The sequence below is a fragment of the Streptomyces sp. NPDC045470 genome, assembly GCF_040646595.1.
Classification (GTDB): Bacteria; Actinomycetota; Actinomycetes; order Streptomycetales; family Streptomycetaceae; genus Streptomyces.
Window position 1 is genome coordinate 55,994 of the sequence record NZ_JBEZAN010000016.1, and the last position, 54,070, is coordinate 110,063.

General features: G+C 72.2%; 57 protein-coding genes (2 of these 57 cut by a window edge). 29 read left to right on the forward strand and 28 right to left on the reverse strand.

Annotated elements, in window-relative coordinates; all coding sequences use genetic code 11:
- Positions 1-10: the end of an FCD domain-containing protein gene (locus AB0A97_RS32140; protein WP_361156512.1), read on the forward strand. Its footprint begins 698 nt before the window's first position; the window shows 10 of its 708 coding nt (coding positions 699-708); its start codon lies off the left edge, out of view; it ends in the stop codon at positions 8-10.
- A 67-nt stretch (positions 11-77) separates the two neighbouring features.
- Here AB0A97_RS32140 and AB0A97_RS32145 read toward each other — a convergent pair whose 3' ends face one another.
- Entirely contained in the window at positions 78-1,811 is a 1,734-nt protein-coding gene (locus AB0A97_RS32145) for a thiamine pyrophosphate-binding protein (RefSeq protein ID WP_361156515.1), read from the reverse strand.
- Positions 1,812-1,904: 93 nt separating this feature from the next.
- Here AB0A97_RS32145 and AB0A97_RS32150 point away from each other — a divergent pair, with 93 nt between their 5' ends.
- Entirely contained in the window at positions 1,905-2,399 is a 495-nt protein-coding gene (locus AB0A97_RS32150) for a MarR family transcriptional regulator (RefSeq protein WP_361156518.1), read from the forward strand.
- Positions 2,400-2,403: 4 nt separating this feature from the next.
- On the opposite strand, the gene AB0A97_RS32155 is transcribed toward AB0A97_RS32150, so the two are convergent.
- A complete protein-coding gene (locus tag AB0A97_RS32155; protein WP_030024141.1) occupies positions 2,404-2,613 on the reverse strand; it encodes a hypothetical protein in 210 nt (69 codons plus the stop codon).
- A 229-nt stretch (positions 2,614-2,842) separates the two neighbouring features.
- On the opposite strand from AB0A97_RS32155, the gene AB0A97_RS32160 reads away from it, so the two are divergent.
- Positions 2,843-3,721 (forward strand): L,D-transpeptidase family protein, encoded by an 879-nt coding sequence (locus tag AB0A97_RS32160; protein WP_361156522.1) that lies wholly within the window; start codon positions 2,843-2,845, stop codon positions 3,719-3,721.
- A gap of 264 nt (positions 3,722-3,985) precedes the next feature.
- Here AB0A97_RS32160 and AB0A97_RS32165 read toward each other — a convergent pair whose 3' ends face one another.
- The 3 genes from AB0A97_RS32165 to AB0A97_RS32175 form a co-directional block, all read right to left on the reverse strand.
- Positions 3,986-5,095 (reverse strand): hypothetical protein, encoded by a 1,110-nt coding sequence (locus AB0A97_RS32165; protein WP_361156525.1) that lies wholly within the window; start codon positions 5,093-5,095, stop codon positions 3,986-3,988.
- Positions 5,095-5,805, reverse strand: a complete 711-nt coding sequence (locus tag AB0A97_RS32170; protein WP_361156528.1) for an RNA polymerase sigma factor — start codon at positions 5,803-5,805, stop codon at positions 5,095-5,097. The genes AB0A97_RS32165 and AB0A97_RS32170 overlap by 1 nt, the downstream gene beginning before the upstream one ends.
- 440 nt (positions 5,806-6,245) lie before the next feature.
- Positions 6,246-7,874: a glycoside hydrolase family 20 protein gene (locus tag AB0A97_RS32175; protein WP_361156531.1), complete on the reverse strand. Its 1,629-nt coding sequence runs from the start codon at positions 7,872-7,874 to the stop codon at positions 6,246-6,248.
- Positions 7,875-8,157: 283 nt separating this feature from the next.
- Between AB0A97_RS32175 and AB0A97_RS32180 the strand changes: the two genes are divergently transcribed.
- From AB0A97_RS32180 to AB0A97_RS32200, 5 genes are all read left to right on the forward strand, one after another.
- Positions 8,158-8,760: a 2-oxo-4-hydroxy-4-carboxy-5-ureidoimidazoline decarboxylase gene (locus tag AB0A97_RS32180; protein WP_361156534.1), complete on the forward strand. Its 603-nt coding sequence runs from the start codon at positions 8,158-8,160 to the stop codon at positions 8,758-8,760.
- A 231-nt stretch (positions 8,761-8,991) separates the two neighbouring features.
- Positions 8,992-9,372: a succinate dehydrogenase, cytochrome b556 subunit gene (gene sdhC, locus AB0A97_RS32185; RefSeq protein ID WP_003985924.1), complete on the forward strand. Its 381-nt coding sequence runs from the start codon at positions 8,992-8,994 to the stop codon at positions 9,370-9,372.
- Positions 9,373-9,381: 9 nt separating this feature from the next.
- Positions 9,382-9,864: a succinate dehydrogenase hydrophobic membrane anchor subunit gene (locus AB0A97_RS32190; protein WP_030024131.1), complete on the forward strand. Its 483-nt coding sequence runs from the start codon at positions 9,382-9,384 to the stop codon at positions 9,862-9,864.
- A gap of 25 nt (positions 9,865-9,889) precedes the next feature.
- On the forward strand, positions 9,890-11,644 hold the full coding sequence (gene sdhA / locus AB0A97_RS32195; protein ID WP_361156538.1) for a succinate dehydrogenase flavoprotein subunit: 1,755 nt from the start codon (positions 9,890-9,892) through the stop codon (positions 11,642-11,644).
- Positions 11,644-12,417 (forward strand): succinate dehydrogenase iron-sulfur subunit, encoded by a 774-nt coding sequence (locus AB0A97_RS32200; protein WP_361156541.1) that lies wholly within the window; start codon positions 11,644-11,646, stop codon positions 12,415-12,417. Before sdhA ends, AB0A97_RS32200 begins: the two co-directional genes overlap by 1 nt.
- Here AB0A97_RS32200 and AB0A97_RS32205 read toward each other — a convergent pair.
- The gene (locus AB0A97_RS32205; RefSeq protein WP_361156543.1) at positions 12,401-13,297 is read right to left on the reverse strand and encodes a hypothetical protein; all 897 of its coding nucleotides are present in this window, start codon (positions 13,295-13,297) and stop codon (positions 12,401-12,403) included. The two genes, AB0A97_RS32200 and AB0A97_RS32205, sit on opposite strands and share 17 nt — an antisense overlap.
- 209 nt (positions 13,298-13,506) lie before the next feature.
- Positions 13,507-13,947: a MerR family transcriptional regulator gene (locus AB0A97_RS32210; protein ID WP_361156546.1), complete on the reverse strand. Its 441-nt coding sequence runs from the start codon at positions 13,945-13,947 to the stop codon at positions 13,507-13,509.
- 118 nt (positions 13,948-14,065) lie between these two features.
- Between AB0A97_RS32210 and AB0A97_RS32215 the strand changes: the two genes are divergently transcribed.
- From AB0A97_RS32215 to AB0A97_RS32225, 3 genes are all read left to right on the forward strand, one after another.
- On the forward strand, positions 14,066-14,896 hold the full coding sequence (locus AB0A97_RS32215; RefSeq protein WP_361156549.1) for an alpha/beta hydrolase: 831 nt from the start codon (positions 14,066-14,068) through the stop codon (positions 14,894-14,896).
- 306 nt (positions 14,897-15,202) lie between these two features.
- Positions 15,203-16,045, forward strand: a complete 843-nt coding sequence (locus AB0A97_RS32220) for a TetR family transcriptional regulator (RefSeq protein ID WP_361156551.1) — start codon at positions 15,203-15,205, stop codon at positions 16,043-16,045.
- Between the two features lie 61 nt (positions 16,046-16,106).
- Positions 16,107-17,366: an alpha/beta hydrolase gene (locus AB0A97_RS32225; protein WP_361156554.1), complete on the forward strand. Its 1,260-nt coding sequence runs from the start codon at positions 16,107-16,109 to the stop codon at positions 17,364-17,366.
- Positions 17,367-17,468: 102 nt separating this feature from the next.
- Here the strand turns inward: AB0A97_RS32225 and AB0A97_RS32230 are convergent, their stop codons facing one another.
- The 4 genes from AB0A97_RS32230 to AB0A97_RS32245 form a co-directional block, all read right to left on the reverse strand.
- Positions 17,469-17,972 carry an FBP domain-containing protein gene (locus AB0A97_RS32230; RefSeq protein ID WP_361156557.1) on the reverse strand — a complete coding sequence of 168 codons (504 nt, stop codon included), beginning with the start codon at positions 17,970-17,972 and terminating at the stop codon, positions 17,469-17,471.
- 66 nt (positions 17,973-18,038) lie between these two features.
- Entirely contained in the window at positions 18,039-19,208 is a 1,170-nt protein-coding gene (locus AB0A97_RS32235; protein ID WP_361156560.1) for a S8 family serine peptidase, read from the reverse strand.
- A 105-nt stretch (positions 19,209-19,313) separates the two neighbouring features.
- A complete protein-coding gene (locus AB0A97_RS32240) occupies positions 19,314-20,816 on the reverse strand; it encodes a hypothetical protein (protein WP_361156563.1) in 1,503 nt (500 codons plus the stop codon).
- A gap of 90 nt (positions 20,817-20,906) precedes the next feature.
- Entirely contained in the window at positions 20,907-21,218 is a 312-nt protein-coding gene (locus tag AB0A97_RS32245; protein WP_361156566.1) for a hypothetical protein, read from the reverse strand.
- Between the two features lie 275 nt (positions 21,219-21,493).
- Here AB0A97_RS32245 and AB0A97_RS32250 point away from each other — a divergent pair, with 275 nt between their 5' ends.
- The gene (locus tag AB0A97_RS32250) at positions 21,494-22,150 is read left to right on the forward strand and encodes a hypothetical protein (RefSeq protein ID WP_361156569.1); all 657 of its coding nucleotides are present in this window, start codon (positions 21,494-21,496) and stop codon (positions 22,148-22,150) included.
- A gap of 40 nt (positions 22,151-22,190) precedes the next feature.
- On the opposite strand, the gene AB0A97_RS32255 is transcribed toward AB0A97_RS32250, so the two are convergent.
- Positions 22,191-22,469 (reverse strand): hypothetical protein, encoded by a 279-nt coding sequence (locus AB0A97_RS32255; RefSeq protein WP_361156572.1) that lies wholly within the window; start codon positions 22,467-22,469, stop codon positions 22,191-22,193.
- On the opposite strand from AB0A97_RS32255, the gene AB0A97_RS32260 reads away from it, so the two are divergent.
- Positions 22,468-23,871, forward strand: a complete 1,404-nt coding sequence (locus AB0A97_RS32260; protein WP_361156575.1) for a D-alanyl-D-alanine carboxypeptidase — start codon at positions 22,468-22,470, stop codon at positions 23,869-23,871. The two genes, AB0A97_RS32255 and AB0A97_RS32260, sit on opposite strands and share 2 nt — an antisense overlap.
- Positions 23,872-23,913: 42 nt before the next feature.
- On the opposite strand, the gene AB0A97_RS32265 is transcribed toward AB0A97_RS32260, so the two are convergent.
- From AB0A97_RS32265 to AB0A97_RS32280, 4 genes are read right to left on the reverse strand one after another with little or no spacing between them, the layout of a single operon-like run.
- Complete coding sequence (locus AB0A97_RS32265; protein ID WP_361156579.1) at positions 23,914-24,825, reverse strand: YihY/virulence factor BrkB family protein; 912 nt, start codon at positions 24,823-24,825, stop codon at positions 23,914-23,916.
- A 9-nt stretch (positions 24,826-24,834) separates the two neighbouring features.
- Complete coding sequence (locus AB0A97_RS32270) at positions 24,835-25,383, reverse strand: GtrA family protein (RefSeq protein WP_361156582.1); 549 nt, start codon at positions 25,381-25,383, stop codon at positions 24,835-24,837.
- Between the two features lie 21 nt (positions 25,384-25,404).
- Positions 25,405-26,385, reverse strand: a complete 981-nt coding sequence (locus AB0A97_RS32275; protein ID WP_361156585.1) for a decaprenyl-phosphate phosphoribosyltransferase — start codon at positions 26,383-26,385, stop codon at positions 25,405-25,407.
- The gene (locus tag AB0A97_RS32280; protein WP_361156804.1) at positions 26,382-26,981 is read right to left on the reverse strand and encodes a phosphatase PAP2 family protein; all 600 of its coding nucleotides are present in this window, start codon (positions 26,979-26,981) and stop codon (positions 26,382-26,384) included. Before AB0A97_RS32280 ends, AB0A97_RS32275 begins: the two co-directional genes overlap by 4 nt.
- A 240-nt stretch (positions 26,982-27,221) precedes the next feature.
- Between AB0A97_RS32280 and AB0A97_RS32285 the strand changes: the two genes are divergently transcribed.
- Positions 27,222-28,622: an FAD-binding oxidoreductase gene (locus AB0A97_RS32285; protein WP_361156588.1), complete on the forward strand. Its 1,401-nt coding sequence runs from the start codon at positions 27,222-27,224 to the stop codon at positions 28,620-28,622.
- A gap of 47 nt (positions 28,623-28,669) precedes the next feature.
- Positions 28,670-29,425 carry a decaprenylphospho-beta-D-erythro-pentofuranosid-2-ulose 2-reductase gene (locus AB0A97_RS32290; protein WP_361156591.1) on the forward strand — a complete coding sequence of 252 codons (756 nt, stop codon included), beginning with the start codon at positions 28,670-28,672 and terminating at the stop codon, positions 29,423-29,425.
- Positions 29,426-29,501: 76 nt separating this feature from the next.
- On the opposite strand, the gene AB0A97_RS32295 is transcribed toward AB0A97_RS32290, so the two are convergent.
- Positions 29,502-30,083, reverse strand: a complete 582-nt coding sequence (locus AB0A97_RS32295; RefSeq protein ID WP_361156594.1) for a 2'-5' RNA ligase family protein — start codon at positions 30,081-30,083, stop codon at positions 29,502-29,504.
- A gap of 151 nt (positions 30,084-30,234) precedes the next feature.
- A complete protein-coding gene (gene trpS / locus AB0A97_RS32300; protein ID WP_361156807.1) occupies positions 30,235-31,245 on the reverse strand; it encodes a tryptophan--tRNA ligase in 1,011 nt (336 codons plus the stop codon).
- Between the two features lie 662 nt (positions 31,246-31,907).
- Here trpS and AB0A97_RS32305 point away from each other — a divergent pair.
- Positions 31,908-33,317, forward strand: coding sequence for a cytochrome P450 (locus tag AB0A97_RS32305; protein WP_361156597.1), 1,410 nt, complete (start codon positions 31,908-31,910; stop codon positions 33,315-33,317).
- On the opposite strand, the gene glyA is transcribed toward AB0A97_RS32305, so the two are convergent.
- Positions 33,281-34,558: a serine hydroxymethyltransferase gene (gene glyA / locus AB0A97_RS32310; protein ID WP_361156600.1), complete on the reverse strand. Its 1,278-nt coding sequence runs from the start codon at positions 34,556-34,558 to the stop codon at positions 33,281-33,283. The genes AB0A97_RS32305 and glyA overlap by 37 nt on opposite strands.
- 278 nt (positions 34,559-34,836) lie before the next feature.
- Here glyA and rocD point away from each other — a divergent pair, with 278 nt between their 5' ends.
- Positions 34,837-36,051: an ornithine--oxo-acid transaminase gene (gene rocD, locus AB0A97_RS32315; RefSeq protein WP_361156603.1), complete on the forward strand. Its 1,215-nt coding sequence runs from the start codon at positions 34,837-34,839 to the stop codon at positions 36,049-36,051.
- 68 nt (positions 36,052-36,119) lie between these two features.
- On the opposite strand, the gene AB0A97_RS32320 is transcribed toward rocD, so the two are convergent.
- Complete coding sequence (locus AB0A97_RS32320; RefSeq protein WP_361156606.1) at positions 36,120-37,313, reverse strand: glutathionylspermidine synthase family protein; 1,194 nt, start codon at positions 37,311-37,313, stop codon at positions 36,120-36,122.
- 40 nt (positions 37,314-37,353) lie between these two features.
- Positions 37,354-37,770: a hypothetical protein gene (locus AB0A97_RS32325; protein ID WP_361156609.1), complete on the reverse strand. Its 417-nt coding sequence runs from the start codon at positions 37,768-37,770 to the stop codon at positions 37,354-37,356.
- Between the two features lie 126 nt (positions 37,771-37,896).
- Between AB0A97_RS32325 and AB0A97_RS32330 the strand changes: the two genes are divergently transcribed.
- Positions 37,897-38,859: a hypothetical protein gene (locus AB0A97_RS32330; RefSeq protein WP_361156810.1), complete on the forward strand. Its 963-nt coding sequence runs from the start codon at positions 37,897-37,899 to the stop codon at positions 38,857-38,859.
- On the opposite strand, the gene AB0A97_RS32335 is transcribed toward AB0A97_RS32330, so the two are convergent.
- Positions 38,833-40,269, reverse strand: coding sequence for a PLP-dependent aminotransferase family protein (locus AB0A97_RS32335; RefSeq protein ID WP_361156612.1), 1,437 nt, complete (start codon positions 40,267-40,269; stop codon positions 38,833-38,835). The two genes, AB0A97_RS32330 and AB0A97_RS32335, sit on opposite strands and share 27 nt — an antisense overlap.
- A 47-nt stretch (positions 40,270-40,316) precedes the next feature.
- On the opposite strand from AB0A97_RS32335, the gene AB0A97_RS32340 reads away from it, so the two are divergent.
- From AB0A97_RS32340 to AB0A97_RS32350, 3 genes are read left to right on the forward strand one after another with little or no spacing between them, the layout of a single operon-like run.
- Positions 40,317-40,787, forward strand: a complete 471-nt coding sequence (locus AB0A97_RS32340; protein ID WP_361156615.1) for a carboxymuconolactone decarboxylase family protein — start codon at positions 40,317-40,319, stop codon at positions 40,785-40,787.
- Complete coding sequence (locus AB0A97_RS32345) at positions 40,787-41,251, forward strand: carboxymuconolactone decarboxylase family protein (protein WP_361156812.1); 465 nt, start codon at positions 40,787-40,789, stop codon at positions 41,249-41,251. The genes AB0A97_RS32340 and AB0A97_RS32345 overlap by 1 nt, the downstream gene beginning before the upstream one ends.
- Entirely contained in the window at positions 41,248-42,003 is a 756-nt protein-coding gene (locus AB0A97_RS32350) for an isocitrate lyase/phosphoenolpyruvate mutase family protein (protein WP_361156618.1), read from the forward strand. The genes AB0A97_RS32345 and AB0A97_RS32350 overlap by 4 nt, the downstream gene beginning before the upstream one ends.
- 47 nt (positions 42,004-42,050) lie before the next feature.
- On the opposite strand, the gene AB0A97_RS32355 is transcribed toward AB0A97_RS32350, so the two are convergent.
- A complete protein-coding gene (locus tag AB0A97_RS32355; RefSeq protein WP_361156621.1) occupies positions 42,051-42,809 on the reverse strand; it encodes a Clp protease N-terminal domain-containing protein in 759 nt (252 codons plus the stop codon).
- Between the two features lie 89 nt (positions 42,810-42,898).
- Between AB0A97_RS32355 and AB0A97_RS32360 the strand changes: the two genes are divergently transcribed.
- From AB0A97_RS32360 to AB0A97_RS32370, 3 genes are all read left to right on the forward strand, one after another.
- Complete coding sequence (locus AB0A97_RS32360) at positions 42,899-43,582, forward strand: TetR/AcrR family transcriptional regulator (RefSeq protein ID WP_361156624.1); 684 nt, start codon at positions 42,899-42,901, stop codon at positions 43,580-43,582.
- Positions 43,579-44,337: a hypothetical protein gene (locus AB0A97_RS32365; RefSeq protein WP_361156627.1), complete on the forward strand. Its 759-nt coding sequence runs from the start codon at positions 43,579-43,581 to the stop codon at positions 44,335-44,337. The genes AB0A97_RS32360 and AB0A97_RS32365 overlap by 4 nt, the downstream gene beginning before the upstream one ends.
- Positions 44,338-44,721: 384 nt before the next feature.
- Positions 44,722-46,431: a mycolysin gene (locus tag AB0A97_RS32370; protein ID WP_361156630.1), complete on the forward strand. Its 1,710-nt coding sequence runs from the start codon at positions 44,722-44,724 to the stop codon at positions 46,429-46,431.
- Between the two features lie 94 nt (positions 46,432-46,525).
- On the opposite strand, the gene AB0A97_RS32375 is transcribed toward AB0A97_RS32370, so the two are convergent.
- A complete protein-coding gene (locus AB0A97_RS32375; protein ID WP_361156633.1) occupies positions 46,526-46,789 on the reverse strand; it encodes a hypothetical protein in 264 nt (87 codons plus the stop codon).
- Positions 46,790-47,046: 257 nt separating this feature from the next.
- On the opposite strand from AB0A97_RS32375, the gene AB0A97_RS32380 reads away from it, so the two are divergent.
- Positions 47,047-47,874, forward strand: a complete 828-nt coding sequence (locus AB0A97_RS32380) for a helix-turn-helix transcriptional regulator (RefSeq protein ID WP_361156635.1) — start codon at positions 47,047-47,049, stop codon at positions 47,872-47,874.
- Complete coding sequence (locus AB0A97_RS32385) at positions 47,871-48,071, forward strand: DUF397 domain-containing protein (protein WP_361156638.1); 201 nt, start codon at positions 47,871-47,873, stop codon at positions 48,069-48,071. Before AB0A97_RS32380 ends, AB0A97_RS32385 begins: the two co-directional genes overlap by 4 nt.
- A 124-nt stretch (positions 48,072-48,195) precedes the next feature.
- Here the strand turns inward: AB0A97_RS32385 and AB0A97_RS32390 are convergent, their stop codons facing one another.
- The gene (locus AB0A97_RS32390; RefSeq protein WP_361156640.1) at positions 48,196-49,482 is read right to left on the reverse strand and encodes a helix-turn-helix transcriptional regulator; all 1,287 of its coding nucleotides are present in this window, start codon (positions 49,480-49,482) and stop codon (positions 48,196-48,198) included.
- Positions 49,483-49,671: 189 nt separating this feature from the next.
- Here AB0A97_RS32390 and AB0A97_RS32395 point away from each other — a divergent pair, with 189 nt between their 5' ends.
- Both AB0A97_RS32395 and AB0A97_RS32400 read left to right on the forward strand, forming a co-directional pair.
- Positions 49,672-50,118, forward strand: a complete 447-nt coding sequence (locus AB0A97_RS32395; protein ID WP_361156642.1) for a hypothetical protein — start codon at positions 49,672-49,674, stop codon at positions 50,116-50,118.
- Between the two features lie 138 nt (positions 50,119-50,256).
- Entirely contained in the window at positions 50,257-50,946 is a 690-nt protein-coding gene (locus AB0A97_RS32400; RefSeq protein ID WP_361156644.1) for a class I SAM-dependent methyltransferase, read from the forward strand.
- Here the strand turns inward: AB0A97_RS32400 and AB0A97_RS32405 are convergent.
- On the reverse strand, positions 50,927-52,096 hold the full coding sequence (locus AB0A97_RS32405; protein WP_361156647.1) for a hypothetical protein: 1,170 nt from the start codon (positions 52,094-52,096) through the stop codon (positions 50,927-50,929). The two genes, AB0A97_RS32400 and AB0A97_RS32405, sit on opposite strands and share 20 nt — an antisense overlap.
- Before the next feature lie 130 nt (positions 52,097-52,226).
- Here AB0A97_RS32405 and AB0A97_RS32410 point away from each other — a divergent pair, with 130 nt between their 5' ends.
- Positions 52,227-52,793, forward strand: coding sequence for a GNAT family N-acetyltransferase (locus AB0A97_RS32410; protein WP_361156649.1), 567 nt, complete (start codon positions 52,227-52,229; stop codon positions 52,791-52,793).
- 50 nt (positions 52,794-52,843) lie between these two features.
- Here AB0A97_RS32410 and AB0A97_RS32415 read toward each other — a convergent pair whose 3' ends face one another.
- Both AB0A97_RS32415 and AB0A97_RS32420 read right to left on the reverse strand, forming a co-directional pair.
- Positions 52,844-53,542, reverse strand: a complete 699-nt coding sequence (locus AB0A97_RS32415) for a response regulator transcription factor (protein WP_361156652.1) — start codon at positions 53,540-53,542, stop codon at positions 52,844-52,846.
- A gap of 59 nt (positions 53,543-53,601) precedes the next feature.
- Positions 53,602-54,070 carry the 3' portion of a hypothetical protein gene (locus AB0A97_RS32420; protein WP_361156654.1) on the reverse strand. Its footprint extends 14 nt past the window's final position, so 469 of the gene's 483 nt are visible here — the last part of the coding sequence; its start codon lies beyond the right edge, outside the window; its stop codon occupies positions 53,602-53,604.

Consider the following 54,070-nt stretch of genomic DNA (forward strand, 5'->3'; position numbering starts at 1 on the left):
GGCACCGTAGGCGCGGCCCGCCACCGCCCCGAGGGCGGGCCGGCCCACCGGCGCGCCCGGCCGGGACGGCACGGCCCTCAGGCCCCGTAGGCGTTCTGCTCGGCGAACCGCTGCGCCAGGGCCGTGAGCAGCTCCGGCGCGTCCTCGCGCGGCAGGACCGCCTCGATCAGCACCAGTTCGTCCGGTGTACGGGCGGCCAGCGCCAGCGCGTCCGCCAGCTCGGCGGGGGTCCCGACGCGCACCGCGACCGTGCCGGGGCCCGCGCCGAAGGCGGCGGGCAGGGCGGTGTAGTCCCAGGCGGCGATGTCGTTGTACGAGGCGGTGGCGCCGTGGATGGCGCGCTCGACCGTGTAGCCGTCGTTGTTGACGACGATCACCACCGGGGCCGCGCCGTACCGGGTCATGGTGCCCAGCTCCTGCGCGGTGAGCTGGAGGGAACCGTCCCCGATCACCAGCACCGAACGCCGGTCCGGCGCGGCCAGTTCGGTACCGAGGGTGGCCGGGAGGGTGTAGCCGATCGACCCCCACAGCGGCTGCCCGACGAACCGACCGTCCGCGGGCAGCGGCACCTCCTGGGCACCGTAGAACGCGGTCCCCTGCTCCGCGACAAGCACACTCCCCGCAGGCAGGAACGCCCCGACAGCAGCCCAGAGTTGACGCTGCGTCAGCCACGTGCCCGTTCCCTCCTCATCCCCCACCTCCGGGTACGAGAAAGACTCCCCGTACCCCTCGGGTTCGGGCAGCTCCGCGTCCCGCAGCAGCCCGGCCAGTCCACCGACGGCGTCCGCCATGGCCATCCCCTCGAACACCGCGCGACCCGCCGAGGCGCGCCCAGGGCGCAGCTCGATGGTCCGCTCCGGGGCGAAGTGATGGCTGAAGCCGCCGGTGACGCTGTCCGAGACCGGTGCGCCGACCAGGATCAGACAGTCCGCGTCCTCGACGGCCACCCGGGCCCGCTTGTCGCTGATCTCCCCGGTGTAGGCGCCGACGAACCCGGGAGCGGTCTCGTCCAGTACGCCCTTGCCGCTGGAGAACACGGCGGACCGGACCGGCGCGGCGGCGAGCAGGTCACCGAGCGGCCCGCGCAGTCCGAACCGCTCGGCCTCGTGCCCGGCCAGCACGGTGACGCTGCGCGCCCCGTCCAGCATCCGCGCGCAGCCCGCGAGGAAGTCCGGCAGCAGTCCCGGGTCGGCGGGCCCGTCCGGCACGATCAGCGGCCCGTCGGGGGCGGGAACCGGGGCCAGCACGACATCCGTGGGCAGATTCAGGTGCACCGGCTTGCGCTCCCGCCGCATGGCGCGCAGTACGCGGTCGATCTCGGCCGGGGCATTCTCGGCGGTCAAGTCGGCGCGGGCCACCGTCACCTCGGCGAACATCCGGCCGAAGTGCCGGTAATCACCGTCCATCAGGGTGTGGTGCACGGGACGGCCGGCCGCGGCGACCTCGGTGGCGGGCATCCCGGTGACGGCGACGACCGGTACACATTCGGCGTATGCGCCGGCCACGCCGTTGACGGCCGACAGTTCGCCGACGCCGAAGGTCGTGACGAGGGCGGCGGCGCCGCGCAGCCGGGCGTAGCCGTCGGCGGCGTAGGCGGCGTCGAGCTCGTTGCAGGTGCCGACCCAGGCGAGGCCGGGGAAGGCGGTCACCTGGTCGAGGAAGCCGAGGTTGTAGTCACCGGGGACGCCGAAGAGGTGTTCGACGTCCAGCTCGCGCAGTCGGCGGAGCAGATAGTCGGCGACGGTGATCCGGGCGGTCGCGGCCTGGGGGGTGACGGCCTGCGGGCCGATGTCCGAGGGGGTGTCCGACATGGCGGTAACCGGCTTTCTTCACGCTTGAACGGTTTAGGTCAAGGTTGTTGACCCAAGTAGCGAGCGTACGGAAGTCCGGGATAAAATGTCAACATGCTTGACCCTTGTCGCCCGGACGCCTACGACCGCGATTTCACCCTGTTCTACTTCGCCTACCGCGCCTTCACCGGAGCGGCCGACGCGGCCCTGACCGAGCAGGGCATGGGCCGCGCCCACCACCGCATCCTGACGTTCCTCGCGTACTCCCCCGGCATGAGCGTCGGCGAACTGTGCCAGGCACTCCAGCTCACCAAGCAGGCCATCAACGGACCGCTGCGCAAACTCGGCGACGAACAACTGGTACGGGTGACGCCGGGCGAACGGGACCGCCGCCGCAAGGAACTCCACCTCACCAGCCGCGGCGCGGACCTCGAACGCAAGCTCCACGAACGTCAGCGCGCCCTGTTCACCGCCGCACTGGAGGAAGCCGGACCGGAGGCGGCGCAAGGGTGGCGCCGCGTACTGGCCCCCCTGGCAGGCCACGCGTGGGAATCCTTCACCACATCGGTGGAAGCCCGCCGGACGGAGGGCAAGCCCCTCCAGTCCTGACCCCTCAGAACAACGGCTGCTGCCCGGGAAACGGCGGCTCCTCCGGATCGAACAGCCGCTCCGCCGGGGCCATCATCGGCGCGATACGACGGGAGCCGGGGCACGACACGAGCTCCAGCACGGTACGGCGGCCCGGCGGGTCGTGCCGGGCGAAGCGGCCGCCGACGACGGCGATCTCTCGGGTGCATACGGGGCACGGGCGACGCGGTGACATTTCCTCATTGTCCCCCGGAGCCCCGTGTACCCCTGCGCGCGGCCCTGCCGAAGCGGCACCGGCCCCACCGAAGCGCCCAGGGGGCGCACACCGAGGCACACCTCCGCGCCCCCGCACCCCTTCACCCCTGCGCGCGTCCAGGTTCGGTTCTCCACAGGCCTGGGAATCTAGGAGAGGCCGGTGTCACCACGGGGGTGACGCCGAGACACCGACGCGGAAGGGACACGGCGTGCGCAAGGGACGTGCGGTGGCCGCGGGGCTGCTGGTGCTGGCCGTGACGACCGGCTGCAAGACCATCACGATCAGCCCGAACGGCGGACTCTCACCGACGACGGCCCCCTCGCCGTCCATGCCGGGACGGGCGGACGTGATGCCCGCGCGGACGGCGGACCAGGAGCCCCCCGCACACATCCGCGCCACCAAGGCCCCCCGCCGCACCGCGAAACCGGTGCTCGCCAAGGGCTCCCGCGGCCCCCGGGTGCGCGAACTACAGGCCCGTCTGGCCCAGTTGTCACTCTTCCGACGTAAACCCACGGGCTTCTACGGCCGGCAGACCGCGGCCTCCGTCTCGGCGTTCCAACGCAAGCGGGGCCTGCCGCGCACCGGCACTCTGGACCGCGCCACCTGGCACGCCCTGCACTCCTGCACACGCCCGCCGACCCGCACCGAGACGCACCCGCACACCAAGAAGACCGCGAAGAAGCCCACCCGGAAGCCGGCCGGGAAACGAGCCCCCCGCCGCGACCCCCGCTGCATGACGGGCCGCGTCCTGTGCATCAGCAAGCGGAGCAACACGCTCGCCTGGATGGTGAACGGCAAGGTCCGCTCGACGATGGACGTCCGTTTCGGCGCCCAGTACACGCCGACCCGGGAAGGCACGTTCCGCATCTCGTTCAAGAGCCGCGGCCACGTGTCGTCGATCTACCACACCCCCATGCCGTACGCGATGTTCTTCAGCGGCGGCCAGGCGGTCCACTACTCAGCCGACTTCGCCGCCCACGGTTACCAGGGCGCCTCCCACGGCTGCGTAAACGTCCGCAACAAAGCAAAAATCGCAGACTTGTTCCACCAGGTAGCCCCAGGCGACAAGGTAGTCATCTACAAATAGCCCCACACATACCCGCACCCATTCCCCGGCCCCCGCCCCCCCCGCAGTAACCCCAACCATCAATTGAGCAACCCCCACAAACAGCAACCAGGCCCGCGAGAGCGGCGCCGGCTTAGGCGCAAAAAGAGGCGCGGGCAGGGCCGGGGGAACGAGCCCCGCCCGCGCCGGATGCGGCGAGCCGTTGGTACGGGGGGAACCCCGGCACGCGCGCAAGCCGATGACCAGTCGGCTTCACTACGTACTGCGCCGGGGGGCCGGAAAGTGTCACACCCGGGCGACGGGTGGTGCTCCGGGGATGCGTAGCTCGTCGGGTGCGGCGGGGGTGGTGGTGACGGTGCCGGCGGGGTCGGGGGCGGTGGTCATGCCGGGGATGCCGGCGGACGGGGCGTAGCGGTGGTGGTCGTCGTCCTCGTCGTCGCCCTTGCCGCCGTGGCCCTTTCCGTGCCCGTTGTGGCCGCCTTGGCCATGGCTGCCGCGGCCGTCGCCGTCATCGTCGCCGTCGAAACGGCCGCCGCCCTGGGTGTGGGCGAGGTACTGGCGGCAGAACGCGTGCACCTTGTCCGGGCCGCCTGCCGCGCGTTCCAGGCGGCGGAGGGTGTCCTGGCCGAGGACGGAGCGCCGGCCGGATTCGTAGGTACGGCAGAACATGACGCCGAGCCGGTTCTTCTCCTCGCTGTCCGGTCCGCCCCGGGGGTCGTCGGGCCGGTTGCCGCCGTCGCCGTTCCCGGTGCCGCGGGTCGGGTCCTGGCCGGGGGTGCTCTGCCCGGGGGCGGGGGTCCGGGTGCCGCCGGTGCGGCTGTCCTTGCCGTCGCCGGTGTTCAGGGGTTCGGGCCGGTCCGTGCCAGGGCCGGTGGGGTCCGGCATCCGGGTGGTGCCGTCGGTGGCGGTGCCGGTGTCGTCGGTGGCGAGCGGGCCGGGGGATTCGGCGGCGGAGACGCTGGTGGCGGGGGCCGGGCCGGTGCCGCTGTGGAAGGGGGTCGGCAGGACGCCCACGCCGGCGGCGACGGCGACGCCGCCGAGTGCGCAGCCGGCCAGGGCCACCATGAAGCCGCGGCGCAGGGGCCGCCCGAAGCGGCGGCGGGTGGCCGCGCCGGGGTTGCCGCGAGGAGCACGTGCGGCTTCCACCGCGGCCCCGGCAGCCGTGACGTCGGCCGCCGTCGAAGCCTGCCCTCGCACCTCCCGAAAGGCAGCGACAGCGGCTTCCTCGCCGGGCAGTGGTGCGTCCTGACCCGTGTCACGGCCTGCCGCGGCGGCGGCGTTCAGCAGGGCGGTGAGTTCCGCGGCGCCGGTGCCGGCCGGGGAACCGGCGGGTTCGCCGCGCAGCAGTCGCTCCGCGGCCTCCTCGTCGAGCCAGTTGTACCGGTCGTCGGCCATCACATGTCCTTCTGCGTTCGTGCGGCCGTTTCCGTCACACCCGGTACGTACGATTCCGCCGCGCTCTCACCCCGTCCGCCGCCCTGTGCGGGCACTCCTCCTCCGGGTCCGCCGTCCGGGCCGGGCCCGGTGCCGCCGCCGTCGGGTCCGGCGCCGAGCAGGTCGGCGAGCCGCCGCAGGCCGCGGTGGGCGGCGGTCCGTACGGCGCCGGGCCGTTTGCCCAGCACTCCGGCCGCACTCTTGGCGTCCAGGCCGACCACCACGCGCAGGACGACGGCTTCGGCCTGGTCCTGCGGGAGGCGGGAGATGAGGCGGAAGGTGTGGTGGGTGCCGAGGGCTTCCATGGCCTCGTCGGCGGTGTCCGATCCGCCCGCTTTGTCGGCCAGTTCGGTCTCGTCGCCGCCGACCGCGGGGCGGCGGCCGCGCATCCGTATGTGGTCCAGGGCCCGGTTGCGGGCTATCCGTGCGGCCCAGCCCCGGAACCGGTCGGCGTCGCCGCTGAAGCGGGCGAGGTCGCGGGTGATCTGGAGCCATGCCTCGGAGGCCACGTCCTCGGCGTCCGCCTCGCCCACCAAGGTCCGTACATATCCGATAAGCCGGGGATGCACGGCGCGGTAGACGGTACGGAATGCCGCCTCGTCGCCGCCCTGCGCCGCCTGTACGGCGACTGTCAGCCGGCCGTCGTCCGGCTGAATGTCATCCCCTCGCACGGGTCCATCCTGTCGCACCCGGAAAGTCCGCCGCCCGGTCCTCGCTGATTCGCTGTTCTCGGGCACCGCGGGTACCCCTGGTAACCCGTAGGTCCCCGCTGACGGTAACCCGGCCGCCCGCACACCGGGCACCCGGGCCGCTGCCGGCCTGCCCCTCCGCTCCGGCGGACGGTGCGCACGGCCACCGTGCCGGACCGGCGCGGACCCGCACGCTACGGCCACGGCCCTTCCCGCGTCCAGAGCGCCCGCGCACCGGGGCGGCACCCGGCGCGCGGTACGTGCCGCGCCCCGGACCGCACCCGTGTGACGCTTTCGCGGCGGATGGCGCTGTAAAGGTCAGGGGCTCGTCACCGGGCCTCCCTGGAACGACGGCCGGGGCCTCTCCTGTGGGGGGTGGCGGCCCCGGTCGTCCCCTTCTCGCCGCGTCCGGCCCTGGCCGCTCAGACCTGGTCGGCCAGTTTTTTGAACTCCGTCCAGGAAAGGGCCGGATCGCGGCGGTCCCAGACCTTCTGCGCCAGCGCGCGCAGCGGCATCCGGATGCCGTCCGCCACCTGCTGCTGCGTCTGTTCGTCCGCCAGGTCGCACCAGACCGCCAGGCGCGCGCCGAGCACCCGGTCCGGGCCGGACAGCGACTGCGGTACGGCCTCGGTGCCGCGCAGCACCCCGGGGGTCCACCGGGTGTAGATGCGTTCGCCGGTCGGGTACGGCATGTTGTTGGGTTCACCGAGCACGTAGTACAGGTACTCGTCGTTGAGGTTGACGACCTTGCGGTTCTCGCGCAGGTACTCGTCCGGTTGGCGGGCGCCGATCTCCTTGCCCGTCCAGTAGGCGACGGTGCGGCCGGAGTCGGGGGCGACGTCCGTGTCGCGGAAGTAGCCGTCGTTCCAGGCCTCGACCTGTTGGGCACCGGCGGCGCGCACGGTCTTGTCGCGGTCGTTGAGCCAGCCGGTGGCCAGGTCCTCGATCGTGGCGTCCGCCCCGTACTTCTCGCGGGCGGCGCGGGCCAGCTGCGGGTAGTTCTCGGCCGGGGACCGGTCGGCCAGCGCGCGGTACTCGTCGCCGCCCAGGTGCCAGTGCTTGCCGGGGAAGAGCGGGGCGTACTCGCGCAGCAGGTCGTCCACGATCTCGGCGGCCCCGGGCTGCGAGATGTCCATCGCGCCGCGCTGGATCCGGCCGTCGGCGGACCGCAGCCGGAGGTCCGGGTGGGCGCGCAGGACGGCACCCAGGTGGCCGGGCGAGTCGATCTCCGGGATGACGGTGACGTGCAGGCCGCGGGCGAGGTCGACGAGGTGGCGCACCTGGTCCTTGGTGAGGTGGTCCTCGGACACGATCTCCGGGTGTTTCTCGCTCTCGATGCGGAACGCCTGGTCGTCGGAGAAGTGCAGCTGGAGCTGGTTGAGCTTCAGGCCCGCCAGGTCGCGGATGCGGTCCTCGATCCACTTCACGTCGAAGTGCTTGCGCGCGATGTCCAGCATGAAGCCGCGCTGGGCCCGGTCGGGCCGGTCCTCGACGGTGCCTTCCGGGACGCCGCCGGAGACCCGTACGGACTGCAGGACGGTGCGGGTGGCGTTGAAGATCCCGGCGTCGGTGGGGGCGGTGAGGGTGAGACGGGTGCCGCGCGCGGTGAGGGTGTACGCCTCCTCGGCGGTGTCGTACACGGCGGCGTTGTCCTCGCGCCGGGTGGCGTCCTCGCCGCCGGACAGCCGCAGCTCGACATCTCCGGGCCGTACGGGTTGTTTGCCCCAGACTGTCCGCAAGCCCCCCAGTTCCTGGGCGAACCGCCGGGCTTCGTCGGCGACCGGGCTCTTCTCGCCCGCGGGCACCACGACGCGGGCCTGTTCGGTGGGCCGCCAGCCGCGCCCGTCGGCCGCGCCGAACTTCTGCACGGCGGGCACGGTGCGGGGCGGGCCCGGCACCGGTTCCCAGGTGGGGGTGGGCGCGGCGGAGGTGGTGCCGCCGTCCCCCTTGGGCGGGGCGCCGCCGCTGTTCGAGCAGCCCGCGACGGACAGCGCCGTGAGGGCGGCCGTCACTCCTGCGGTGATGCTCGCGGCCAGTTTTCCGGTCCTCATATACGCAAAACCTCCCTTTCCGGGGCGAAGGTATTGCCAGGTGACAGACGTTTGTGTCTACTACGCGCGCGAAAGCTCTCTCATACGGGTGAAATTCGTGCATCCGTCGGACAGTGACCGACAGACGTCGTTACGGTGGCGTCCCAACCTGCTCACCCCTCCCGGAGCCCACGGCCCCCGCGCATCCGCCGCGGCCGCGCACGCTCCGGCCGCCCGATCCGACGTACTCCGCCCCGGTCCGGCGTTCACCGCCCGATCCGGCGTTCGCCGCCCCGAGGAGCCCATGCAGCCCAGCGACATCCCGGCCGCCCCGCCGACACCGCTGCGCACTCCCCGGCCCGCCACACCCTCCCAGAAGCTCCCACCGCTGCCGCCACCGCCTCCCGGCAGCGCCGCCGCGGCCAGGCCGGCCGGCCTGGACCGCCTGAACGGCGCCCCGGCGGACGCCGCCGAAGCCGCCCTGCTGCGCTGCTGCGGGAGCCGCCGCTGGGCCGGCCGCCTGGTCGCGCACCGCCCGTACCCGGACCCGGAGGCGCTGCTGGCCGCCGCCGACGAGGCGAGTTACGACCTGACCGCGGACGACCTGGACGAGGCGCTGGCCGGGGAGACCGTCTCGCCGCAGCCGCTCGTCGGCGCCCGCGGCCCGGGCACCCTCGCGGCACACACCGCGCTGCGCGCCGCGCACGCCGAGTACGAGCGCCAGTTCCGGCACGTCTTCGTCATCTGCCTGGACGGCTTCCGCGACACCGAGCTGCTCAACGTGGTGCTCACCGCCATCCACGACCGGCTCGGCAACGAGCCCGAGGAGGAGCGCGCCGTCGCCGCGGAGGAGCTGCGCCGGATCGCCCGCGGGCGGCTCGCCCGGTTCGCGGCCTCCCGGGACTGAGCGGCCCCGGCCGTCCGGCCCGCCCCTTACCCGTTCCCCCGCCCGGCGTACAGGGCCGGAACGCCCTCGGCGGATAGCCCGTACGTGCCTGTTTGATCACACCTGAGGACCCCGGCGGGAGGAACCGACAGTCCGTCGCTACGATGGCCGGGGCCGGTGGACCGTACCCGGCCGGGCCAGACCGACAGAGAAGCCGGCAGGCCCCGATCCCCGCTCCCGGAGGGTTTTTCCGTGCCGGCTGGAACGCTGTACCGCGGCCGGGAAGGCATGTGGTCCTGGGTGGCTCATCGAGTCACCGGCGTCCTCATTTTCTTCTTCCTGTTCGTGCATGTCCTCGACACCGCACTCGTCCGCGTCTCTCCCGAGGCCTATGACGACGTCGTTGCCACGTACAAGACGCCCCTCGTCAACGTGATGGAGTACGGCCTCGTCGCCGCCATCCTCTTCCATGCGCTCAACGGCCTTCGCGTGATCGCCGTGGACTTCTGGTCCAAGGGACCGAAGTACCAGAAGCAGCTGCTGTGGACCGTTGTCGGCGTGTGGGCCGTCCTGATGGCCGGCGCCTTCTACCCGGTGCTGCAGCACACACTGCGCACCCTGTTCGGGAGCTGATGACGCGCGATGTCTGCTGAAACCCAATCCCCCGCAGGTCCCGCTGTGAACGACTCCGTCTCCCTGTACGACGTGGACAACCCGGCTCCCGTGATCGAGCCGCCCCGAAAGCGTACGAAGAAGACGCCCAAGTCGACCCGTACGAACTTCGAGATGTACGGCTGGCTCTTCATGCGCCTGTCCGGCATCGTGCTGGTCGTCCTGGTCCTCGGCCACCTGCTGCTCCAGCTCGTGCTGGACGGCGGCGTCTCCAAGATCGGCTTCGCCTTCGTGGCGGGCCGCTGGGCCTCGCCGTTCTGGCAGGTCTGGGACCTGGTGATGCTGTGGCTGGCGATGCTGCACGGCGCCAACGGCCTGCGCACGGTCATCAACGACTACGCGCAGCGGGACAACACCCGCTTCTGGCTGAAGATGCTCCTGTACACCGCCACGGTGTTCACCGTCCTTCTGGGCACGCTGGTGATCTTCACCTTCGACCCGAACATCCGCTAGGCCCCGGGGCTGAGGTAACCGACTCATGAAGATCCACAAGTACGACACGGTCATCGTCGGCGCCGGTGGCGCGGGCATGCGCGCGGCCATCGAGGCCACCAAGCGCAGCCGCACCGCGGTACTGACGAAGCTGTACCCCACCCGCTCCCACACCGGCGCGGCGCAGGGCGGCATGGCCGCCGCCCTGGCCAACGTCGAGGAGGACAACTGGGAGTGGCACACCTTCGACACGATCAAGGGCGGCGACTACCTGGTCGACCAGGACGCCGCCGAGATCCTGGCGAAGGAGGCCATCGACTCGGTGCTGGACCTGGAGCGGATGGGCCTGCCGTTCAACCGCACCCCGAACGGCACCATCGACCAGCGCCGCTTCGGCGGTCACTCCCGTAACCACGGTGAGGCCCCGGTCCGCCGGTCCTGCTACGCCTCGGACCGCACCGGCCACATGATCCTCCAGACGCTGTACCAGAACTGCGTCAAGGAGGGCGTGGAGTTCTTCAACGAGTTCTACGTCCTGGACCTGCTGCTCCAGGACGTAGACGGCGTGAAGAAGTCGGCCGGTGTCGTCGCGTACGAGCTGGCCACCGGCGAGATCCACGTCTTCCAGGCGAAGGCCGTGATCTTCGCGTCCGGCGGCACCGGCAAGTTCTTCAAGGTCACCTCCAACGCGCACACCCTGACCGGTGACGGCCAGGCCGCCGCGTACCGGCGCGGGCTGCCGCTGGAGGACATGGAGTTCTTCCAGTTCCACCCGACCGGCATCTGGCGGATGGGCATCCTGCTGACGGAGGGCGCCCGTGGTGAGGGCGGCATCCTCCGCAACAAGGACGGCGAGCGCTTCATGGAGAAGTACGCGCCGGTCATGAAGGACCTCGCCTCGCGTGACGTCGTCTCGCGCTCCATCTACACGGAGATCCGCGAGGGCCGCGGCTGCGGTCCCGAGGGCGACCACGTCTACCTGGACCTGACCCACCTGCCGCCGGAGCAGCTGGACGCCAAGCTGCCCGACATCACCGAGTTCGCGCGCACCTACCTCGGCATCGAGCCCTACACGGACCCGATCCCGATCCAGCCGACCGCGCACTACGCGATGGGCGGCATCCCGACCAACGTCGAGGGCGAGGTGCTGGCCGACAACACCACCGTCGTCCCGGGCCTGTACGCCGCCGGCGAGGTCGCCTGCGTGTCCGTGCACGGCGCCAACCGCCTGGGCACCAACTCGCTGCTGGACATCAACGTCTTCGGCCGCCGGGCGGGCATCGCGGCGGCGGAGTACGCGGCCACCGCCGACTTCGTCGAGCTGCCGGAGGACCCGGCGAAGATGGTCCAGGACCAGGTCGAGCGGCTGCGCTCCGCCTCGGGCAACGAGCGGGTCACCGAGATCCGCAAGGAGCTCCAGGAGACCATGGACGCCAACGTGATGGTGTTCCGCACCGAGCAGACGATCAAGACCGCGGTCGAGAAGATCGGCGAGCTGCGCGAGCGCTACCTGAACGTGTCCATCCAGGACAAGGGCAAGCGGTTCAACACCGACCTGCTGGAGGCCGTCGAGCTGGGCAACCTGCTCGACCTGGCCGAGGTGATGGCCGTGTCCGCGCTGGCCCGCAAGGAGTCCCGCGGCGGTCACTACCGCGAGGACTACCCCAACCGCGACGACGTCAACTTCATGCGGCACACCATGGCGTACCGCGAGGTGGCGGCAGACGGCTCCGAGTCGATCCGCCTCGACTACAAGCCGGTCGTCCAGACCCGCTACCAGCCGATGGAGCGTAAGTACTGATGAGCACCTCCACCCTCGAAAAGCACTCCAAGGCCCTGGACGCGGCCGAGGACGGCGCCTCGCACACGATCACCATCACGCTGCGGATCCGCCGGTTCAACCCGGAGGTCTCCGAGGACGCGAGCTGGCAGGACTTCCAGCTGGAGATGGACCCGAAGGAGCGCGTCCTGGACGCCCTCCACAAGGTCAAGTGGGAGCAGGACGGCACGCTGACCTTCCGCCGTTCCTGCGCGCACGGCATCTGCGGCTCCGACGCGATGCGGATCAACGGCAAGAACCGCCTGGCGTGCAAGACGCTGCTGAAGGACATCAACCCGGAGAAGCCCATCACGGTCGAGGCCATCAAGGGCCTGACGGTCCTCAAGGACCTCGTGGTGGACATGGAGCCGTTCTTCCAGGCGTACCGGGACGTGATGCCGTTCCTGATCACCACCGGCAACCAGCCGACGCGCGAGCGCCTGCAGTCCGCCGAGGACCGCGAGCGCTTCGACGACACCACCAAGTGCATCCTGTGCGCCGCGTGCACGTCCTCGTGCCCGGTGTTCTGGAACGACGGCCAGTACTTCGGCCCGGCGGCGATCGTCAACGCGCACCGCTTCATCTTCGACAGCCGGGACGAGGGCGGCGAGCAGCGGCTCGAAATCCTCAACGACAAGGACGGCGTCTGGCGCTGCCGTACGACCTTCAACTGCACGGACGCCTGCCCGCGCGGTATCGAGGTCACCAAGGCGATCCAGGAGGTCAAGCGCGCGCTGATCACGCGTCGCTTCTGACCCCGGGGTACACCCCCTGGCACCTGGTTCCGGTCAGCGACCCGAACCGGGTCTGGAACCCGCGAAGGGCTCCGCTCCCGTACGTCCGGAGGCGGAGCCCTTCGGCACGACCGGCCCCGGCCTGCGCAGCGCGCCCGGACTCCGCCGCCCGTACCGGCGGTGCGGCGGGGTAGACGAGGACCGGCGGCAGCTCGGTGTCGACGAAGGTCACCGGACGGGTGCAGAAGTACGACGGCACGAGCAGCAGGCCGCGCCCCTCCAGGCGCAGGTCCCCGTCGCGCGGATAGATGACCTCCAGGACCGGCCGCCGCCAGCGCATCTCCGGCCCGAACGTCCGCAGCATCGCCTCGGCGCCGTCCTGGCGCAGCGCGTGCAGCCGCAGCGTACGGTCGGCCTCGACACGCTGCCCGATCAGCGGCCAGCCCGGTCCGAGGGCGGTGTGGTGGTACGTGCGCAGACTGCGGGCGAGGGCGCGCAACGCGGCCGGTTCGCCGTCGGCCAGGGAGCGCATCCAGGACGGCGGGGCGGCGTGCTGGCCGTGTCCCGGCCGGTACGTCTGCCCCGCCAGCAGTCCGATCTCGCCGCGCAGCCGGCGCCGGGGCGTCGTCATGACGGCCTCCAGGCCCGGCTCCACACCGGCCGAACCGGCCGCCGGGGTGAGGAAGTCGGGAAAGTAGCCGCGCGGCGGGACCAGCGGCAGCAGCATCCGCAGCGGTCCGGGGCCGTGCCGCGCGGCGTGCTGCCGCCAGGCGGCCAGGGCCGGTTCGGTACGGCTCTCGCGCAGGCGGTGCAGGCTCAGGACGGTCTCCCACAGGGGGTCGGCCCCCTCGGCGATCCGCGTCCGGCGCAGATCCTGCGTCGTGAAGTGGACACGTAACACAACGATCCCCCGATACCGTGAGCACACCGCTGTTCCCCCGAACAGCGGTGCACCCGAGGATCCGACCCGTGGGCCGCATTCCGCAACCCGTTCACGCCATCGGCCGTGGATTTGTTCAATGAAAAATGAATGAGAAGACATTTGCGCAGGTCACGGCGGCGCGTCTGACATGGCCCGGGACGGACCTGCCACGGCACGACGCCGCGACGTCAAGCCGAGCGCAGCGCCACGGCCGCCAACGCCCGGTCCTGGTCCCGGCGTCGGCGCATCACATGCGCGTACGCCGCCAACGCCTCCCGTTTGCGCGCCAGTTCGGCGATCTCCGCGTCCAGCTTCACCATCTGCCGCTCCACCACCCCGCACGAGCGGTCGCAGAAGACCAGCCCGGGACCGCCCTGGGCGCACGGCAGCAGCTCCCGTATGGCGTCCGTGCTCAGGCCGGTGGCGAGCAGTTCGCGGATCCGCGCCACGGTCTCCGGCGCGTCGGGGCCGTAGCGGCGGTAGCCGTTGGCGTCCCGGTCCGCGCGCAGCAGGCCCTGTTGCTCGTAATAGCGCAGTGAACGGGCGCTGGCCCCCGTGCGCTCGGCCAGCTCACCGATCCGCAGACCGTCCCCCGCCGCGCGGACCGCGCGCTCCCCCGACCGTGCCATCGACTGCCTCCCCTGTGCGACCGGACTCGAACCGGCGGCTTGATCTTCGAACCGGCGGCTTGGCCTTCCGACCTGCGACTTGACCTTGACACCGGTGTCAAGGGTCAACCTGGTGCGCATGACGAAGATTCCCACGGCCACCGCACCGCGCCTTCCCGCCCTGTCCACCACCGTCACCCCCGCCGACGAGGGCACCGGCCCCGCCGCCCACGGCATCCTGCTCGCCCACGGCGCCACCGGCAGCATCGAGGGCAACTACGCCGGGCTCGTCCCCGCGCTGGCCGCCACCGGCCACACCGTCGTCGCGCCCGACTACCCCGGCTCCGGCGACACGCCGCGCGCCGACGGCCCCCTGGAACTCGACGCCCTCGCCGACGCCGTCGTGGCCGAGGCCGTCGCGGCGGGCGTCGAGACGTTCACCCTGATCGGCTTCTCCCTCGGTACGGCGGTGTCCGTACGGGCCGCCGCACGCCACCCCGAGCGCGTACGCGGCCTCGTACTGACCGCCGGACTCGCCAAACCCGACCGCCGTACGGACATCTGGCTCGACCTGTGGCTGCGCCTGCTGGACCGCGGCGACTACGCGGGCTTCGCGCAGGCCCGCGCGCTCAGCGGCCTCTCCCCCGAAGCCCTGAACACCCTGCCGCCCGCCGAACTGGCCGCCGTCCTCGACGCCAGCCCCGACGGCCCGCCCGCCGGTTCGGCCGAGCAGGCCGCACTGGTCAAGGAGGTCGACACCACCGGCGACCTGGCCGGCATCACCGTCCCCACCCTGGTCATCGCCACCACGCGGGACCAGCTGATCCACCCCTCCCACTCCCGTTACCTGGCCGATCACATACCCGGCGCCGAGTACGTGGAGATCGCCACCGGGCACGTGCCGATGGCGGAGCGGCCGGAGGAGTGGGAAGGGCTGATCGTGAAGTTCTTGGCAGAACGGGGGCTGTAGGCGGGTGCGGACAGGAGCCCGAGGGGACCGGCCGGCTCGGGCGTCCGGCCGGGGGCGGGGGGAATCCGGGGGCGGGGAGGGGCGAGGGGGCGGCGTCTGTGGCCGGTGCCGGGGGCGGGGAGGGGCGGAAACCGTGGGCGGGCCGGGGGCGGGCAGGAGCGGCATCCGTGACCAGTGCCGGAGACGGGCAGGAGCGGCGCCCGTAGCCGGTGCCGGAGACGGGCACAAACGGCGCCCGTGACCAGTGCCGGAGACGGGCAGGGGCGGAAACCGTGGGCGGGCCGGGGGCGCATTAAGGTCGGTGCCGTGGATGAAGCGACGCGGGCGGATACGGACGGGGACGGGGCGCGGGACGTGACGGACGACGGCGGCCCGGCCCAGGGCGCGGGGCCCGCCAACGCCGCGGAACCCGCCCGCGAGCGCACCCCCCACGGCTCCCGCACCCGAACCCTCATCCTCGAAACCGCCCTCCGCCTCTTCCAGGAGCGCGGCTACGACAAGACCACCATGCGGGCCATCGCCCAGGAGGCCGGTGTCTCGGTCGGCAACGCGTACTACTACTTCGCCTCCAAGGAACACCTGATCCAGGGCTTCTACGACCGCATCGCCACCGAGCACGCGGCCGCCGTCGCCGACGTCCTGGCGACCGAGCGGGACCTGGCGGGACGGCTGCGCGGCGTGCTGCTCACCTGGCTCGACATCGCCGCGCCGTACCACCGCTTCGCTGCCCAGTTCTTCAAGAACGCCGCCGACCCGGACAGCCCGCTCAGCCCCTTCTCGGACGCCTCCGAAGGGCCGCGTGAGGCCGCCATCGCGCTGCAGCGGCAGGTGCTGGCCGGCGCCGGGACCAAGGCCGACCCGGAACTGGCGGAGCAGTTGCCACAGTTGCTGTGGCTTCAGCAGATGGGGCTGGTCCTGTACTGGGTGCACGACCGCTCGGAGAACTGCGAGCGCAGCCGCCGCCTCGTCGAGCGCACCTCCCCCCTGGTCGCCCGTGCGGTCGCCGCGTCCCGCTTCCGGGTACTGCGGCCGCTGGTGCGCGAAGTCACGGACGTATTGAGCGAGTTCGTCCTCCCGGCGGCAGCGGGTGCCGCGGCCCGCCCCGCCTCCCGCGAGGACGCGAAGCACCCGCCGGCCGGACACGACTGACCCGTACCGCCGGCCGGTGCCTCGGCCCCGTGCCGCCGGCTCCTCCCCGTACGGTGTGGTCATGATCCACATCCGACGCGGCGCCGTAGCCGCGCTGCTCGCGCTCACCCTGCCGCTGCCGCTCGTCACGGCGGGCATCGCGTCGGCGACGAGCCCTGCCGCCACCGCGAACGTCGCGACCACCGCGCCGGCCGCCGTACCCACCGACCCCCCGGCCCTCCCCCGCCCGCTGTCCCTGTCCCTCCCGCGCCCCACCGGCCCGTACGCGATCGGACGGGACAGTCTCCACCTGGTGGACCGCGGCCGCGAGGACCCCTGGGAGCCGTCCGCCCACGGGCGCGAGCTGATGGTCTCCCTGTACTACCCGGCCCGTACCGGCACCGGCCGCCCGGCCCCGTACATGACCACGGCGGAGGCCACGACGTTCTTGGAGCGTCAGCGGCAGGCCGGTCAGCTTCCGCCGCAAGCCGAGGTTTTCCCGCCCGAGGTGCTCAGCAAGACCCGCACGCACGCGCGCACCGGTGCGCGCCCGGCCGCCGGCAAGCACCCCTTGGTCGTACTCTCCCCCGGCTTCGGCCTGAACCGTGCCACACTCAGCGTGCTCGCCGAGGAACTGACCAGCCGCGGCGACGTCGTGGCGCTCGTCGACCACGCCTACGAAGCCGACACGGCCTTCCCCGGCGCACGCACCCTGCCCTGCACCGCCTGCGCGAAGCTGGACGCGATACCGTCCCCGGACGCGGGGGCAGCCTTCATGGCCGACGTCGCCCGCAGCCGCGCCAAGGACATCAGCTTCCTCCTCGACCGCGTCCTGCCCGGCCACCACACGGCCTGGAAGCGCAGCGGCCTCATCGACCCGAAGCGCGTCGGCATGGCAGGCCACTCCATCGGGGGCGCCGCCACCACCACCGCCATGGCGGGCGACACCCGGATACGCGCCGGCGCGAACCTGGACGGCACCGTGTCAGCCCCCGTACCGAAGCAGGGCCTGAACGGGCGCCCCTTCCTGCTGTTCGGCGACCAGGCGACGAGCCGCCCCGGTGCGGACGAGACCTGGGACACGACCTGGTCCCGCCTCAACGGCTGGAAGCGCTGGCTGACCGTGACCGGCGCCACCCACCTCACCTTCACCGACCTCCCGGCCCTCGCCCAGCAGGCGGGCCTCCCCACGCCCCCGGGAACAGTGCCCGGCCTGCGCGGCAGCGACCTCACCCGCAGCTACGTGAGCGCTTTCTTCGACCAGCACCTCCACGGCATCCCGCGCCCCCTCCTGAACGCCCCGAACCCCGCCACCCCCGAGGTCACCTTCCAGGCCCCTTGACCACCCACGGGACCGGGCCGCACCCCCATGCGCCCCGGTCCCCGCCCCACCGCAATTCCCCCACTCCCCCGCCCCCCTTACTCCCCCACTCCCCCACTCCCCCTACTCCACCTCGAAAACCTTCTCCACAAACGCGTCGAGATTCGTCACCAGCCGAGCAATACGGTCCGCCACCGGCAACGTCTCCTCATGCCGCCCGGCCAGCTGGGACTTCTTCTTTCCCCGGACGTACAGCGAACACGCCAGGTCCGCGCAGACATAAGCCCCGACGGTATTCCCCTGCCGCCCCAGCGGCCCGGCCTTCCGCGCGGCGAGCAGGCTCACCCCGGACCCGGGATGCCCGGTGACACACAACGAACACACGGTCGTCTTGGTGAAACTCCGCCGCACTCCTTGCGGCACCCGCAGCGTCACCCCGACGACGCCACCCTCCCGAGGCGCCACCAGATAACTCCGGTCCGGCGCCCCGGGGTCCCGCCACCCGAGGAAATCCAGATCTCCCCACGGCATTCCGGAAAGCCCCACCGGCAGATTGATGCGGCTCGCCTCCCCCTTCGAACAGTTGACGAAGGAGGCACGTATCTCTTTTTCACCCAACGGATCCATGACTGGTGAAACTAACAGTCGACCGCGCGGGGCGTCGCTCGATTTTTGCCGGGTGGCTCCGGGGGGTCAGCTCCAAGCCTGCGAACGGCCGCGGCGACGGGAAACCACCACCGCGACAATGACCCCGGCGACCACGACCAGCGCCAGCGCGGCGCCGCCGATGACCATCCACTTGCTCTTCGAGTCGGTGGCAGAGGCGGCCTCCTGCCCCTGGCCGGCACCGGCCGCGGGCTGGGCTGCCTTGCCCTGCGGCATGTCCAGCGGGCCTTGGGCGGGCCCTGCGGGAATGTCGCGGGTCAGAGCTGCGGCAGGCTGGATGAACCCGTAGCCGTAGTGCGCGTCGGGCAGCTTGAGGTTCTTGGCCTTCTCCGGCTTGGCCAAGCCCGCCGTCTTCACCAGGCGGTTGGCGATCTGGCCAGGTGTGAGGTCGGGGAACTTCTCCCGGAGGAGGGCAACGGCGGCGGACACGTAGGCGGTGGCCGACGAGGTGCCGTCGTTCGTGGTGTACGCCGAGTCGCTCTTGCCCTGGGCAAGGGACATGTCCACTCCGGGGGCGAGCAGGTCGACGGTGTCGTTGTAGTTGCTGCGCGTCCACACTTCGCCGTACTCGTCCACCGCGCCGACGCCGATGACCCCGGGGCAGGCTGCCGGGTAGTTCTTCTTGGCAGCCCCGTCGTTGCCGACACCCGCGACGACGATGACGCCCTTGTCCAGGGCGTAGCGAATCGATTCGCAGGTGTCCGCGTCGCGGGTGACGCCGTAGGACATGTTGATGATGTCGGCGCCGTGGTCGGCGGCGTACCGGGTCGCCGACGACTCGTTCTTGTACGCGGTCAGCGGCATGATCTTCGCGCCCGGCGCCAGGCCCTTGACTCCCTGGGCTCCGCCCGCGCCGTGACCGTGCCCGGCGATGATGCCCGCCATGGCCGTACCGTGGTCGCGGATGTCCTGGCCGGGCTTGAGCACCTCGGAGCCGTCGACGCCCTGGGTGAAGTCCTTCCCGGGCACGAACTGTCCGGTGAGGTCCTGGTGGCTGGTGCGCACGCCGGTCTCGATGAGCGCGACCGTGACGCCCTTGCCGGTGGCCTGCTTCCAGATGTCCTTGGCACCGAACGCCTCCAGCGGCCACTGCTTGCTGCGGACCTGGTCCGCCTGTGCCGTGCCGCCCGCAGCCAGGAGCAGCGCTCCGGTCAGCGCCACGCCCGTACCGGCGCGCAGTGTCCGTGTGACCCTCATGCTTCGCTCCTCGTGTGCGTTCCGTGCGGTCCGGCACCGCCCGGACGAACGCCCCGCCGAGGAGGCGGGGCGACCGTCCGTGCCAGGGCCCGTGGGCCAGATTCTCTACTCGATCACGCGTGGCGCCACATTACGCTGCGGGGTCCACGTCTCCTCGTCCTCGACGAGGTAGTCGGGGCGCTTGCTGGTGTTGCGCTCCTTGTCCTCACCCTTGCCACGCGCCCCGGGGGCTCCGGCCATGCCCATGCCATTGCCGCGCTGGTCGGGACGTGCGGCCTGGGTGCCTCCCCGGCTGCGGTGCAGCCCGGAACCACCCTGCTTGGCACCGCCCGTCGGACCGCCCGGCTGGCCGGCCACACCACCGGGTGTCCGGGCCTGCACGCCGCCTCGTACCGCGCCGCCACGGCCGGCCGCGCCGGCGCCACCCGCTCCGCCACCGGGCATGCCGGGCACTCCGGCGCGCCCACCGCCCTTGGCTCCAGGGCCGCCGACTGTCCCACCGGACGGCATCCCCGTGCGTCCGGCACCACGGACACCCCCGGTGCCGCCGCCGGGCGGCATTCCCCCGGGGAGGCCCGGGATGCCGGGCAGCTGCTGCTCCTTCGGTGTCTTACCGCCACCGATGCCGGGCCCGCCGCCGGGCCGGTCCAGCAGGCCGGGACCACCGGGGCCGGGTACGCCCTTCTGCAGTCCGTCCAGGCCCGTACGCACCGGCGGCGGCGAGGTCGGCTTGACGTTGGGGCTCCGCAGGCCGGGAGGCACGGCGGAGCCGCCCGGAACCCGAGACGCGCCGGGGGTCACGGTGGTCGGGCGGGGCCGTGTACCGCCCGGCGTCGGCATGTTCACCGGGGGCGGCGCTGTCGTCTGGGCCGGGGGCGAGGGCCAGTCGCCGCCGCCTCCCGGCGGAGTGCGTTCGCCGGGGTTGAAGTCGCTGCGGGCCCGGTAGTTGGCCGCCAGCTCCTCCATGACGATGACCGCCTCGACCTGGCGCTCCTTGCTCAGGGAGAGGTTGTCCCGATTGAGTTCGAGCGCCATCTTGGCGTCCATCTTCGGGTCGGCCATGTCCTTGTGGAACTGGGAGTCGTCACCCTTCTCGTCCCCCACCTTGTCCCAGAACCCCGGGTCCTTGATCTTCGACATGGCCTTCTTCGCCTCACGGAGGTTGTGGGCGACGCCGGCCTGCTCACCGCTCGCGCGGGTGCCGATCAGGGTCTGCTCGACGTTGCGGGAGTGCCCGTACGTCCGGTCGATCTTCTCCAGGACCTGGCGCGCCTCGCGCCGGAACGCGTCGGCGGCCTTGCCCGTCCAGTGGGCCGTGGCGTGATCGACGGCCTCCATGAACGCCTTGCGGATGCCGCCGCGGCCGTCCTCGCCGGCCAGTCGGTCGGCGGACGCCCGCCAGTGCTTGCCGGACGTCTCGATGGCGTCGGGATCGGCGTTCTCGATCATCGCGCGCAGCGCGTCGATCCCGTGGTGGTGGAAGTCGGAGTCAGAGGCGCGAACGACGCGGTGGTTCTTGAACGACTTCAGCCGCTCGTCCCTCTCCTCCGCCTTCCGCTGCCGCTCCATCGCCTTGGCGCTCTCGTACTCCTGCCGGGCGTCAACCACGCCGGCCCCCCTTCGTCGTCATTCCTCACTCACCACCACGGCACTGCCCGGCACGGACGCCGGCGCCGTTCTCCGCCCCACCGGAGCACCTCAGCCGTTCATCGAGACCTTGGTGTTGTGCTCCTGGTCCTCGTACGCGCCTCTGCTGCGCTCCGTCTTGTCGCCGAAGTCGCGGATCAGGTCCTGGAGCGCCTTGACGGTCTGCGCCATGTAGTCCTGCATGTCGTCATGTGCGGAGGAGAGGTCGGAAGCCTCGATGAAGTTGCTGCCGAAGGCCGACTTCGGGATGGTCGTGCTGTACTTGACCTTCTGGCTGGGTTCGTCCATGTCGGCCTGCAGCCTCTTGAGCTGCCGCACGACGTTGTCCAGTTCGTGCAGGTCTACCTTGTACTGCTCACCCACGACTACTCTCCCCGTTCGCCCCGTGTGTGCCGCTCGTCACCGTCGCTCCTCGCTGTCGAGTCCATACGGTTAAGAGCAACGTAAAGACAGTCAATGCTAGGGAGTTGTGAGACGCAAACGCAAGATCGTAAGCCCTTCTGTGCCCATCTTGCGACGCTCCGCTCCGGCCCGAGGCCCCGCACACCTGCCGGAAGGAACGGCACCTGCGCTTCCCGGGCAGAATGCCCGGGCAGTCCCGTCGGCTGCGGACCGCCTGACCGTGACGAAGGAGCACCGTGTCCCGGACCGTTTTTCACGTTTCGCAGACCGAGGAGTCGCGAGATTTCGCCCCACCACCCGGCTACGAGGCATGGGGAGTGCTGCAATCCGGCACATTCGACAACATAACGGTACTGGCGCGGGTCTACCGGGACGTGGGGGCACACGGCCCGGGGCCGGAGTTCCTCCTCGCGTGTCCCTCCGGGACGGGGCAGGTCATCTGCACGGTCAGCCGGCCGCTCGCCGGTGACGGGCAGCGGAAGGAGAAGGAGTACGCCGTCCACGGTTCCGACGGAGGGTTCGTCGGATGTGTGGCGCACGGGCGTTCACCGTGCGGGGTGCGTCAGGCGTGGCGCATACGGCCCCAGGCGGGCGGTCCTGTGGCGGTCGGCTACAAGGGCGCGTTGCGGGGCTGGGTCACCTTTTGGGGGACGATCCCCTTGCTACCGGTACTCACGGTGGTGGGGCTGCTGCACGACGGCGGCGGGCCGAGCACCTGGATGTGGGGCATGCCCAAGCGCATCGCGTGGCGGGGCAGGTCGGCGGTCTTGGGAGGCCGCCGGGTTCTGCGTTTCACGACGTACAACTCGGTGTACGACTGGGACAGCAAGCGTCTCGGCAAAGAGCTCGCCTACGCGCAAGCCGTCCTCTACTGGGCATCAGGTGTGATGTAGCGCACGGCTTCCAGGTCGCCGGCCCCTGCGCGCGCCGGGATCAGCGGGTCGTGCCGGTGGTCTCGGTGGAGGGGCCGGGGGTGGGCCTGTTCAGGGCGCGGACGCTGCGGAACCCGATCACTCCGATTGCCGTCCCCAAGAGAAAGGACGTCACCGCGAGCGCGAGGTGCACCCAGAAGTAGGCGGTCGGGTCACCCGCGTCGTCGAAGGCGAGGCCGCTCCCGTCCTTCCAGAGGTTTTTGGCGAAAGTGATCCAGATGAACCAGCTCCATACCCCGAACGCGAGCAGGAACCAGGAGACGGGGCGCGAGAGCTTCATGGAATCCAGTATGGGCAGCGGCTCCATCCGGCGGTCGGCGGGGGCACTCTTCCGTGGGGTGGTGTCCGGGGCGTCCGCACCGACGGGTACGTTCACCGACGTGCCGACCTCCTCTGCCGTTCATCCGATCACCGCCGCGCCCGTACGGCGCCGGGTGCTCACCCGTACGGGCGCCGCCCTGGCCGGCACCGCCGTCCTGCTGCCGCCGCTGCTGCTCGCCGCGCCCGCGCACGCCGACGAGAAGCCGAAGGACGGCAAGGGCGGGCAGCACGCGCCGAAGGCGCCGGTGCCGCCCGCCGAGATGTCGAAGGTCGGCGGTGGCCGGCTGGGCCAGGCCGGTACGCAGGTGCAGCTCAAGCCGGGGGCGCCGAAGCTGCCGGACGACATCACGGCCCGTTCCTGGATCGTCTCGGACGCCGAGAGCGGCAAGGTGCTGGCCTCGCACAACGCGCACTGGCAGCTACCGCCGGCCAGCACGCTGAAGATGCTGTTCGCCGACACGGTGCTGCCGAAGTTCCCCAAGGACCAGAAGTACACGGTCAAGCCGGCCGACCTGGCGGGCATGGGCGCCGGCAGCAGCCTGGTGGGGATAAAGGAGAATTTGAGTTATACCGTTCATGACCTTTGGCTGGGGGTCTTTCTGCGCTCGGGGAATGATGCTGTGCACACCCTGTCGGCGATGAACGGTGGTACGGCCAAGACCGTTCAGGAAATGCAGAAGCAGGCCGAGGCGCTGAACGCGACGGACACGCATGTGGTGACGCCGGACGGCTACGACGCTCCGGGGCAGGTCTCCAGCGCGTACGACCTGAGTCTGTTCGCCCGCGCGGGGCTGCAGAACGCGGACTTCCGGGAGTACTGCTCCACGGTCAGCACGCAGTTCCCGGGCGAGGTCAAGGACGGCAAGCGCGGGACGTTCGGCATCCAGAACACCAACCGGCTGCTCAGCGGGGACTACGACGTCAAGCCGTACCCGGGCATCGCGGGGGTGAAGAACGGCTACACCACCAACGCCGGCTCGACCTTCACCGGGGTCGCCCAGCGTGGCGAGCGCAAGCTGCTGGTCACCGTCATGAACCCGGAGAAGAAGGAACACAACGAGGCGTACAAGGAGACGGCCAAGCTCTTCGACTGGGGGTTCGCGGCGGCGGACCAGGTCGAGCCGGTCGGCCGGCTGGTCGGCCCCCGGAGCGAGGAGGGCGACGCGCGGACGGGCGGCGCCAAGCTGGACGGCGACCGGACGCGGGCCGGGCTGGAGGACACCTCCGGCGGCTCCGGCGGCGCGTGGACCGCGCTGGCGATCACCGGCGGAGCGCTGGTGGTGCTGGGCGGCCTGGCGCTGCTGGTGCACCGCCGCTGGCCCCTTCCGGAGCTGATGCGGCGGCGCGGGGGCAAGCACTAGCTGCCCAGCGAGGGCCGGCTCCGGTGCGGCGCGGGGCCGGCTCTAGCCGTGGCGCGGTTCGGCGGCCTCCTCGTCGCAGTCCAGTGACTTGCGTGACGACTCCGGGTCGCAGCGCTGGGTCGCGGTCCAGGAGGCGCAGAAGACCACCAGTTTGGCCGTGAAGTTGATCCACAGGAGCAGGGCGATCGGTGTGCCGAAGGCGCCGTACATGCTCTTGGCGGCGACACCCTGGAGGTAGCCGCTGAGCAGCAGTTTGAGGAGTTCGAAGCCGACGGCGCCGATGAAGCCGGCGACGACGACGGCGCGGCGGGGCGGGTGGACACCGGGGAGCCTGGTCAGGACGTAGGCCAGCAGCAGGAAGTCGGCGAGTACGGCGATGCAGAAGCCGACGGCGGACAGCAGGACGCTGCCGATGCCGCCTTCCGCCAGGCCGAGGGCCTTCGCCGCCCTGCCGACCGCCGCGCTGGCGAAGCCGGAGCAGACCAGGGAAGCCAGGGCGGTGCCGCCGAGGCCGAGGAGCAGGGCGATGTCCTTGAGCTTGGCGACGAAGAAGTTGGTGTCCTCGTCGTCCTTCTCCCAGACGGCGCGCAGGCAGTCGCGCAGCGACTCGACCCAGCCGGCGCCGGTGAAGAGCAGGGCGACACCGGCGATCACGCCGACGGTGCCGGCGTTGTCGACGAGGGCGCCGAGGTCGAGCTGTCCGGAGATGCCGGGGATCTGCTCGGCGATCTTCGACTGGACGTCGTGCAACTGCTGCTCGCTGAGCAGTGCGGCGCCGATCGCGGCGGCCACCGTCAGCAGCGGGAAGAGCGCCACGAAGCTGGTGAAGGTGATCGCGGCGGCCAGCCGGGTCCAGTGGACGCGTTGCATGCGTTCGTACGCCCGCCACAGGTGTGTGGTCATCAGCCAGGACACGGCCGGGCCGACGACCGGCAGCTTGCTCAACCATTCCATGGGCCCCGCCTACCCTTCATCAGCCTTCGACACCATCTGTACAGGTATGTCGCCCGCGTGGCGGAAGACTAGCGTCCGCGTACCCCAGAAACGCAGGCATGTCGCCAGCGCCATGCCGACACCCGCGCCCGAGACGGTGTCGGCGGTCGCCGAGGTCAGGCCGAGGACATGGTGCGAGACCCCGAGGCAGGTGAGCTGCACGAGGGCGCCGGCGAGGTTGACGGCGAGGAAGACGGCGTAGCGGCGGAGACGGACGGGGGCGGGGGTGCGGGCGCCGGGGCCGCCGTACGGGGGTGGTGCCGGGCGGGTGCGGGCGCGGTACGTGCCGACGGCGTTCCCGGCGTACGCGACGGTGCAGCCCGCCAGGAACGACAGGGACTTGGCGGTGAACGGGTCCAGTCCGGCCGGGCCCCGCAGCCAGACGAACAGGGCCAGGTCGGCGGCGTACGCGATGCTCCCGGCCAGCGCGAAGCCGAGCAGTTCGGGGGCGAGGGCCCGGAAGCGGTGGGCCGGCGGCGGGCGGTCCGGGGTGCTGTGGCGGGTGGGGCTCCGGGGCATGGCGGTGCGCCGCTCGTCCGTTCACACGTCCGCGACGGCCATCGCGTACAGCCCGGTCCAGGCCAGCCCGATGACGGCCAGCGGGCGGTCCCGCAGGACGACGTCCTCCGGGGTGCCCGCGGTGCCCCGGTCGGCGAAGACCGCGTAGCGCAGTACGGCGAGGATGAACGGGACCATGGAGAGCTGGCGCCACGGCAGGACGCCCGCGGACGTGCCGCCGCTCTCCAGCGCCCACAGGCAGTACGCGAGGACGGCGCCGCCCGCCGCGAGCTGCCACACGAAGCGCAGATAGCCGTCGCTGTACTCGCGCAGCAGGGGCCGGGTCGCGCCCCTGTCCGCCCGCTCCTCCCGCGCTGCCCGGACCGCCTCGGAGTAGCGCTTGGCGGCGACCATGAACAGCGCGCCGAAGCCCGCGGTGATCAGGAACCAGCGGGACAGCGGGATGCCGAGCGCGGGGCCGCCGGTCATGGCGCGCAGCAGGAAGCCGGTGGTGACCACGGCGAGGTCGACGACCAGGACGTTCTTCAGGCTGACGCAGTAGGCGAGCTGCATGAGGAGGTAGGCCGCGAGCAGGGCGGCGGTGGCGGGGTTGCACAGGACGGCGGCGGCGACCGGGGCGAGGACGGCGAGCAGGGCGCCGGCCGCGTAGGCGACGGGTACGGGCACCTCGCCCGCGGCGACCGGGCGGCGGCACTTGTCGGGGTGGGCGCGGTCGGCCGTGGCGTCGCGTGCGTCGTTGACGAGGTAGACGGCGGACGCGGCGGCGGTGAAGAGGAGGAAGAGGAGCGGGAGTTGCAGGAGGGTCCGGTGGAGGAAGAGGTCTCCGGCGGCCGCCGGGGCGGCGGCCACCAGGACGTTCTTGACCCACTGGCGTGGGCGGGCGGTGCGCAGCAGGCCCAGGGGGAGGGCGAGTGCGCGGGGGCGGAGGCCGGGTTGCGCGGGGGTGGCCGCTCCGGGGCCGGGCGGTGGTTCCTCCAGGACGGCGGCGGAACGTTCGGTCACGGTTGCCCCCAGCGCATGCTTCCCGGCGGCGCCCAACCCATGCTCTGCATCCGCGCCCCGCGCACGCCCCGCGCCCGCCTCTCACGCACGCCCCGCGCGCGCCCGCCCCCCACCCGCGCCGTGAGCGCGCCCAGTACCACGCCCGCCGCCACGTCCGACGGGTAGTGCACGCCCACCACCAGCCGGGACAGGCACACCGCCGCGGCCAGGAGAGGCAGGACGGGCGGGGCAGGCAGGGACGTGCCCACCGGCCACAGTGCGCCCAGGGCCACGGCGGCAGCGGTGGCGGAGGCGGCGTGGGCGCTGGGGAAGGAGTGCGGGCTCGCGGTCCGTACGAGGGGGGCGTGGCCGGGCAGCAGGGGGCGCGGGCGGCGTACGACGCGCTTGAGGCCGGCGCTCAGCAGGTGGGCGCCGCAGCTCAGGGCCGTGCCGCGGAGCCAGGCGGGGCGCCGGGACCGGTCGGCCGCGGCGCCCGCCAGCCCGGCGGCGAGCCAGAGCGCTCCGTGCTCGCCGCCGTGCGAGAGGGCGCGGGCCACGGCGGCCACCCGCGGGTCGGTTCCCCGGGTGCGCAGCGCCACGAGCAGGCGGTGATCCATCTCTTCGGGAGACAGCGGGGTCACCTCGATCCGGTTCGTGCCGGCTCCCGGGCGGACCGCCCGCTTCGTGGGGTCCGCCCGGCGCCTGTCCCTCAAGCCCTTGGGGGCTCCGCGTCCGACTCTTCCGGGGCGCCGCGCGCCGCGCCGTCGCGATTAGCCCATCCACCTCGTTAATCACTCTTTTCGTGCGGCCGGGGCGGATACCCGGATCGGTGCGAGTGCCGCATTACGGTCGCTGGCATGTCGTCGCCCGCCGGCCCGCCCGGCTCCCGCACCGCCTCCGATACCGCCACCGCCTCCGTCACCAGCTCCGTCACCGGCTGGGGCCGTACCGCCCCCACCACCGCCCGGCTGGTCCGCCCGGGCTCGTACGACGAGGCCGCGGCGGCGGTGCGGGCGTGCGGGGCGCGCGGCGGCATCGCCCGGGGGCTCGGGCGCGCGTACGGGGACGCGGCGCAGAACGCGGGCGGCGTCGTCTGGGACATGACCGGGCTGGACCGGATCCGGGCCGTCGACACCGAGGCGGGCACGGTGGTGTGCGACGCGGGGGTGAGTCTGCACCGGCTGATGGAGGTGCTGCTGCCGCGGGGCTGGTTCGTGCCTGTGTCGCCGGGCACCCGGTACGTGACGGTCGGCGGCGCGATCGGCGCGGACATCCACGGCAAGAACCACCACGTCGCGGGATCCTTCACCCGGCACGTACGGTCCTTCGAACTCCTCACGGCGGACGGCGCGGTGCGCACGGTGCGGCCGGGCACCGCCCTTTTCGACGCGACCGCCGGCGGCATGGGTCTGACCGGGGTGATCCTCGCCGCGACGGTCGCCCTGCTGCCCGTACGGACGTCGCTGATGACGGTGGACACCGAACGCGCGGCGGACCTGGACGACCTGCTGGCGCGGCTGTCCGCCACCGATCACCGCTACCGCTACTCCGTCGCCTGGATCGACCTCCTCGCCCGCGGCGCGGCGACCGGCCGCGCGGTGCTGACCCGCGGCGACCACGCCCCGCTGGACGCCCTGCCGGCGCGGGCCCGCCGCGCGCCGCTCGCCTTCCGTCCCGGGCGGCTGCCGCCGGCGCCGCGCGGCCTGCCGGACGGGCTGCTCGGGCGCCGGTCCGTCGGCCTGTTCAACGCGTTCTGGTACGGGAAGGCGCCCCGGTGCCGGACCGGTGAGCTGCGGAAGCTCTCCGCGTTCTTCCATCCGCTGGACGGGGTGCCGCACTGGAACCGTGTGTACGGGCGCGGCGGCTTCGTGCAGTACCAGTTCGTGGTCGGCCTCGGGGCGGAAGGGACGCTGCGGCGCATCGTGGAGCGGATCGCGGCGCGGGGGTGTCCGTCGTTCCTGGCGGTGCTCAAGCGCTTCGGCGCGGGTGGGCCGGGGTGGCTGTCCTTCCCGTCCGAGGGCTGGACGCTGGCCCTGGACATCCCGGCCGGGCTGCCCGGCCTCGGCCCCTTCCTCGACGAGCTGGACGAGGCGGTGGCGGCGGCGGGCGGCCGGGTCTACCTGGCCAAGGACGCCCGGCTGCGGCCCGAGCTGGTGGACGTCATGTACCCCCGGGCCGACGCGTTCCGCGCCCTCCGCGCGCACACCGACCCGCGCGGCGTCTTCACCTCGGACCTCTCGCGGCGCCTCGCGCTGTGACCGGCACCGGCTGTCCTCCGTACGCCCTCCACTCCCAAGGACTCCCCATGAAGGACGCCTTCGGCTCCCCCCAGTCCCTCCTGGTCCTCGGCGGCACCTCCGAGATCGCCCTCGCCACCGCCCGCCGTCTGGTCGCCCGCCGCGCGCGTACGGTCTGGCTGGCGGGCCGTCCGTCCCCCGCCCTGGAGGAGGCGGCCGGGCGGCTGCGTGCGCTGGGCGCCGAGGTCCGTACGGTCGCGTTCGACGCGCTGGACACCGGCGGCCACGAGGAGGCGCTGGGCAAGGTCTTCGCCGAGGGTGACATCGATGTGGTGCTGCTGGCCTTCGGGGTGCTGGGCGACCAGGAGCGGGCGGAGGCCGAGCCGGCCACGGCGGTCCAGGTCGCGCAGACCAACTACACCGGCGCCGTCTCGGCGGCTCTCGTCTGCGCCCGGTCGCTGCGCGTCCAGGGGCACGGTTCGCTGGTCGTGCTGTCCTCGGTGGCGGGCGAGCGGGCGCGGCGCTCGAACTTCGTCTACGGCTCCAGCAAGGCCGGGCTGGACGCGTTCGCGCAGGGGCTGGGGGACGCGCTGTACGGGACGGGGGTGCACGTGATGGTGGTACGGCCCGGTTTCGTCCGGACGCGGATGACGGCGGGCCTGGAGCCCGCACCGCTGGCCACGACGCCGCAGGCGGTCGCCGGGGCGATCGAGGCGGGGCTGCGGCGGCGGAGCGAGGTGGTGTGGGTGCCGGGGACGCTGCGGCCGGTGATGACCGTACTGCGGCATATGCCAAGGGCACTGTTCCGGCGACTGCCGGTATGAAGCCCGGACGCCGGCCGACCGGGTACGGGCCGGGACGCCGGCCAGCCGGTTCAAGCCGGGATGCCGGCCACTCGGCCTAACGCGTGGGCGTAGGCGGCCGCGAAAGATCCGCCTGCCGCGGCACCCCGGAGGCGGGCGCGCCGAACGGGTACTCCCGCTCCAGGCGCCACACGCCGTCCTCCCCCTGCTCGTACAGGGCGAAGCCGCCGATCGTCCAGGCGGCCTCGAAGTCCTTCAGCGCCACGAACGCGCGGTCCATGGCCTCTTCGGAGATGCCGTGCGCGACGGTCACGTGCGGGTGGTAGGGGAACTGCAGTTCGCGGGCGCAGGGGCCGGACGCGGCGCGTACCCGTTCCTGGAGCGCGGTGCACTCCGCCTCGCCCTCGGCCAGCTTGACGAAAACCACCGGCGACAGCGGCCGGAAGCTGTCCGTGCCCTCCAGGCGGAGCCGGAAGGGGCCGAAGCCCGCGGCGACCTCGGCGAGGTGCTCCTCGATGGCGGGCAGGTCCTCCGTACGGGCCTCGGTGGGCGGCAGGAGGGTGATGTGGGTGGGGATGCCGTGTGCGTGCGGGTCCCCGAAGCTCGCGCGCCGCTCCTGGAGGAAGCTGCCGTACGGCTCCGGGACCGCGATCGAAACGCCGAGCGTAACGGTCCCCACTGCGTTCTCCCTCCTGAAGCTGTCGTCGGCCCCGGATGCCAGTGTGCCGGGTGGGCCGTCCCCGCGGCGACCGTCCTAGGTCCCGCCGTGCCCGGGCCCGAGGACCCTGTACGGCGGCGGGCCGGGGCGCGTCGGGCCCCGGCCTGGCCGGTCAGTGCTTGGCGGGCAGGAACCCGATCCGCTCGTACGCCGAGGCCAGCGTCTCGGCGGCCACCGCGCGGGCCTTCTCGGCGCCCTTGGCCAGGACCGAGTCCAGCGTCTCGGGGTCGTCGAGATATTCCTGCGTACGGTCCCGGAACGGTGTGACGAAGTCGACCATGATCTCCGCGAGGTCGGTCTTGAGGGCGCCGTACATCTTGCCCTCGTACTTCTTCTCCAGGTCGGCGACGGACTCGCCGGTGAGGGTGGAGTAGATCGTCAGCAGGTTGGAGACGCCCGGCTTCGCCTCGGCGTCGTAGCGGATCACCGTGTCGGTGTCGGTGACCGCGCTCTTGATCTTCTTGGCGGAGGTCTTGGGCTCGTCCAGCAGGCTGATGATGCCCTTGACCGACGACGCCGACTTGCTCATCTTGACCGTCGGGTCCTGGAGGTCGTAGACCTTGCCGGTCTCCTTGAGGATGTACGGCGCCGGGACGGTGAAGGTGTCGCCGTAGCGGCCGTTGAACCGCTCGGCGAGGTCGCGGGTCAGCTCGATGTGCTGGCGCTGGTCCTCGCCCACCGGGACCTGGTGGGCCTGGTAGAGCAGGATGTCGGCGATCTGCAGGATCGGGTACGTGAACAGGCCGACGCTGGTGCGGTCGGCACCCTGCTTGGCCGACTTGTCCTTGAACTGCGTCATCCGGCTGGCCTCACCGAAGCCGGTCAGGCAGTTCATGACCCAGGCGAGCTGGGCGTGCTCGGGGACATGGCTCTGGATGAAGAGGGTGCAGCGCTCCGGGTCGAGACCGGCGGCCAGGAGCTGCGCGGCGGCCAGCCGGGTGTTCGCGCGAAGGGCCACCGGGTCCTGCGGCACGGTGATCGCGTGCAGGTCCACCACCATGTAGAAGGCGTCGTGGGACTCCTGCAGGGCCACCCACTGGCGGACGGCGCCGAGGTAGTTGCCGAGGTGGAAGGAGCCCGCCGTGGGCTGAATTCCGGAGAGTACACGCGGCAAACGCTGCATGGCGGAGCCAGTCCCCTCGGGGCGGTGGTGGGCGACGGGTGGGCAGTCAGAAGCCATGACAGGCATTGTCTCAGGTCCGGGGAGGGGACCGGCGCGCGGCCGGGCAGCGGCGGGGGCACCGGTAGTGACCGGTCGGGCGCACGACGGTGCCGGGCGGGCGCACGGAGATGTCGGGGCGGGCGCACGGAGGTGCCCGGGCGGACGCGGAGGCGCCGGGGCGGGCGCAAGGAGGTGCCCGGGCGGACGCAGAGGCACCGGGGCAGGCGCACAGAAGTGCCCGGGCGAACGCAGAGGCACCAGGACGGACGCACGGAAGTGTCCGGGCGAACGCAGAGGCACCAGGACGAGCGCACGGAGGCGTCCGGGCGAACGCGGAGGCACCGGGGCGGACGCACGGAAGTGTCCGGGCGCCCCCGGAGGCACCAGGGCAGGCGCACGGAGGTACCGAGGCAGACGCACGGAGCTACCCAGGCGGACGCACGGGATGCCCGGCCGGGCCGCGTACAGCCGCCGGGCCCGCCCACCTGTCACCCGCCACCCGCCGGCCACCTGTCCCCACCACCGGCCACCCGCCACCGCCCGCAGGGAAAGCGCTCCGCCATGCAGCGGCTGCCGCCCGCCGCCCCCTGTTCCCCGCACACCGGAGCTGCAACCGTGGAGCCATGACCGAAGCCGATGCCCCTTCGTCCGGTACGGCATCTTCGTCCGGTACGGCGCCCGGATCAGCCCCGACCACTCCCCCGCCCTCCCCGTCCTCCCCCTTCCCCCTGGACCCCACCGGAGCCGGCCTGCGCGAGGCCGCCCAGGAGTTGCGGGCCCGCGGCCCCGCCGTGCCGGTGGTGCTCCCCGGCGGTGTCCTCGGCCACGCCGTGACCCGCCACCACGCCCTGCGCGACTTCCTCACCCACCCGGAAGTGGCCAAGAACGCCTGCCACTTCGCCGCGCTGCGCGAGGGCCGTATCCCGCCCGGCTGGCAGCTCACCACCTTCGCGACCGTGGACGGGATGACCACGGCCGACGGCGCGGACCACCGGCGGCTGCGTGAGCCGGTGGTCAAGGCGCTCTCGCCCCGGCGGGTGGCGGCGCTGCGGCCGCGGGTGGAGCGGATCACCGCCGAGCTGCTCGACGGTCTGCCCGCCCTGGCCGCCCAGGGCGGCGGGACGGTCGATCTCCGGTACGCGTTCGCCTATCCGCTGCCCATGCGGGTGATCTCGGAACTCATCGGCGTGGACGAGGAGTTCCGGGACCGGCTGCACGAGCTGTCGGGGCTGGTCGTGAACACCACCCTCGACCCGGAGACGGTGCTGGCGGCCAACCGGGAGCTGGCCGCGGTCCTCGCCCAGGTCGTGGCGGCCCGCCGCGCGGCGCCGGGCGACGACCTGACCAGCGCGCTCATCGCGGCATGCGACGCGGATGAGGCCCGGCTGAGCGAACAGGAACTGATCGGCACCCTGCTGCTGACCATCGCCGCGGGGCACCAGACCACCCTCGACCTGATCACCAACGCCGTACGGGCCCTGTGCGCCGACCGCGGGCAACTGGACCTGGTCCGTTCCGGGCGGGCGGACTGGGCGGACGTGGTCGAGGAGACGCTGCGCCACGACAGCCCGGTGGCCAACTTCCCGTTCCGCTATCCGACCAGGGACCTGGACATCGGCGGCACGCTCGTCCCCCGGGGGACGCCGGTGCTCGCCTCGTACGGGGCGGCCGGGCGCGATCCGGAGGTGTACGGGCCGGACGCGGACCGCTTCGACGTGACGCGGCGGCCCGCCGCCCGGCACCTGTCCTTCGGGCACGGGGCGCACGTCTGCCCGGGCGCGCCGCTGGCCCGTCTGGAGGCCGGCATCGCGCTGCGGGCGCTGTTCGACCGGTTCCCCGACCTGGCCCCGGCCGTGCCGGAGGCGGACCTGCGGCCGCTGCCCACCTTCGTGGGCAACAGCGTCACGGAACTTCCGGTACGGCTGGGCCGGGACGCGGGGCCGCCCGTGCGGCCCGGAAGCGGTCAGGACGAGTCACCCCTGCGGCCCGGGGCCGGTCAGGACGGGTCGGCGACCAGCCCCGGCGCCGGATAGGCCGCCATCAGTTCGGCCACCTCGGCGCGGACCGTGGTGAGCGCGTCCTCGTCGCCCGCGCCGGCGGCCTCGACGCCCCGGGTGATCCAGTCGGCGACCTGCGGCATGTGCTCGGTGCCCAGGCCGCGCGAGGTCAGCGACGGGGTGCCGATGCGGATGCCGGACGGGTCGAACGGCTTGCGGGTGTCGAACGGGACGGTGTTGTGGTTGACGACGATCCCGGCCCGGTCCAGCGCCTTGGCGGCGATCTTGCCGGGGACCTCCTCGGGGGTGAGGTCCATCAGGATCAGGTGGTTGTCCGTACCGCCGGAGACCAGGTCGAAGCCGCGGGCCAGCAGGTGTTCGGCGAGGGCCTTGGCGTTGGCGACGACGGCGTGCGCGTAGGTGCGGAAGGACGGCTGCGCGGCTTCGTGGAGGGCGACCGCGACGGCGGCGGTGGTGTGGTTGTGCGGGCCGCCCTGGAGGCCGGGGAAGACGGCCTTGTCGAGGGGCTTCGCGTACTGCTCGCGGGACATCAGCATGGCGCCGCGCGGGCCGCGCAGCGTCTTGTGGGTGGTGGTGGAGATGACGTCGGCGTGCGGCACCGGTGAGGGGTGGGCGCCGCCCGCGACCAGTCCGGCGATGTGCGCGATGTCGGCGACCAGGACGGCGTCCACCTCGCGGGCGATCTCGGCGAAGGCGGCGAAGTCGATGGTGCGCGGCACGGCCGTACCGCCGCAGAAGATCAGCTTCGGGCGCTCCTTGCGGGCCAGGTCGCGCACCTCGTCGAAGTCGATACGGGCGGTGTCGGCCCGTACGCCGTACTGGACGCCGCGGAACCACTTGCCGGTGGCCGAGACGCCCCAGCCGTGCGTGAGGTGGCCGCCCATCGGCAGCGCCATGCCCATGACCGTGTCGCCGGGCTCGGCGAAGGCGAGGTAGACGGCGAGGTTGGCGGGCGAGCCGGAGTACGGCTGGACGTTGGCGTGCTCGACGCCGAAGACGGCCTTGGCGCGGTCGGCGGCCAGCCGTTCCACAAGATCGATGTTCTGCTGGCCTTCGTAGTAGCGACGGCCGGCGTATCCCTCGCTGTACTTGTTCTGCAGGACGGTGCCGGTGGCTTCGAGGACGGCGGTGGAGACGTAGTTCTCGGAGGGGATCAGGCGCAGCGTCCCGGCCTGGAGGCGTTCCTCGGCACCGATCAGGGCGGCCAGTTCGGGGTCGGCGGCGGCGAGGGCGGGGTGGGGCAGGGGACGACTCATGAGGTCCTCCGGGGCGATCGGGTGCGGTTCGGCTGGCCGGTCGTACTCCCGGGGTGCCTGGGGGTCCCCCGGACGCAGTCCGGGGGAGGGGCGACACCTCGTGGTGGGCCGTCGCTGAACGGCCGCGCGCCGCTCCCTCGGGGTCGCTCCCCCGTGCGCCGGTCGCGGTGCGCGGAGCCAGTCTATCGGGGGCTGTGCGGCGCAACCTTTCTTCGCATACCGTCCGCCCAACGGGATTTTTTCGCCCGGGATCGCCCGCATACCGAACGGAGTCAATGGTGACCCCCACGACGTCCACGGAACGCAGCATCGCCGCCGCCGAAGCCCACAGCGCGCACAACTACCACCCGCTTCCCGTCGTCGTGGCCTCCGCCGAAGGGGCCTGGATGACGGACGTCGAGGGCAAGCGCTATCTGGACATGCTCGCCGGGTACTCGGCGCTCAACTTCGGCCACGGCAACCGGCGGCTGATCGAGGCGGCCAAGGCGCAACTGGACCGGGTGACGCTGACGTCGCGCGCCTTCCACCACGACCGGTTCGCCGAGTTCTGCACGCGGCTGGCCGAGTTCTGCGGCATGGAGACGGTGCTGCCGATGAACACCGGTGCGGAGGCCGTCGAGACGGCGGTCAAGACCGCCCGCAAGTGGGGGTACCGGATCAAGGGCGTCCCGGACGGCCGGGCGAAGATCGTCGTGGCGGACAACAACTTCCACGGGCGGACGACCACGATCGTCTCCTTCTCCACCGACCCGGAGGCGCGCGCCGACTACGGCCCGTACACCCCGGGCTTCGAGATCGTCCCGTACGGCGATCTCCGGGCGCTGGCGGACGCGGTGGACGAGGACACCGTGGCGGTACTGATCGAGCCGATCCAGGGCGAGGCGGGCGTGCTGGTGCCGCCGCCCGGATACCTGCCGGGTGTGCGGGAGTTGACCCGCGAGCGCAATGTGCTGTTCATCGCGGACGAGATCCAGTCCGGGCTGGGCCGTACGGGCGCGGACTTCGCCTGTCGGCACGAGGACGTGGTGCCGGACATGTACGTGCTCGGCAAGGCGCTGGGCGGCGGCATCGTGCCGGTGTCGGCGGTGGTCTCCTCGCGTGAGGTGCTGGGCGTGTTCCGGCCGGGCGAACACGGTTCGACGTTCGGCGGGAACCCGCTCGCGTGCGCGGTGGCGCTGGAGGTCCTGGCGATGCTGCGGACCGGCGAGTACCAGCAGCGCGCCACGGAACTGGGCGAGCACCTGCACCACGAGCTGGGGCTGCTGGTGGGCGGCGGCGCGGTGGACGCGGTGCGCGGGCGCGGGCTGTGGGCCGGGGTCGACATCAGCCCGGCCCTGGGGACGGGCCGGGAGATCTCGGAGCGGCTGATGGAGCGCGGCGTGCTGGTCAAGGACACCCACGGCAGCACCATCCGGCTGGCGCCCCCGCTGGTCATCACCAAGGAGGACCTGGACTGGGGGCTGGACCAGTTGCGGACGGTGCTGGCCGGGTGACCGGGCGACCGGCTGACCAGGTGACCGGCTGACCGGCTGACCGGGGGGCGCCCCCTACGGGGCGCGCCTCACAGGATCACGTGCGGCAGGAAGCGCGCGTACTCGTCCGTGACCAGCCCCGCCGACTCCCGGATGCCGAGCCCCGCCGACTCGTTCTCGACGACCCACGCGCCGAGCACCACCCGGTTGCCGTCGAAGTCGGGCAGCGGGGCCAACTCCTGGTAGCAGCACGGCTCGTCGCGTACGACGGGGGCCGCGCCCGGCTCGTGGACGGTGACGCCGGCGCCCTCGCGGCCGAGCAGCGGCTTGGCCACGTACCCGGGCGCGTCCGGCCCGCCCGCCAGTTCGCGCGGCCCGTCGAGATAGGCGGGCAGCAGGTTCGGGTGACCCGGGTACAGCTCCCAGAGGACGGCAAGGAGCGCCTTGTTGGAGAGCAGCATCTTCCAGGCGGGCTCGATCCACAGGGTGGTGCCGGTGCCGCCGCCGTTGTCGAGCGTGTCGAGCACGTGCGGCCCGAACTCGTCCGTGGCCAGCCACTCCCACGGGTAGAGCTTGAAGCAGGACCGGATGAAGCGCAGCCGCTGGTCGACGAAGCGGCCCGAGAGGCGGTCCCAGCCGATCTCCTCGACCGGTATCGCCACCGTCTCCAGCCCGGCCTGCCGGGCCGTCTCCTCCAGGTAGGCGACGGTCATCAGGTCCTCGCCCAGTTCGTCGCCGGCGGAGTGCGCGAAGTGCACGGGCGCGCCCGGCGGCAGCAGCCCGGCCTGTTTGCGCCAGGCGTCGACCAGCCGTTCGTGGAGCGAGTTCCACTGGTCGGCGCCGGGGAAACGTTCCTCCATCCAGAACCACTGCGGGCCCGCCGCCTCGACCAGCGAGGTCGGCGTGTCCGCGTTGTACTCCAGCAGCTTCGCGGGTCCGGTGCCGTCGTGGCGCAGGTCGAACCGCCCGTAGAGGGTGGGGAGTTCGGCGCGCCGGTACCAGGACTCGGCGACCAGGTCCGCCAGCCGCCGGTCCTCGATGCCGAGGTCGGCGAAGCGCCGGTGCTCGACGATGTGCGCGGCGGCGGCCAGGCACATGGCGTGCAGTTCCTCGACGGTCTCTTCCAGTGCCTCGATCTCGGGCAGCGAGAAGGAGTAGTACGCGCTCTCGTCCCAGTAGGGGCGCAGCGAGTCGTCCGGGTGGCGGGTCAGCGGATAGATCAGGCCCTGTGCCTCGACGGTCTGCTGCCAGCCGGGGCGCGGCCGGGTGGTGTGCCGCTTCATCCGGGGCTCCCCCCGCGACCTCTGGTCCGTCGCACCACCGTCACCCGCCGCTGGAGCCGGAGCAGCCGAAACCGCCGCGGTTGACGGCGGTGCTGTGGCTGAAGGTTCCGGAGTCGGCGTAGCGGCCGCTGACGTCGGAGCCGTAGTACCACTGGCCGTCGACCTTCTGGCCGCGTCCGGCGGTGCCCTTGTTCTTGCCGGCGCCCCCGCCGGTGTTCTTGCCGGACGACGAGCCCGTGCCGCCCGTACTTCCGGTGCCGCTCGACCCGCTGCCGCTCTTGCAGGACTTGGAGTCGATGACGCGGTAGCCCTTGACCGCGTCGTAGCTGTTCCGGTCGACGCAGCGCTTGTCCGGTTCCGAGCCGCAGGAGGTGAGCGCCGCCGCCAGCGCCCCCATGCCGCCCAGGATCACCGTGCTCGACCGCAGCCTGCGCCGGGCTTTCGTGTGCTCTGCCATCCCTTGCCTACCCCCGTACATCCGTGGCAACAGTTTTCAGCCACGCCAGCCTAAAGGCCAGGGTCCGCGCCACCGCAACGGGCCTGCGGGGACCGCCGGGCCTACAGTCGATGTGTGCTGCTTGGGATGATCTGTGCGCTCGGTTCGGCGGTCTGCTTCGGTACGGCGTCGGTCCTTCAGGCGGTGGCGGCCCGCGCCACCGCGCCGGGGACCGGCTCGGGGTCCGGGGTGGACCCCAGACTGCTGCTGCGCGTCCTGGGCCAGTGGCGCTATCTGCTCGGCCTCGCCCTGGACGGCTGCGGCTTCCTCCTCGAACTGGTGGCGCTGCGCTCGCTGCCGATCTACGCGGTGGGCGCGGCCCTCGCCGCCAGTCTCGCGGTGACCGCGGTCGTGGCCGTACCGCTGTTGCGCGTACGGCTCAGCCGGGCGGAGTGGGCGGCCGTGCTGGTGGTCTGCGGCGGGCTCGGCCTGCTCGGGCTGGCGTCGGGCGCGGAGGGGAAGGCCACGGGGTCCACCGCGCTGCGCTTCGGGACGCTGGCCGTCGCGCTGGCGATCCTGGCCTGGGGCGCGGTGGCCGGGCGGCTGCCCGGCCGGGCGCGGGCGGTGGCGCTGGGGCTCGGCGCCGGGTTCGGCTTCGGTGTCGTGGAGGTCGCCGTACGTCTGGTCCCCGACCTGTCGCCCGCGTCCCTCCTGTCGAACCCCGCCACGTACGCCCTGCTCATCGGCGGCGGCGCGGCCTTCCTGCTGCTGACCTCGGCCCTCCAGCGCGGCTCGGTGACGGCGGCCACCGCGGGCATGGTGATCGGCGAGACACTCGGGCCCGCGCTGGTCGGTGTGGTCTGGCTCGGCGACCGCACCCGTGCCGGGCTGGCGCCGCTGGGCATCACGGGGTTCGCACTGGCGGTGCTGGGCGCGCTCGCGCTGGCCCGCTTCGGCGAGGCGCCGGAGGAGGCCGGAGTGGTGGAGGAGCCGGAGGGGCCGTGGGCACCAGAAGAGCCGGGGGCGGCCGGGCCTTCCGACATGACAGCCGGCGCGACGGCCGAGGAGCCCGCCACCACCGGCCTACGGCGCGGGCGGCAGCACCCGTAGCAGCGCTTCCAGGACCCCCGCGAAGGCGTGGTCGGGCGGCCTGCCGTACGTCACGACCAGGCCGTCCCGCGGCGCGGCCCCACCCGCTCCCCCCTGGCCCGCGGAGTGCGCGAACGTACTCAGCCCCTCCAGCGCCAGCCCCTGCCACCGGGCCGCCTGCACGACGGACTGCTCGGTGCCGGGCGGCAGTTCGAGGACGACGTGCAGTCCCGCCGCGATGCCGCTGACGCGGATGTGCGGGGCCTGTTCGGCCAGCGCGGTGACGAGCTGGTCGCGGCGGCGCCGGTAGCGCAGCCGCATGCCGCGTACGTGCCGGTCGTACGCGCCGGAGGCCATGAACTCGGCGAGCGTGAGCTGTTCCAGCGCGCCGGTCTGCCACTCCCCCGTGCTCTTGAGGGCCAGCACCGGATCGACGAGGTGGTCGGGGAGCACCATCCAGGCCAGCCGCAGCGCGGGGGCGAGGCTCTTGCTCGCGGTACCGAGGTAGGCGACGCGGTCCGGGTCGAGCCCCTGCAATGCGCCCACCGGCTGCCGGTCGTACCTGAACTCGCCGTCGTAATCGTCCTCCAGCACCAGCCCGCCTCCCGCCCGCGCCCAGTCGATGACGGCGGCGCGGCGGTCGGGATGCAGCGGTACGCCGGTGGGGAACTGGTGCGCCGGGGTGAGCAGCGCCGCCCGTACGCCGGGCAGGTCCGCCAGCCGTCCGGTGTCCGCGCCGTGCGCGTCGACGGGCAGCGGGGCGGGGCGCAAGCCGGCGCGCGTCAGCACGTCGCGGTGGAAGTGGAGGCCGTACGCCTCGGTGCCGACCCCGCGCGCCCCCGCGTCCCGCAGGACGCGGGCGAGCAGGCCGAGGCCCTGCATGAAGCCGGTGCAGACGACGACGTGCTCGGGGTCGGTGCGTACGCCGCGGGCGCGCGCCAGGTAGTCGGCGAGCACGGTGCGCAGTTCCGGGCGGCCGAGGGACGGGCTGTAGCCGAACGCGTCGTTGGGGGCGGTGGTGAGCGCGCGGCGGGCGGCGGCGAGCCAGGCGGCGCGGGGGAAGCCGGAGACGTCCGGGGTGCCGGGCCGCAGGTCGTAGCGCGGGCGGTCGGGCAGCGGGGGCCGGGCGGAGCGCCGGGCGGGCGGTGCGGAGCGGGACGGTTCGGCGCGCCGGGCGACCCGGGTGCCGGAGCCCTGCCGGGCGCTCAGCCAGCCCTCGGCGACCAGCTCGGCGTACGCGTCGGCGACGGTGTTGCGGGCGATGCCGAGGTCGGCGGCGAGCGTACGGGAGGACGGCAGCCGGGTGCCGGGCGTCAGGCGGCCGGTGCGGACGGCCTCGCGCAGGGACCGCATCAGGCAGGCGCGCAGCCCGCCGGGACCGGAGAGGTCCAGGTGGAGGTCGCGCCCGAAAGTGGCCCAGGAATCGTCCATACGAATGGACCATACCCGTGCGCCAATGGCGGCATAGTGTCGCTGGCATGACGACGAATCCCCAGCACGGGCACCATCAGCCCCGCATCGCCATCGCGCGCAACGCGCCCGAGGTGTACAAGGCGATGGTCGCCCTCGACGCGGCCGCCAAGAAGGGCCTGGACCCGGCGCTGGTCCATCTGGTGAAGATCCGCGCCTCGCAGGTCAACCACTGCGCCTTCTGCATCGACATGCACATCAAGGAGGCCCGCAAGGAGGGCGAGACCGAGGAGCGCGTGTACCTCCTCAACGCCTGGGAGGAGGCCGGCGCCCACTACACCCCGAAGGAGCAGGCCGCCCTCGCCCTGACCGAGGCCGTCACCGTCCTGACCGACGGCTTCGTGCCGGACGCGGTCTACGAGCGGGCCGCCGCCCACTTCGACGAGGGCGAACTGGCCCAGCTCATTGCCCTGATCACCACCATCAACGCGTGGAACCGCTTCGGCGTGACCACCCGCATGACTCCCGGACAGGCATGATGACGACCACCACCGGCTCCGCCCGCCTCGACTTCTACAAGCGCGCCCCGGGCATCTACCAGCCCCTGCTGAACGCGCACATCGCCGCGAAGAAGGGCCTGGGCGACGACGTCCTGGCCGAGCTGGTCCTGATCCGCGCCTCGCAGATCAACCACTGCGCCTTCTGCCTCGACATGCATGTCAAGGACGCGCAGAAGGCCGGGGTCTCCGAGGAGCGCATCCACCTCCTCAACGCCTGGGAGGAGGCCGGCGCCCACTACTCCGCCAAGGAGCAGGCCGCCCTCGCCCTGACCGAGGCCGTCACCGTCCTGACCGACGGCTTCGTGCCGGACGCGGTCTACGAGCGGGCCGCCGCCCACTTCGACGAGCCCGAGCTCGCCCACCTGATCGCCCTGATCACCACCATCAACATGTGGAACCGCATCAACGTCGCGGTCCGCCAGCCCATCGGCGGCGCGGCGTGACCGCTGCCGCCCTGCGCGCCCTGCACCACGGCCGGGCGGCGGACGACCCGCTCGTCCTGCCCGGCCCGTGGGACGCGGAGAGCGCGCGGATCTTCGCGGCGGCCGGTTTCCCGGCCCTGGCGACGCCGAGCGCGGGCATCGCGGCGTCGCTGGGGTACGAGGACGGCAGTACGCCGCCGGACGAGATGTTCGCGGCGGTGGCCCGGATCGTACGGGCCGTGGACGTACCGGTGACGGCGGACCTGGAGGCCGGGTACGGGCTGCCCGCGAAGGAGCTGGTGGAACGTATCGCCGCGATCGGCGCGGTGGGCTGCAACATCGAGGACAGCGACCAGGGGACCGGGCAGCTCACCGACGTGGAGCGGCAGGCGGACCGGCTGGCGGAGATCCGCGCCGCGGCCGGCGACGAGCTGGTGATCAACGCCCGTACCGACGTGTTCCTGCGCGCCGGGGACGGCTCGGGTGGTGCCGGGGGCGGCCTGGCCGCCCAGGTCGAGGAGGCGGTACGCCGCGGGCTGCGGTACGCCGCGGCGGGCGCCGACTGCGTGTATCCGATCCTCGCGCCGCCGCAGGTGCTGCGGGAGCTGGCGGACCGGATCGGGCTGCCGGTCAACGCCATCGCCGTACCGGGCGGCCCGGCCCCGCGCGAACTCGGCACGCTGGGCGCGTCCCGGATCACCTTCGGCGGCGGGTTGCACCGGCGGGCGATGGAAGGGGTACGGGCGGTGGCGGAGGCGCTCCGTACCGGCTGAGCTGCCGTGCGGGGGTGGTGGCGGCGCCCGCCACCACCCCCGCACGGTCACTTCTGCTTCTTCTGCGTGACGTTCTGCGTGGCGGCGATGATCTCGGCCAGCGCCGCGACGACGTCGGCCTCGGACGCCTCCTTGGTGATGCCGAGGCCGTGCAGTACGCCCTCGCCGTCCTCCAGTTCCAGCAGCGCGAGCAGGATGTGTTCGGTGCCGACGTAGTTGTGGCCCAGGCGCAGGGCCTCGCGGAAGGTGAGTTCCAGCGCCTTCTTCGCCTGCGCGTCGAAGGGGATCAGCGCGGGCATCTCCCCGGCCGCGGCCGGCAGCAACTCGGTCACGCGCTGCCGTACGGCGTCCAGCGTCACGCCCTGCGCCACGATCGCCCGCGCCGCGAGGCCGTCCGGCTCGGCCAGCAGGCCGAGCACCAGGTGCAGCGGGCCGATCTCGGGGTTGCCCGCGGCGTGGGCCTCGTTCTGCGAGGTCACCACCACGTTCCGGGCGCGTTCCGTGTACCGGCTGAAGCCCTGGCTGGGGTCGAGGTCGGACGCCTCACCGGGCGTCTTGGGCACGAACCGCTTCTGGGCGGCCTGCTTGGTGACGCCCATGCTCTTGCCGATGTCCGTCCAGGACGCGCCCGAGCGGCGGGCCTGGTCCACGAAGTGGCCGATCAGGTGGTCGGCGACCTCGCCGAGGTGTTCGGCGGCGAGTACCGCGTCGGTGAGCTGGTCCAGCGCGTCGGGGTGGACCTTCTTGATGGTCTCGATCAGGTCGTCGAGGCGGATCGGATGGGTGCTGCGACTGGGTTCCGTCATGCGTCAACCGTAAGTTGACGCCCCTCAGTCGTCAACCCCTGGTTGACGTCCACTGTTTTTACTAGAGCGCCTGCTCTACTATTACGGCGATGCGTACCGTCAACCCTGAAGAGCACGCCCGTAAACGGGCCCACATCCTCGGCGCCGCGGCCGGCGAATTCGCCGCGTACGGCGTCGACGGCACCTCGACCGCGCGCATCTGCCGCGCCGCCGGGATCGGCTCGGGCACGCTCTTCCACTACTTCGCCACCAAGCGCGACATCTTCCACGCGCTCTTCAGCGACGACCTGCCGCGCAACGCCGAGGCATGCGCCCGCGCGACCGCCCAGGACCGCCCGGAGGACGGCATCCGCCTCCTCGTGGACCACCTGCTCGCCGACCTCGCCGACCCGCTCGTGCCGGGGCTCGCGGCGGCGGTCGTCTTCCAGGTCAACCGGGACGAGGAGTTCGCCCGGCTGATCATGTCCGACACCGCACAGATACGGGCCGCCCTGGAGACGTTGACGGCACGCCTCGCCGAGGAAGGGCGCCCGCTCCCCTTCCCGCCCGAACGGGTCGCCGCCTGGATCCAGGGGCTGCTGGACGCGGCCTACCTCGCCGCGGGGGAACCGGACTTCGACCCCGCCACGCACACGGCCGAACTGCGGCGCGTTGTCACCTGGCTGACCGGCGGCCAGGCACCCGGGACGGTCCCCCCGCCCACCGGCACACCGTCCTCACCCGGCACCAAAAACCGCCCCCGTACCGCCCCAGAGGGAGAACCGGCCCGATGACTTCCGACCACCCGACGCCCGAGAATTCACTCTCCAAGTCCCCGTCGCCGCCCTCCGACCGGACCACCGTCGGCCCCACCACCGGCGAACGCGCCGTGCTCTGGGCAGGCTTCCCCGTTGCGGGAGCGGTGGCGTTGTGGCTGGTCAGCAGGGCTGCGGGCTGGGTGGCTTCGCTCCCGTGGGCCCCGTTCCAGGGGCCGTTCAAGCTGGTCGCGTCCGCGCCCGAACCGCTCCTGTCGATCGGTGCCGCGGCCGTCGGCGTCCTCGTCGGCCTGGCCATCGCCTTCTTCGCCGACCTTGAGTACGTGACCGCCGACATCGGGCCGGACCGGGCCGCCCTGACCGTCGACCGGGTCACCCGGACGGTGCCGCGCGCGGCGACCGCCGCGGTCTTCCAGGACGGCAAGAACCTGGTGCTCCTCGGTCACGACTCCACCGAACTCGCCCGGGTGCACGGCGATTTCGACGTCGACCGGTTCACGGCCGCCTTCGAGCGGCACGGCTACCCCTGGCGCCCGGAGGGCGATCCGTACGCCGCCGACTTCCGCCGCTGGGTCACGGCGCAGCCCGACCTGTCCAGCGACGCCCACGCCCTGCTCAAGGCCCGCGCACACGCCCTGAAGAAGAGCCGGAAGAAGGACGCCGAGCAGCTCAGGGAGGAACTGGCCAGGCTGGGCATCGTCGTACGGGACGACAAGAAGAAGGCGCAGCACTGGAGGCGCGTCCGGCCCACCCAGGACAACCCTGCCGAATGAGCGCGACGCGTTCGACTTCGCCCGCCACCACACACAGTCACAGCGCGTAGTCGCCGCACCGCCCCGCATCGCACCCCGAAGGGAGTGATTCCCGACACCGGTCTTTTCCGTTATCCCGCAACGTCACTGGTCAGGCGCACAATTCGCGCCTGGCCGACTTTTTTCGGCACGTCATGACATGTGCAGGGCATCGTGTAGGGTTTCGATCTCTGTCACCCAGGGTGTTTCTTTGGCCAGCGATTGGCGTCCCCCGTCGCACGCCTCGGCACCCCGGTGGGCAGCGCGCAACTCCCGCACAGCGGTGTCCGCGTGGACCGGATCTGGTCGGCCAGGTCCTGGCCGTGGGCGCCGCGGAAAGGTTTGCCCATGTCCCGGAAACGGGCCTTGAAGAGACGCGTCCTGCGGCCTGTCCCGCTCGTCGCGCTGGCGGGCGCCGGCGCCTGTCTGGCCGTCGTCGTCGTACCGTCCGCGTTCGGCACGACCGCCCCGGCCGCCCCCGCCGGCCCGGCCGCGAAGAGCGGCACCTGCACGATCCGCTCCACCGGCGGGCACTCCGAAGCTCCCCCCAGTTGCCTCGGCGTCACCGCCTCCCTCGACCACCTGCCCGCCGTCGGCGAACAGGCCACGCTCACCGTGGACGTCAAGGCGCAGGCCGACGTCAAGAACGCCGGGCTGGCCGTACAGCTACCGCCCTCGCTGCGAATAGCCGGCAAGGACTCCGGTCTCACCGCCCCCACGACGGACGCTTTCGGCCAGCGCACCAGCCAGAAGATCGCCCTCACCCCGGGCACCCGCTCCGTCGAGATCAAGGTCAAGGCCGTCGCCGCCGGACCCGCGCAGATCCAGGCGGACATCAGCGACATCGACCGTCCCGACCCGCGCCGCGCCGGGCACGACTCGGTGGAACTCACCGTCGGCACCGCCAAGGGCTCCACCGACGAGGGCCTGTCGGTCGTCAAGGGCCGCGCGACCAAGGTCGACGGCCCCGGCCCCGGACAGCGCAAGCCGCGCAAGGTCACGCCCAAGACGCCCGCTCCGGCCCGCGCCTCGGCTGCCGCCGCACCGGCCGCACGCGCCCAGGTCTGCGTCGGCGGCACCTTCCGCAACCGCTTCCAGTCCGCCGAGGGCGGCAACTGGAACGCCAAGGCCAACCGGGACGAGCCGGTCAGCAACGCCAACGTCACCCTGTGGGGCAGGCCGACCGCCAACGGCGCCGTACAGAAGCTCGCCACCGGAATGACCGGCAACGGCAACGGCCAGTTCAACCTCTGCTACACGCCGAGCACCGCTGTCACCTCCACGGCCTGGGTGGAGTTCCAGACGCAGGCCGGCGGCATGTGGTCGGTGGTCGACCGCAACGGCAGCCGTTACGCGACCACCTCGTACGCGCTGAACAACGTCTCGCGCAGCACCAGCCTGGGCAACGTGTACGCCAACCAGGGACAGAGCCGCGCCTGGCACGTCCTCGACACGCTCAACAAGCTGTGGTGGAACCGCGGTTCCACCACCAACTGCTGGGCGTCCAGCCAGCAGAGCGGCCGCTGCACCCCGATCACCGTGCAGTGGTACCCCGGCTCCACCGACGGCACGTACTGGATGTCCGGCGAGGACAAGATCCACCTCGCGGACGACGACCCGGACTCCGAGCACACCACCGTGCACGAGGCGGGCCACGCGCTGATGGGCAAGCTCTACCGGGGCTGGTGGCCGCAGGTCACCAACTGCTCGCCGCACTACGTCAGCCGCACCTCCTCCGCCAGTTGCGGCTGGACCGAAGGCTTCGCCGACGCGGTGGCGTTCCACACGTTCGACGACACCACGTACTACTGGGGCAACGGCGCCTCCCAGAACCTCGCCAACGACCGCTCCACCAGGGACATCGACCCGGGTGACGCCTGCGAGGCCCGCGTCGCCACCGCCCTGGTCGACCTGTGGTCCCAGGTCGACGGCGACTGGACGAGGAGCAACACGATGATGGCCCGCGACCCGCAGTCCAGCTTCCGCGAGTACTTCACCACGGACCGGCCGGCATACGGCCTGGACACCGGTGACACCGCGCGCAACATCATCTGGAAGCACACGATCTGGTACTGACGGGTACTGACGCGAGCTGACCGCTCCAGGGGCCGGGCCGACCACCAGTCGGCCCGGCCCCTGCACACGCGTACGCGTACGCGTCGCCTCATTTCTACTGCCGCAGCCGTTGCGTCCCGGTGGGCGCGGTGAAGATGCTGACGGATTCCTCCGTGTGCCGGGTGAAACGCTTGTGCCCGGTCTCCGCCCCGTGCGCGCGAATCCACGTGTTCGACTGCGTGGGATTGTCCCAACAGGCAGAACGCGCACCACACGCTTCCCGGTCGACCTCGGTGACACACTCGGCGAAGTGCGCGCGAATACCGGTGATCTGGATTTCGAGGCGGGTCGTTACGGGGGGCGTCGTCGGCGTCGTCATGACCATGCCTTTCGGCTGGGGGAGGCTGAGGGCAGGGTTACTGTCGCCACTGGTGCGCACAATGAGCACGCCGTCACTTCCGCGTGAGCGCATGAGCCGGGTGAGGCGCTTCCGGCCCGAAAACTGGTCAGGTTCACCCTTTCGGGGCAAGGTTCGCTCCTTTCCGTAGCGGTATCACTACTGGAGGGAATTAGCGTGACCCACAGACGAAGCCTGTTCAACTTGCGTCCTTTGAACGGACAGTTGGGTGGTGGCGGTTGAACCGCAAAGAGCTGGACCCTGATCATTCGCCTGCGGCGCGCTTCGGCGTCCGTCTGCGTACGCTGCGGGACGAGCGCGGGTGGACCCAGGAAGAGCTGGCGGACCGCTTGGGGTACTCCGGAACGCATATTTCCGCCATCGAAAATGGTCGGCGCCCTCCAACTTCCCGCTTCGCGGCAAGAGCGGACAAGGTGCTGGGGAGCGGCGGCCGCCTCGAACGACAGGGACGGTCCGTGCGTCAGCCTGCGCTGCTGGACGGGTTCCCGGAGTATGTGGGGCACGAGGGGCGGGCAGCAGAAATCCGGCTCTACGAGGTGGGAGTCATCCCTGGCCTCCTCCAGACGCCGGAGTACGCGACGGCCCTCGCAGAGAGCCATGTGAAGCGGGGAGCGATCACGGCCGAACAGGCGGAAGAGCGGGTGACGCTCGTGGCACAGCGACAGGCCGCGCAAGTTCGAACACCGTCACCGCAGATCTTTGTAGTGCTGGACGAAAGCTGTATTCGCCGACCTATCGGCGGGCCCAGGGTCATGGACGCCCAATGGGATCGCCTGGTCGAGTTTGCTGACCTGCCGAACACAGTGCTCCAGGTCGCCCCATTCGACATGGGCGAGCGTCGCCCCCTCAACCTGCCGCTTTACGTCCTCACACTGCCGGACCGCAAGCTCGTGTCGTACGCGGAGTCCGCCCAACGTGGGCATCTCGAACGCGACATGACGTCCGTACTGCCCATGCTGGCGGCCTACCATCAGCTACAGGCTGAAGCGCTCTCCCAAGCGTCCTCCCTGGCCTTGATCGAACAGCAACGAAAGGGCACCTCGTGACCACCGAATCCCCCCGTTGGTTCAAGTCCTCATACAGTGACAACGGTGGCGCTTGCATAGAGATCGCCACCAACCTCCTCGCCACCCACGGCATCATCCCCGTCCGCGACTCCAAGAACCCCAACGGCCCGCACCTGACGCTCAGCGCGGACGCCTGGTCCGGACTGGTCGAGTTCGCCAGGCAGGCCACCGTCTGACCTGGCCGGACCCGCACATTGCCCCGCCGCTCCCCAGGAGTGGCGGGGAACCGGGCCCGCATGCCAGGTGTGGTTCAGGGGAATCGACGAACCAGCCGCCACGCCCGTAGGGCGGCTCGCGGCATCAGCGCACGGTGGTGACAGCAGCCGACAGCTCGCGGACTCCGGCCGCGCGAGGGTGGCGCCGGGCCAGGTCGGTGACGACCTGCCGGATGGCGGGCCGGTCGCGGACCTCGCCGCGCGATGCCCGTACGGCGTGCAGCAGCGCGTCGGCGGCCGGTTCGGGCTTGGACATCTGCCACCAGGCCCGCGCCATGTCGGTGTGCATCCGGGCTTTGCGCTCGGGTGTGGCGAACTGGCCCTCGTGTAGATGGGCACCGGATTCGAGAGCGGCGCCGGCATCTCCCAAGGCCCAGTGGACGCCGACGGCGTACAGAGCTACGGCCGCTGGGGTCAACGGGAACAGACGCTCGGACGGGGCCCGTTCGGGTAGGAGCCGGGCGACGCGCTGGGCCTCGCCGATCGTGGCCAGGGCATGGCCCCGGTCGCCCGCACGGGCCGCGCAGTACGCCTGCGTACACAGCATCTGAGCGTACGCCGAGGACTGCGCGCCGCTGGTGAGTCCGGTGGCTTCGACGTGCGCCGCGGCCTTGAGGATCAGGCGCTGAGCTGCAGCGGGCCGATCCTGATGACGCAGGACGATGCTCATCTCTCGCGCGGCGGCCGCGGCCGCGAGCGGGGAGCCGGACAGGTCCGCGTAAACGGTGGCCCGGTCGGCGGCCTGGCGGGACTGTTCGTAGCGGCCGATCTTCGTGAGGACCTGGGACAGGAGGCTGTAACCCGTCGAGAGGCGGGCCAGTGCCAGTTCCTGCCGGGAGCGGGCTGCCAGGTGCGCGTCACCGAGCAGGCCGGGCAGCACCTCCAGGAGTCGGGCGTGCCGGCCTGCGTCGAACAATCCGCGGGCCTGGGCCATGCGCCGGCCGAGGGGCGCGGCGGAGCCGCTGGGATCGGGGACGCCCGCCAGTGCGACATCGACGCCGATCAGGAACTGCGCGGGGGCCGCGAGTCCGGCGGCAGCGAGCAGGGTACGGCGGCGCATCGGGTCCTCCTGCGCTCGTGGACCATCGAGCGCCACCTTAGTGGCCGAGGAACCGCCGACAGCGAGCGACGCCGTCAGAACATCCGTCGGGACTCCCACCTCTTCGGCGGCGCGTCGCAGCAGACGCAGGTCGGAGGGGCAGCGGCGAGCTTCGAGCCGGGAGACCGTGGAGGTCGAGCACCCCAGACGGCCGCCCAGGTCTTCTTGTCGCCACCCGCGCGCAGTACGCCCGACCTTGACCAGGCCGCCGGCGTGCCGGGTGGCGACGAGGGAGCGGACCATGTCGGAGCACCACGGCGTGTCGCCGGACACAGCACCTCCCGCGCGCCAGGGGCCGAGGCCCGTACCACGGTAGTGACTGAACGTGCCCGCGTCGATGCCGTGTGCACTATCCGCAAATGGTCTGCACAGCATGCACGGCGCCCTCCGGCCGCTCCTGCCCGGTGGTGTCGTGGTCGTACGGCCCACGGTGGGCCGGACCGTCACACGCAGGAGGGCACGATGACGACAGTGGCCGAACCCAAGACACCGGTCCGCGATCCACGGGATTACGTGACGCGCGAAGTGTGGGCCCGGCAGATCCAGCTCCTGATGCGGGATCACCCCGTGGACGAGGTGATGGCCAACCGGCTGTTCGGGGCCGCGGTCTCGTACCTGATCACCGCGATGGAGAAGTGGGGCCGGCACTTGGAGCTGTGCTGCGGCCGCCTCGTCGACCTGGCGGTCCATGTGTTCATCCTGGACACGAAGAACTACCGCGACTTCTGCCACCGGCACTTCGACGGGAAGTTCCTGGAGCACATTCCGGAGATCGCGTTCAAGTACGACGGCAGTGTGGAACGCACCGCCCGGGTGATCGCGGACAACGGCTTCGAGGTGGACTGGAAGCTGTGGGAGCGCGACTACGCGGCGTGCGGCCCGTGCCGTCCGGGGGAGGAATGCCACTGAGCGACGCCGCACACCGTCGGCCGGGAACGCCTGCGCGTTCCCGGCCGACGGCTGCTCGGGTGACTCCGAGGTGAACCGCCCCCAGGAGCAGGACGGACCGGTACGGTGCCTGGTCCCGTCGCTCTCCCGAGGAGCCGTATGTCACGTGCGCCACAGACTCCGGGCGAATACTGGGACGCGTACAAGCCGTACCGGGGCGGTGGGGCTCAGCCGCGGCCTGACGTCGGTCGGTTCGAGTGGACGCAGTATGCCGGGCACGGCCCCGGCGCCGAGCTGCTGGGCTCGCCGGGCCGGGCTCTGGACCTCGGGCCGGCCGAAGGCAGGGAAGCCGCCTGTCTGGCCGGACGCGGCGTGCGGGTGACCGGCGTGGATCTCTCCGCCGTCCAGACTGCCCGTGCCCGCGCCTGGTGGCAGGACCTGCCGGGCCTGGACTTCGTACACGGTGAGGCGTGCTCCTACCTCAGCGGGACCACGGAGACGTACGACGCGATTTACTCGGTGTGGGGAGCGGTCTGGTTCACCGACCCCGGCCGGCTCCTCCCGCTCGTCGCCGCCCGGCTGGCTCCCGGTGGCGTGTTCGCGTTCTCCCAGGCCGAGCCGGCACCGGGCGCGTACGGCCCGCAGGCCGTGCGGGGCAAGTGGCTGGAGGGCCGCGAGCGGGAGCTGACCGTGACGCGCTGGCAGTACCCGCCCGAGAGCTGGGCCGGCCACCTCAAGCGGGCCGGTTTCGACCGTGTGGACGCACGCATCCTGCCGGCACCGGACGGGGAGGGGCCGGGCACGCTGTTGGTCGTTGCCCCGCTGAGCCTCACGCGAACTTCCGGCTGATCCCGTCGAAGACCCGCTTCGCCTCCGCGCCCAGGTGCGGCCCCGCCAGCCAGGTGTGGTTCAGGGAGCCTATGGAGCTGTTGGAGACCAGGTACGTGCGGCCGCCGTAGTTCGTGAACCAGCCGCCGCCGGACGTGCCGCCGGTCATCGTGCAGCCGATGCGGTACATCGTGGGGGTGCCCTGGGCCATCGTGAGGCGGCCGGGGCGGGCGGGGCAGTTCATCATGCGGGCGCCGTCGTACGGGGGCGCCGCCGGGTAGCCGAACGCCTGGAGGCCGCTGACGCGGTCGGCGGAGGGCGCGCCGAACCAGACCGGCAGCGCGGCGCCGACGGTCTCCTGGAGCGACCTGCCGCCGCCCCCTTCCGGCTTGACGTGCAGGACGGCGAAGTCGTACGCGGAACCGGCGTTGCCGGACTTGGTGCTGCCCATGTCGATCCACTCGCCGGACGTGGTGACCCAGTTCGCCCACCACACCCCGTACGGCGCGACCTCCTGCGCCGGGGCCCGGCCGACCTCGCTCATGGACAGGCCCTGGTCGTTGTAGGACGGCACGAAGACGATGTTGCGCATCCAGCCGCCGCTCCTGCCGGTGTGCACGCAGTGGCCGGCGGTCCACACCAGGTTCGACTTGCCGGGGTGCGCCGGGTCCTCCACGACCGTGCCGGAGCAGACCATCGGGCCCTGCGGGCTGTCGAACATGATCTTGCCTATGGGGGCCATGTGCTGGTGGTAGGGGCGGGCCACCTGCCGGGCCTGGACGGGGCGCGGTTCCGGGTCGCTGCCGCCCTGGTCACCGGCGGCCTCGGTGGTGACGTCCGGCGCGTTCCTGGCCTCGGCCATCCGGGACGGGTTCCACAGGTCCTTGATGACGGGGTTGGCGAACTCGGACGCCTTGCGGGCCCACTGGTCCCAGTCCTTCCAGCCGCCCTTCTGCCACTTCTTGACGTCGTCGAGGCTGGTCGGCAGCCCGCTCGGCAGGTCGGCACCGCCCGCGTCCGCGCCCGCCTCGCCGCCGCCCTGATGGTCCGCGGCCGCCGAACTGCCGGGGGTGGCGGCGGCCTTGTCGTCCTGCGGGCCGCAGGCGGTCGCGGTGGCGAACAGGGCGACCGCCGCGGCGGCGGCCGCTGCGGTACGGCGTATGACAGGCATGGAGCGGTTTCCCCCTGGTACGTACGTCCGGTGAGGCGCCATGGGTCATGGCGTGACATGCCCCCGGCCGGGGGCGCCTCTACTATGCCTGTGCTCCACGCGGGGCCAGGGACGAGGGGTTGCGCTCACCATGGATATTTTTGCCGACCGTGACCTGCGGACGCGTCGGATGCGGCTGCGGTGGCTGACCGAGGACGACGCGCTCCGCCTCGTCGCGCTGCACGGCGATCCGGACGTCATGCGGTTCCTGGGGGACGGAAGGCCCGTACCGCGGTCCGAGGTCCTGGAGCGGACGCTGCCGGCGATGCTGGCCCGGCACGGGAACCTGGGGCTGCTCGGGTACTGGGCGGCCGAGGAGGTGGCCACCGGGGACTTCCTGGGGTGGTTCGAGCTTGTCCCGGCGGGCCGGGGCGACAGTGGTGAAGTGGAGCTGGGGTACCGGCTGTTCCCGTCGGCGTGGGGGCGGGGGTACGCCTCGGAGGGAGCCCGTGCGCTGGTCCGTGCCGCGTTCACGGTGGGTGGGGCGCAGCGCGTCATGGGCACCACCATGGCGGTCAACACCGCGTCGCGTCGGGTGATGGAGAAGGCGGGCCTGCGCTACGTACGGACGTTCCACGAGGAGTGGCCCACTCCCCTGGAGGGGGCGGAGCACGGCGACGTCGAGTACGCCCTCGACCTCGCCGACTGGCGGCCCTGAGATCCGCCGGCTGACGGCTCCGGGGCCCGCACAGGCTCCGCCGCCTCGTCTCAGCCCGCCAGTCCCGCCTGGTGCGCCAGCAGGGCGGCCTGTACGCGGCTCTGGGTGCCGGTCTTGTCGAGGATGCGCCCGACGTGCGTCTTGACGGTGCCCAGGCCGATCTCCAGGCGGCTGCCGATGTCCAGGTTCGACAGGCCCTGGCCGAGCATCGCCAGTACCTCCCGCTCCCGGTCGGTCAGCGCGGCGAGCCGCTGGTCGGGGCCGTCCGCGCCGTTGGCGGCGCCGACCCGGCCGCCGCCCTGGAGCATCCGCTTGACGACATGGCCGGTCACGCCGGGCGAGAGCACCGCGTCGCCGGCGGCCGCGGCCCGTACGGCGCTGATCAGCTCCTGCGGCCCCTCGTCCTTGAGCAGGAAGCCGCTGGCGCCGGCCTGGAGGGCGCGGGTGACGTTCTCCTCGTCGCCGAAGGTGGTGAGCATGACGACCTGCGGCTTGGGGTCGAGCCGGACCAACTGCTCGATGGCGGCGAGGCCGTCGAGGACGGGCATCCGGATGTCGACGAGGGCGACGTCGACCGGGGTGCGGGCGGCCAGTTCGACCGCCTCGGCACCGTTGGCGGCCTCCGCGACGACGTCGATGTCCTCGGCGTGCCGCAGGATGAGGCGGACACCGTGCCGGATCATCTCCTCGTCGTCGGCGAGGAGGACTCGTACGGGCTGTGCGGCACGCGCGCCGGGGAGATCGCTCATGGGCCCAGGCTAACGGGGTGCCCGCGCGGGGCCGGGCCGTCGGCGGTCGGTGCTCTCGCTCACGCAGGGTCCATGGGCACCCCGAAGCTGAACTCGCCGCCGGGCTCCTCGCGCAGTGAATCGGGAACTCCGCCTACTCCGGCCAGCAGGGCTTCGGCCATGCCTCGGGTCAGTCGTGTGTCCGGTCGCGGTGCGGGTCCCTGGGAGGGCGGATCGCTCTGGGCGGCCCGTCCGCCGCCCCAGTCCCTGAACCGGGGCAGGGTGACGCCCCCGGTGCCCGGCCCCATGAAGGCCGCCGTGTCCGCGGCGACGACCACCCGGGCCCACGTCCTGCCGCGCTCGGGGACGTACTCGCTGAAGACGGTCAGCCGCACGAGGCCGTTGCCGTCGTCCATGCTCCAGGGCAGGGTCCACTCCAGCGCCCCCGGCACCGGGTCCATCCACGTACCGGCGCGCCGTTCGCGCAGGTGCACGCCCCGGCACACCTCCAGTAACGGCTCCAGGTACTGAAGCACGTGCGCGTGCCAG

What these genes read in the sequence shown, in the direction of transcription:
- AB0A97_RS32285 (WP_361156588.1), top strand. Translation starts at nt 27,222, where the DNA reads ATGTCGTCGCCCGCCGGCCCGCCCGGCTCCCGCACCGCCTCCGATACC.
- AB0A97_RS32330 (WP_361156810.1), top strand. Translation starts at nt 37,897, where the DNA reads ATGATCTGTGCGCTCGGTTCGGCGGTCTGCTTCGGTACGGCGTCGGTC.
- AB0A97_RS32180 (WP_361156534.1), top strand. Translation starts at nt 8,158, where the DNA reads ATGCAGCCCAGCGACATCCCGGCCGCCCCGCCGACACCGCTGCGCACT.
- AB0A97_RS32215 (WP_361156549.1), top strand. Translation starts at nt 14,066, where the DNA reads ATGACGAAGATTCCCACGGCCACCGCACCGCGCCTTCCCGCCCTGTCC.
- AB0A97_RS32415 (WP_361156652.1), bottom strand. Translation starts at nt 53,542, where the DNA reads ATGAGCGATCTCCCCGGCGCGCGTGCCGCACAGCCCGTACGAGTCCTC.
- AB0A97_RS32260 (WP_361156575.1), top strand. Translation starts at nt 22,468, where the DNA reads ATGGAATCCAGTATGGGCAGCGGCTCCATCCGGCGGTCGGCGGGGGCA.
- AB0A97_RS32395 (WP_361156642.1), top strand. Translation starts at nt 49,672, where the DNA reads ATGACGACAGTGGCCGAACCCAAGACACCGGTCCGCGATCCACGGGAT.
- AB0A97_RS32190 (WP_030024131.1), top strand. Translation starts at nt 9,382, where the DNA reads ATGTCTGCTGAAACCCAATCCCCCGCAGGTCCCGCTGTGAACGACTCC.
- AB0A97_RS32145 (WP_361156515.1), bottom strand. Translation starts at nt 1,811, where the DNA reads ATGTCGGACACCCCCTCGGACATCGGCCCGCAGGCCGTCACCCCCCAG.
- AB0A97_RS32225 (WP_361156554.1), top strand. Translation starts at nt 16,107, where the DNA reads ATGATCCACATCCGACGCGGCGCCGTAGCCGCGCTGCTCGCGCTCACC.
- AB0A97_RS32375 (WP_361156633.1), bottom strand. Translation starts at nt 46,789, where the DNA reads ATGACGACGCCGACGACGCCCCCCGTAACGACCCGCCTCGAAATCCAG.
- AB0A97_RS32265 (WP_361156579.1), bottom strand. Translation starts at nt 24,825, where the DNA reads ATGGAATGGTTGAGCAAGCTGCCGGTCGTCGGCCCGGCCGTGTCCTGG.
- AB0A97_RS32280 (WP_361156804.1), bottom strand. Translation starts at nt 26,981, where the DNA reads ATGGATCACCGCCTGCTCGTGGCGCTGCGCACCCGGGGAACCGACCCG.
- AB0A97_RS32230 (WP_361156557.1), bottom strand. Translation starts at nt 17,972, where the DNA reads ATGGATCCGTTGGGTGAAAAAGAGATACGTGCCTCCTTCGTCAACTGT.
- AB0A97_RS32290 (WP_361156591.1), top strand. Translation starts at nt 28,670, where the DNA reads ATGAAGGACGCCTTCGGCTCCCCCCAGTCCCTCCTGGTCCTCGGCGGC.
- AB0A97_RS32335 (WP_361156612.1), bottom strand. Translation starts at nt 40,269, where the DNA reads ATGGACGATTCCTGGGCCACTTTCGGGCGCGACCTCCACCTGGACCTC.
- AB0A97_RS32355 (WP_361156621.1), bottom strand. Translation starts at nt 42,809, where the DNA reads ATGACGGAACCCAGTCGCAGCACCCATCCGATCCGCCTCGACGACCTG.
- AB0A97_RS32400 (WP_361156644.1), top strand. Translation starts at nt 50,257, where the DNA reads ATGTCACGTGCGCCACAGACTCCGGGCGAATACTGGGACGCGTACAAG.
- trpS (WP_361156807.1), bottom strand. Translation starts at nt 31,245, where the DNA reads ATGCAGCGTTTGCCGCGTGTACTCTCCGGAATTCAGCCCACGGCGGGC.
- AB0A97_RS32270 (WP_361156582.1), bottom strand. Translation starts at nt 25,383, where the DNA reads ATGCCCCGGAGCCCCACCCGCCACAGCACCCCGGACCGCCCGCCGCCG.
- AB0A97_RS32340 (WP_361156615.1), top strand. Translation starts at nt 40,317, where the DNA reads ATGACGACGAATCCCCAGCACGGGCACCATCAGCCCCGCATCGCCATC.
- AB0A97_RS32325 (WP_361156609.1), bottom strand. Translation starts at nt 37,770, where the DNA reads ATGGCAGAGCACACGAAAGCCCGGCGCAGGCTGCGGTCGAGCACGGTG.
- AB0A97_RS32200 (WP_361156541.1), top strand. Translation starts at nt 11,644, where the DNA reads ATGAGCACCTCCACCCTCGAAAAGCACTCCAAGGCCCTGGACGCGGCC.
- AB0A97_RS32150 (WP_361156518.1), top strand. Translation starts at nt 1,905, where the DNA reads ATGCTTGACCCTTGTCGCCCGGACGCCTACGACCGCGATTTCACCCTG.
- AB0A97_RS32365 (WP_361156627.1), top strand. Translation starts at nt 43,579, where the DNA reads ATGACTTCCGACCACCCGACGCCCGAGAATTCACTCTCCAAGTCCCCG.
- AB0A97_RS32235 (WP_361156560.1), bottom strand. Translation starts at nt 19,208, where the DNA reads ATGAGGGTCACACGGACACTGCGCGCCGGTACGGGCGTGGCGCTGACC.
- AB0A97_RS32345 (WP_361156812.1), top strand. Translation starts at nt 40,787, where the DNA reads ATGACGACCACCACCGGCTCCGCCCGCCTCGACTTCTACAAGCGCGCC.
- AB0A97_RS32255 (WP_361156572.1), bottom strand. Translation starts at nt 22,469, where the DNA reads ATGAAGCTCTCGCGCCCCGTCTCCTGGTTCCTGCTCGCGTTCGGGGTA.
- AB0A97_RS32410 (WP_361156649.1), top strand. Translation starts at nt 52,227, where the DNA reads ATGGATATTTTTGCCGACCGTGACCTGCGGACGCGTCGGATGCGGCTG.
- AB0A97_RS32320 (WP_361156606.1), bottom strand. Translation starts at nt 37,313, where the DNA reads ATGAAGCGGCACACCACCCGGCCGCGCCCCGGCTGGCAGCAGACCGTC.
- AB0A97_RS32165 (WP_361156525.1), bottom strand. Translation starts at nt 5,095, where the DNA reads ATGGCCGACGACCGGTACAACTGGCTCGACGAGGAGGCCGCGGAGCGA.
- AB0A97_RS32360 (WP_361156624.1), top strand. Translation starts at nt 42,899, where the DNA reads ATGCGTACCGTCAACCCTGAAGAGCACGCCCGTAAACGGGCCCACATC.
- AB0A97_RS32175 (WP_361156531.1), bottom strand. Translation starts at nt 7,874, where the DNA reads ATGAGGACCGGAAAACTGGCCGCGAGCATCACCGCAGGAGTGACGGCC.
- glyA (WP_361156600.1), bottom strand. Translation starts at nt 34,558, where the DNA reads ATGAGTCGTCCCCTGCCCCACCCCGCCCTCGCCGCCGCCGACCCCGAA.
- sdhA (WP_361156538.1), top strand. Translation starts at nt 9,890, where the DNA reads ATGAAGATCCACAAGTACGACACGGTCATCGTCGGCGCCGGTGGCGCG.
- AB0A97_RS32155 (WP_030024141.1), bottom strand. Translation starts at nt 2,613, where the DNA reads ATGTCACCGCGTCGCCCGTGCCCCGTATGCACCCGAGAGATCGCCGTC.
- AB0A97_RS32405 (WP_361156647.1), bottom strand. Translation starts at nt 52,096, where the DNA reads ATGCCTGTCATACGCCGTACCGCAGCGGCCGCCGCCGCGGCGGTCGCC.
- AB0A97_RS32305 (WP_361156597.1), top strand. Translation starts at nt 31,908, where the DNA reads ATGACCGAAGCCGATGCCCCTTCGTCCGGTACGGCATCTTCGTCCGGT.
- AB0A97_RS32210 (WP_361156546.1), bottom strand. Translation starts at nt 13,947, where the DNA reads ATGGCACGGTCGGGGGAGCGCGCGGTCCGCGCGGCGGGGGACGGTCTG.